The organism is Streptomyces sp. NPDC058335 (assembly GCF_042723915.1).
Taxonomy (GTDB): Bacteria; Actinomycetota; Actinomycetes; order Streptomycetales; family Streptomycetaceae; genus Streptomyces.
This window is the reverse complement of record NZ_JBHXHX010000021.1, coordinates 1-55,430: the sequence shown is the minus strand read 5'-3', so window position 1 is coordinate 55,430 and position 55,430 is coordinate 1. Positions and strand designations below refer to the sequence as shown.

The following is a 55,430-nucleotide window of genomic DNA, read 5'->3' as shown; positions in this document are numbered from 1 at the left end:
TGTCCCGCAGCGCTCCCGTGTCGAGCGGGCCCCGGAACAGCAGGGTCTCGGACGACTCGATCGGCGGGGAGTCACCGGTGTAGCTGCGGGTCCACTCCCAGCACCAGTCCTGGCGGGAGAACAGGGGCAGCGGGGTGAGACCGGCCGAGGGAGGGTGGGCCGGGGGTCGGTGACTCATGGGAGGGCGCTCTCTTCCAAGATGCGTACGGCCGTGACGTACCTGCGGGTGTTTCCCGCGGGGCCGAGCAGCTCCGGCAGGGCGCGTACGGCGGGCACGGGGTGCTTCTCGGTGAACCGGGTGAGGTTCACCGTGTGCTGCTCCCAGCGATCTGCGCGTTCGTGGGTGAGGTGCACGCCGGGCGCGGCGGGCGCGAGGCGCATCCCGGCCCCCGACGACCAGAGGCGCAGACCGAGTTCGAGGTCCTCGCACCCCCATGTCGTACCGAAGGTCTCGTCGTAGCCGCCGGATCGCTCCCACAGCCCGTAGGGCATGGAGGTGTTGGCTCCGATGCAGGTCAGCCATGGTGCCACCGGCTCCAGTTCACCTTCGGCCATGCGGATCACCAGGGTTTCCAGCGCGTTCGCCACCGTGCGTCCGAACCGGCCGCTCGTCGCCGCCGCATGGGGATCGGGAAGAAGTTCGTCCGGCTCGGTCGCCAACAGGCGTCGGGCGCCGGGAAGTTCGCGGACCGGACCGTGGACGCAGGCGGGTTCACGGCCGGTGTGCTCGGTGACGTGGGCGGCCAGGGCCGTCGGCGGGAGCAGGATGTCGTCGTCCAGGAAGAGCAGCAGGCCGCCGCGGGCCGCGGCCGCCCCGGCGTTGCGGGCGGCGGCGCGGCCCGCCCTCGGTCCCGGCACCGTGCGTACGGGCAGCCGTGCGGCGGCGGCCGCCACGACGTCGGCGGTGCCGTCCGTGCAGCCGTCGTCGACGACCACGATCTCGTGGGTCTCCGAGCACATCTGCCGGGCCAGGCAGGTCAGGACCAGCCGCAGACTGTCCGCCTTGTCGCGGGTGGGGATGACCACGCTGGCCGCCGGCCGGGTCATGTCGGGCTCCCCTCGTGGAGCTGGTCCGCTCCGGCGAGCAGGCTCGGGCCGTGGGCGGCGAGCAGGGCGGCGCCGGCGAGGGAGGAGTGCGGACCGTGGACGGCCGGCCCGACCTCGGGGAGCGGCCGCCCCGGGCGGACCGTCGCGGACAGGCACCGCGCGACCCGGCCGGGCAGGGGCGCGAGCGCGGCTCCGAGACCGCCGCCGATGGTGACGTGCGCGGGCTGGACGAGCTCCACGAGGATCCGCAACGCGCGGGCGATCACGTCCGCCGCGTGGTCGAGAGTGCGTTCCGCCCAGGGTTCGGTGCGCTCCACGCCCGCCACCAACTCGGCGGTCGTCGTGGTCAGTCCACGCGCCGCGGAGGCGTGGGCGGCCAGAGCCTCGGCCGAGACCACGGCCTGCAGGCAGCCGCGTGTGCCGCACCGGCAACGCGGGCCCTCCGGATCGACCACCAGGTGGCCCAGCTCGCCGGCCGTGCCCCAGGCGCCGGTCAGCAGTCGGCCACCGCTGACCAGACCGCCGCCGACGCCCGTGCCGATGCCCAGGTAGACCAGGTCCCGACTGCCCGTGGAGCGGGCCTCGGCCAGCCCGGCGAGCGTCGCGTCGTCTCCGAACAGAACCTCGGCGCCGCTGCCCACGAAGGGCGCGCGCAGCGAACGGCCCACCCAGTCGGGCCGGCTGGGCCAGCTCACGACGCGCCCGTCGGCACCGACGTTGGGTGCCGCCGCCACGCCGATACGGGCGGGGGCTCCGCCCAGGGCGCCGATCGCCTCGGCCACGGACGTCTCCAGAAGATCCGACTGGCTTCCCGCGTCACCGCCGGCGGGCCACGGGACGGTGCGCTCGTGCACGGCCGCACCGGCGGCCACGGCGCGCAGGGCGAGCTTGGTGCCGCCGATGTCCACGGCGAGGACGCGGTCCGCGGCAGCAGGGTCCGTGAACGGGCGCGTGCTGGTCACGACGGCTTCCGGGCGGTCAGGATCGTGTACGGCGCCTGCTCGGTACCGCGGCTCTCCTCCACCCGCAGGCCCACCGCCTCCAGGCCCGCCCGCAGCTCCTGTGGAGTCCACCAGTGCAGGTGTCCGTCGACCAGCCAGCGGACGACCGTCGTACGGCTCGTCCCGTCGGCGAGGGCGAGCGGGTCGGGCACGAAGGCGTCGACCACCACGAGCAGTCCCTTCGGCCTCAGCAGCGCGGCGAGCGCTCCGAGTTGGGCGGCCGGGCCGTGGACGCCGCCGAGGACCACGCAGGCGGCGTACTCCGCGTCGGCCGACGGCGGGGCACCGCCGTCGCCGATCTCCAGCAGCGCACCGTCGACGGCGGCCTCGGCGAGCAGCCCCTCCACGGCCGCGCGCAGGCGCGCGTCCGGTGGCGGGGGTCCGGCCAGCGCGGTCGGCAGCCGCGGTCCCTCGCCCGCCGCGTCCCCGCGCACCCGGGCCGCCAGCACCCGGCCGGCCGGGACGACGTCCGTGGGGTACGCCCAGGGGTCGGGCGGACCCGCCGACCCGGCGTCGGTGACCAACAGCCCCAGCGCGCAGGCGGTGTCCAGCACGGGCGACAGCACGTCCGCGCGCAGCCCTGCCGTCCGGGCCAGGTCGGCGGCGGTGCCGCCGTCGGCCAGGAGCGGGGGCAGGCCGAGTTCGGTGAGGGCCGCCGCCAGGACCTGCTCGGCCGGAGCGTCCGGGCGGGCGGCCGCGTGTGCGAGGCGGTACACGGGGGCCGCCTGCGCCTTGCCGACGGCGGACCGGCGCAGCCGGTAGCGCGGCTGGAAGCTGTCGGGCACCTTGTACGCGGCCAGCTCGGCGCGGGCGTACGCCTGTACCCGCCGCGGCGCGGCCAGTTCGGCGTCGGCGGGCACGTACTCGACGGTGAGGCCCTGGTCGTCGGAGTCGTCCGGTCCTGTCGCCGTCACCGAGACGTCGGCGACGCCCGGGGCCGCCCGCAGCACCGACTCCACCTCCATCGTGGACACCCAGCGGGCCCCGCGCCGGACCACTCCGAGCCGGGCTCTGCCCAGGATGCGGTGCACGCCGTGTTCGTCGCGATCGGCGAGGTCGTGCAGGCGGTGGGTGGAGCCGTCCTCCAGGACGACGGCGAGTTCTCCCTGGGCCGCGCCCGTGCCGGGCAGGGTGGTGCCGTCGGGGTCCAGCAGGTCGATCCGAACGCCCGGCATCGGACGGCCGACGGCTCCCGACGGCAGCCCCGGTTCCCCCCACAGCACGGCGCCCGTCTCGCTGGAGCCGAAGTTGCGGGAGACGCCCACACCGAGTGTGCGGGTCCACAGCGCGTCCAGCTCGGCTTCCACGTATCCGGCGCCGGCCATCACCCGGCGCAGCGCGGGGAAGGGGGCGTCGTCGGCCAGGGCCCTGCGGCGCGCCAGGACACGGGCCAGGCCGGGCACGGTGACCAGGACCGTCGCCCGCTCCCGCAGCCGCGCGTGTACGGCGCCGACGGCACGTGGCGGCACCGGGTCCACGTGCGCCCCGGCCACCAGCGCGCCGGCCAGCCAGCCGAACGCGTAGGCGTGGCTCAGCGGCAACGGCAGCAGTACGGAGTCCTCGGGCCGCGCAAGACCCGCGCGGTGGTAGCGCACCCCCTCGTCGAGCACGGAACGCGGCGACCGCGCGACGACCTTGGGCGTGCCGGTGGACCCTGAGGAGGCGAGCAGAACCGTGCCGGGGGTGTGGGCGGCTGCCTCGGAGGCTGCGTCACCGACGGCCTTCCCGTCATCGGCGAGCCCTCCGTCCGCCCAGTGATCCTCTGTCGACAGCACCGCCCATTCCGCCCCGTCGGGGTCCGCCACCAGTGTCCGGCGGGCCCCCGCGGTCCTCAGCAGCCTGCGGCTCTCCGCCGGTGGCGAGTCCGCGGGCAGCAGCAGGGGGCAGGCGCCCGCAGCCGTCAGCGCGAGCAGGCCCAGCACCCATTCCGGCTGGTTGGGCCCCTGGAGTCCGACGGCCTCCGCGGGCCGTACGCCCTGCGCGCGCAGCCGCTCCGCCAGCTCCGTCACGCGTGCGACGGCCGTACGGCGGGTCAGGTCGCCGAGCGCGAGCGCGTCCGGGTTCAGGTCCGCCCGGGAGAACTCCTGCCACAGATCCCGGGCGGTCACCTCGCCGTGCCCTGCGCCGCCGTCTCCAGCCGCCGTACCAGTGCCTCCGCGGCGAGTTCGTACCCGTGCGTGCCGAAGCCCGCGATGACGCCCACGGCGAGCGGGGACACGACGGAGTTGTGCCGGAAGGACTCGCGGGCCCAGACGTTGGAGATGTGCACCTCGGCCCAGGGCGCCGGGTAGTCGGCCAGGGCGTCGCGCAGACTCCAGCCGGCGATCATCAGGGCGCCGGGGTTGACGATCGCGGCGGCGGTGTCCCGGTGCTTGTGCAGCGCGCGGATCAACTCGCCCTCGCCGTCGTGCTGTTCGCAGCGGAGTCCGTACCCGGCGCGGGCCAGCCGCAGGGCGACCGCCTCCTCCACCTCGGCGAGGGTGGTGGTGCCGTAGACCCCGGGTTCGCGCGTGCCGAGCGTGCCCAGGTTGGGGCCGTTGAGCAGCAGGAGGTCACGGGAGGTGGAGGCGGTGGTCACGCGGGGATCCCTTCACGGCGGTGCAGCAGGGCGGCCAGTTCGGCGCACGAGCCGGCCACCAGATCGGGCTGGTGGGCGAGCAGTTCCGTCCGGTCGCCCTGGCCCCAGAGGCCGGCGGCGGTCCGGGTGCCGGCCGCGCGGCCGGCCCGGAGGTCCAGCGCGGAGTCGCCGACCATGACGGCGCCCTCGGCGGCGGCGCCGATCTTCTCCAGGGCGAGCAGGACGATGTCCGGAGCGGGTTTGCCGTGCGCCACCTCGTCGCTGCCGCACACCGCGTCCAGCAGGCTCAGCAGGCCGGTCGCCGCCAGGGCCTCGACGGCACGGCCGTGGGTCTTGCCGGTGGCTACGGCGGTGGGGACGCCCGCCTCGCGCAGTCCGGCGAGCAGTTCGGCGGCGCCGGGGCAGGGCTCGATCTCGTGGACCAGCTTGCGGCTCTCGACGACGAACGGCTCGTACATCCCGGCGGGCAGGCCCATGATCGCCAGGGTGTCGGGCATGTGCCGCCCGAGGTGGGTCAGGTACTCCTCGAAGGGTGCCTCGCCGTCGCCGACCGTGAGGGCGTACGCGCGCTGGAAAGCCCTGCGCATCACGTGGATGCTGTCGATGAGCACGCCGTCGAGGTCCAGGACGACGGCCCGCGGCCAGAGTTCACTCACCGTTCGCTCCCTTTCGGGCGGCGTCGGCCGCGGTCCGCAGGCTCGCCACCAGATGGGCGACGTCGTCGTCCGTCATGGTCGCGCCGAGTCCGACGGTGACGGACCGGCCCAGGACGGCCTCGCTGGCGCGCAGGCGCGCGGTGGCGTCCCAGGCGACGCCCCAGGGGGTGCGGCCGGCGCGGACGGCGGGGTTCTGCTGCACCAGGCGGCCCGAGTAGAGCGTGGCCGCGGGGATGCCGGCCGCGGTGAGCGCGGTGACGAACCGGCGGGCGGCCATGCGGTTGTCCAGCAGGACCGTGAGATCGCCGCCGCTGCCCTCCTCGTCCGGCAGCCGCCGCCACTCGAGCGCCAGGTCGGCGAGGTCCGCGCGGACGACACGGGCGATGTCGCGCAGCCGCCGCAGCATGGGCGTGAGCCGTTCCAGCTGTACGGACAGCAGGGCGCCGGCTATCTCGGTCATCCGCAGGTTGGCGCCGAGGAAGGCCTCGCCGGCGGCGCCGCCGCGCTCGCCGCTGCGCGAGGTGGTGAACTGCCCGCCCTGGTCCTGGTAGCGGACCACGCGGTCGTGGACGTCGGGGTCCGTCGTGACGACGGCACCGCCCTCGCCGGCGGTGATGTTCTTCTCCAGCTGGAAGCTGAAGGCGCCCGCGTCGCCGATCGAGCCGACCGGGCGCCCCCGGTAGCTGACCCCGCAGGCCTGGGCGGCGTCCTCCAGTACCCGGATGCCGTGCTTGCGGGCGACGGCCAGGATGGGGTCCATGTCGGCGGCGGCGTTGTTCAGGTGGACGGGCATGACCGCGAAGGTCCGCTCGGTGACGAGCTGTTCCCAGGCCGTGGGGTCGAGGGTGAGCGACTCGTCGATGTCGGCGAAGACGGGGATGCCACGCGCGGCGACGACGGCGTTGACGCAGCCGATGAAGGTGGCTGACGGCACGATGACCTCGCCGCCCTCAGGTATCCCCAGGCCGATCAGTGCACAGGTCAGGGCGGCGGTCCCGGAGGACACGCCCACCGCGTGGGGCGCCTGGTGAAGGGCGGCGAACCGCTCCTCGAAGCGCTCGACGCGGCGCTGGAGCGCGGGACCGTAGTAACGGAAGAGGGAGCGGCTCTCCAGCACGTCCAGCGCGGCGGCCTTCTCCTCCTCGCCCCACAGGGCCAGGCCACGCAGCGGCTCGTAGCGCAGCGCCGTGGGCTCGGACAGGGATGCAGTCATGAATTCGTCTCCGGTGCTGTCCAGTCGGCGGACGTGGCGCGGTAACAGGCCTCGACCACGACCAGGGCTTCGCGGGCCTCGCGCAGGGCCCGGCCCGTGGCGTCGGTCCGGGCCAGTTCGGCGGCCAGCGCGTCGAGTTGCAGGTCGTACTCGTCACCGACGCCGGCCGGGGGCAGCGGCACCCGGCGCTCGGCGCCTTCCTGGCGGAGTGTGAGCGTCGGTTCGGCCACGCGCCGGGGGCTGAAGCCGAACGTGGTGGTCAGCTCGGCGGTACCCGCGGTGCCGTGCAGCACCAGCCGGGTGCGGTCGACCGCCTCGTGCGACGCCCAGGCGAAACGCAGGTACATGCCGTATCGCTCGGTGGCCACCAGGGCGGTGAGTTGGTCCTCCACATCGGCCGTGCCGAGGGCGACGCCGTCGGCGTGCCAGTCGGCGCCCCAGCCTTCGCGCGTGAGGAAGTCGCAGAAGGGGAGGGCGGTGGCGTGGCGCACGCCGGAGGCGCCCCACAGGTGGTGCAGGACATCGATGACGTGCCACCCCAGGTCGACCAGGACGCCACCGCCGGCCGTCTCCCGGCGGGCGAACCAGTCGCTGCCGGGAATGCCCCGGGAGCGGACCCAGCTCAGCTCGGCGAGCCGAGGCGTGCCGAGCGCCCCGTCGGCGACGAGGCGCGCCAGCTCCCCGACGTCGGCGCGGTGCCGGGCGGCGGTGGACAGCAGCAGCCGTCCCCCGCCGTCGCGGGCCGCGTCCTCGAGGAGCCGCAGGTGGCCGAAGTCGGTGCCGGTCGGCTTCTCCAGGAAGACGGCGAGGCCCTGGCGCAGGAAGTGGCCCGCGAGAGCGCCGTGGGTGTGGTTCGGGGTGAGGACGAAGACGAGGTCGGCCTCACCCCGCCCGAGCTCCTCGTGTCCGCCGTACACCCGTGCCCCGGCCACCAGGGCGCCGGCCCGCTCGACGGCCTCGGACCGCGGCTCCACCACGGCGACGACGTCGAAGTCCGGGTGCTTGACCAGCCGCGGCAGCCATACCTCGCGGGCCACCCAGCCCAGCCCGACAACGGCGACCCTCATCAAGCGGAACGCTTCTTCCCCGCCAGTTCGGACAGCACCTTCGCCACTGCCTCGGCGACGTCGGCGCAGTCGGCGTCCGTGCCGAGCAGCACCCGGTGGTGCAGCCAGAAGCCGTGCGCGCCCAGATGTTCGCTGACCGGGTTGCGCTCGGCCAGCTCGGCGGTGTCCGGCAGTCCGTTGCCGCGCAGCGCCTCGTGGGCCTGCGTGCGGTACACCGGCGGGTAGTTGACGAAGGCGGGGATGCCCTCGGCGACCAGCGCCCTGACCACCAGGTCGCGGTCGGTCCCGGGGTGCGTGGCGGGGTCGAGGGCGGCCATGGCCATGTAGTGCGGGTTGAGGTCACAGCGCGGGTCACGGCCCTGCGGGACCACACCGGGTATCTCGCGCAGCGCCGCGGACAGGGTCTTCCAGCGGCTCTCGCGGCGCGCGTTCTGCTCGGCGAGCCGGACGAGTTGGGCGCGCAGGACCGCGCCGGCGAACTCCGTCATGCGGTAGTTCGACGACGGGGTGCGGTGCTCGTAGTTCGTGTCACCCATGGGCCGGCCGCAGCTGTGCCGGGCGAACACCTCGTCGAACCGCTCCGCCGACGGCAGCAGCAGCGCCCCTCCCTCGCCCGCGGTCATGAGCTTGCCGTTCTGGAAGCTGAAGGCGGCGAGCGTACCGAAGTCACCGATGCGCCGGCCGGACCAGACGGCGCCGTGCGCATGTGCGGCGTCCTGGAAGACGACGACGTCGTGCCGGGCCGCCCAGGCACCGATGGCGTCCATGTCGGCGACGTGCCCGGCCATGTGCACGGGGATGACGACGCGGGTGCGCGGCGTGCGGACGGCGTCCAGGGTCCGCGGGTCGAGGCAGTACGTCACGGGGTCCACATCGACCGGGACCGGGACGCCGCCCGCCCGCTGTACGGCGATCGATGTGGAGATGAAGGTGAAGGCGGGCACGATCACCTCGTCCCCCGGCTGCAGACCCAGCAGCTCCAGGCCCAGCTCCAGAGCGTGCGTGCCGTTGGTGACGGCGAGCGTCGTGCCGCCGTGGTACGCGCCGAACTCCGCCTCGAACGAGGTGACCTCGCTGCCGCCGACTCGCCACCACTGGCCCTGGTCGACCGCGCGGATCAGCGCCGCGCGTTCGGTGTCGTCATGGTACGGCCAGGCCGGAAAGTCGTGGCGGCGGACCGGATGCCCACCGTCGAGTGCCAGAGCCACTGTGTGTCCCTCTCAGTCGGTGTCAGTCGGTGGCGGGGCTGCCGGTCGCCGACGACTGGGACGACGCCAACGCGTCCAGGTCGTCGGCCGAGTGCGCCACCACGTAGTCTTCCATGATCATCCAGTCCAGCCGGCTGCCGCCGTAGAACTCGAGGGCCTGCTGCGGCGTCTCCACGATCGGCTGACCGTTGTCGTTGAACGACGTGTTGAGCACCACCGGAACTCCGGTCAGCTGGTGGAAGTGCGAGATCAGTCGGTGGTACGCGCCGTTGTCCTCGGCTGTGACGGTCTGCACACGCGCGGTCCCGTCGACGTGCACGATGGCCGGGACCTCGCCCTGCTTCTCGGGCCGGACCGGCGCCACGATGAGCATGTACGGCGACTCGATGTCGAGGTCGAAGTAGTCGGCGGCGTGTTCGCGCAGCACCGCCGGGGCGAAGGGCCGGAAGGGCTCGCGGTGCTTGACCCGGGCGTTGATGATGTCCTTCATCTCGGCGCGCCGGGGGTCGGCCAGGATGCTGCGGTGGCCCAGGGCGCGCGGCCCGAACTCCGACCCGCCGGTGAACCAGCCCAGCAGCTTGCCCTGCGCCAGCAGTTCGGCGCCGATCCGGGACGGCTCGTCCACCTTGCGGTAGGGCAGTCCGGAGGCGTCTAGCGCGGCCCGCACCTCGGGGTCCCCGTAGGTGCGGCCGAGGTAGGCGTGGCGCTGGGCGGTGCGGGCGGGCGCCTCGCGGAGCTGTCCGGCGATGACGTGGTAGCCGTAGTAGGCGTTGCCGACGGCGCAGCCGCCGTCGCCCGCGGCGGGCTGCACGAAGACGTTCTCGAAGGGGGTCTCGCGCAGCAGACGGCCGTTGGCCACGCAGTTCAGCGCGACGCCGCCGGCCAGGCACAGGTCGGTGAGCCCGGTGTCGGCGTGGAGCCGCCGGGCCACGTGCAGGAGCGTCTCCTCCAGCGTGTCCTGGGCGGCGTAGGCGAGGTCGGCGGCGCGAGCGAAGCGTTCGTCGCCCTCGTAGCCGTCGAGGGCGTGCTCGATGAAGTCGAGCAGTCCGCCGTTCTTGAGGTGCAGTTCGTAGCCGCCGTCGGGCAGCAGCGTGAGGTACTCGCGGAACTCCTTGCAGTAGCGCGGGGTGCCGTAGGGCGCGAGGCCCATCGTCTTGCCGTCCTCGGACAGGTACCAGTGGCGACCCTCGTACTCGTTCTCGTACAGCACGAAGCCGATGGCCTTGCTGACCGCCTTGTACATGTAGCCGAGGGAGTGGTCGCTGTCGCCGGCCTGGTAGACCCGCAGCGAACTGAGGCCGTCGGTGGACCAGTCGGTGCCGAGCACCTTGGACAGCTCGGTGATGGTGGTGCCCTCGCCGACGGCGGTGGTGAGGGTCTCCACGCCGCGGTCGTCGATCAGGCTGCCCGCTCCGTCGACCACGAGGATGGCCGCCCGCTCGAAGGGCGAGGGGAAGAAGGTGCTGGCCGCGTGCGCCATGTGATGGCGTATCAGGTGGATGCGCTTACGGAAGGGAAAGTAGGCGGGCGCCAGCAGCGTGTCGTCGGCGACGATGACGTCGACGTCGGCGAGACGCGCCTGTGCCATGTCGAGGCAGTACCGCCACGACTGGTTGAACAGCGAGTTGACTCCGACCGAGTACTTGACCCGGCGTACCCGCTCCTCCTCGATTCCGGCGGCGATGACGCCGTCGGCGACGAGGCATGCGGCGAAGTCGTGGTTGGACCCGCCCAGGCCGAGCGTCAGCATCCCCGTGTTTCCCCTCTTCGAGTTCGCAGGATTCCTTGTGTCACGGCTGCACGGCGTGGATCAGGTAGTTCAGTGTGTCCTCCCCGTCCGCCATCGGCGGCTTCAGGACGCTGGGCTCCAGACCCATCTCCCGCAGGTACAGGCAGAGTTCGTCGACCCGGCCGTGCACGTCCTGGACGTCGATGAAGACGTTGCGCAGCAGGGGGCGCAGGTCCGCGTCGACACCCCGCAGGATCTCCAGTTCGGAGCCCACCGCGTCGATCTTCAGCAGGTCGACGGGGCGGTCGGTACCGATGTGGCGGGAGAGCCGGTCGACGTTGACGGTGATCTCGCGTCCCTGGAACATCCGCTCCACGACCCGCGGCGGAAAGCTCCTACCCAGCAGTTCCCTCAACTGCCCCTGATCCTGCGGGTACAAGGTCGAACTGCTGGGGAGCAGCGGGTAGTAGCGGAAGGACACGTCGGCCGCCTCCGTGCTGCCCAGCGCGGTCTCGTGCACGGACACGTCATGGAGGCCGAACTCCGCCACATTGGCGTGCAGAGCCGCGACGAGTTCGGGCAACGGTTCGAAGGCCACGATGCGCGCCTTGGGCCGCCGCTGCTTCACGAAGAGCGTGAACAGCCCGATGTTCGCCCCGACGTCGACGACGAACGGTTCGTCGGGAAGGGAAATACCGGCGTAGGTTCCGCCTTCGAACATCTCGCGGTAAAGAAAGCGCGCGTCCAGCGCGCTCACGGCGTGCACGGAGAACCCCTCAGCGACCTCCGTCAGCTTGGAGGGTGTCATATACCGAGTCCCCCGGGACTCAGCCGAGACGTTCGACGACGTAGTCGGCCAGGCGGTCCTCGGAGGTGAGCGTGTCCTCGGTGAGGTCCTCGTCCTCGAACGTCACACCGAAGCGCTCCTCGAGGAGAAGCAGGAACTCCAGCGCGTCCAGGGAGGTGAATCCATAGGCTTCGAGGAAGTTGCTGCTGTTCTCATTCACCGTGCGACCACTGGAGGCGGCAAACTCCTTGGCGATTTGATGGATCTCCTGGAGCACTTCGTCGCGGTTCACAGACAGCCTTTCATTCGTTCGGACAGGTGACAATCTAGTCGGTGGGTCAGAAGCTGTCCATCCTGACCAGGCTTCAAAATGCCTCGCCAGCGGCCTAGTTGGCGTCTGCAAGCAGACGGTCGAGCCAGCGATGGTGATGCTGCAACGCCAACTCGTTGCGTCCGAAGACAAAGTGCGTATTCGCCCCCGAGGGCAAAGCCGCCTGCACGTCGAATCCGGTGCGATAGTCCTCGTCCGCCACGCCTCTTTCGACGAGTTCGCTGAACTCCGCCGTGTAGCGCCGGTCCTCTTCGGTGACCGGTGGCACGCGCGTCAGGATGGTCTGCACGGTACGGCTCCGGTCCACACCCGGACCGGGCATGATCTGGGAGACCACTCCGTGTCCTTCCCAGGCGCCGGCGATCGACACGTTGGGAAAGACGGTGTAGACCGTGCCGCAGTGCGCGGCGGGTTCCCATTTCTCGACCGGGATGTCCCGCAGCGTCTTCAGCGACTTGACCGGGTACAGGATCCGCTGGTGCGGCCCGAAGGAGTCCACCACCATCAGGTTCGAGGTGGACGTCGGGGCGAACGTGGTGCGGTGCAGCGCCTGGATGTGGTAGCTCTCCAGGTAGCCGTCGAAGGCCACCTTCCAGCCGGGACCGGCCAGTTCGCGCTGCTCGTACACATGCCACTTGTCGAGTTCGAGCCGCTCCAGCTCGCGCGCGTAGTCACCGAGCCAGGCGGTCAGGTCGATCGTGGCGCCCGGGGTGAGGCACACCCAGACAAAACCGAGGCTCTCCGTGACGGGCAGGGGCCGCAACCCCAGCTCCCCGGTGTCGACGTCCCCGAAGGTCGCGGGCTTGTGCACGGCGACGAGTGCGCCCCGGTCGTCGTACACCCAGGCGTGATAGGGACAGCGGAAACGGTGCCGGGTGCCGGTTCCGGCCGGGCAGAGCTGGGCGCCGCGGTGGCGGCAGACGTTGAGGAACGCCCGTACGACGCCGTCCTGTCCGCGGGTGAGCAGGACCGGGGTGCCCAGGACGTCCAGGGCCTTGTAGGAGCCGGCGCCCGGGAGTTCGACGGAGAGCGCGAGGGCGAGCGGGACCCGTTTGAAGACGAGGTCGACCTCCCGCCGCCACCGCTCGGGGTCGAGGTATTCCGCGACGGGGACCCGCAGCACGTCCTCGGCCTGGTCCGTCGTGCCGGCCTCCAGGTGCGCCAGGGCCCGCTGCGCGAGGGCCACGGCCTGCGCGTGGTCGATCACGGCTCCCACCTCCCGTTTCGTTCCGATGCGTGCAATGCGAAGAACTCCTGGTAGAGGAGCACCTGGCTGTCGAGCATGTGGCGGCCGTGCACCACGGGCCGCCCGCTGTCCCTGGCGGCCTTGAGCAGGGCGGTCTCGGCCGGCTTCATGATGATGTCGGCGACCACGCAGTTACGCGGCAGGCGTGCCGGGTCGAAGGGGAGCGGGTCACCGGGGCGCATCCCCAGCGGGGTCGCGTTCACCGCGATGTCGACGCGGTCGCCGTCACCGTCGAAGTCGCCCTCCACGCCGCCCCGCACGCGACCCGGCCAGCGTGCGTCCAGGCGGGCCAGTACGTCCTCCTGGCGGGCGGAGTCGGGCTCGTACAACCGGAGTTGGGCAACGCCTGCGGTGAGCAGGGCCGCGGCGACGGCCCGTCCGGCGCCGCCGGCCCCGGCCAGGGCGACGGTCGTGCCGGCGGGGTCGTGGCCGTTGTCGCGCAGGCCGTGGACGAAGCCGGCCCCGTCGAAGTTGTCGGCGAGCCAGGTCCCGTCGGGGTTCCTGCGCAGGGCGTTGGCGCTGCCGGCCACTTCGGCGGCCGGGCCCAGCAGGTCGGCGTACCGGCACACCTCGATCTTGTGCGGCACGGTGACGAGGATGCCGTCGAGGTTGTGCATGTGGCGCAGTCCGCGCATCACCTCCCCCAGGCCGTCGGGGCCGACGTGCACGGGAACCAGCACCGCGTCCCGCGCGGTGCGCGCGAACAGGTCGTTGAGCAGGCCGGGGGCGCGCACCTGGGCCACCGGGTCGCCCAGGACCACGTAGAGCCGTGTCGTGCCCGATATCGCGCTCGGGCCGGGCAGGGCGTCGGACATGGCGCTCCTCAGGCCGGGGCGGGGGCGGGGCCCGAGGGCATGTCCGCCAGGACGGAGGAGACCACGTGCTCGTCGACGCCGGGCACCAACTCGACCCCGCTCGGGCCGTCCAGGACGAACGTCAGCGTGGAGTCGGCGTCCTGCCCCTTCTTCTTGTCGCGGCGCATCAGCTCGACCAGGGTTGTCACGGGCACGCCGGACGGCAGCCAGGTGGGCAGCCCGAAGCTCTCCACCATCTCCTGGTGCTCGGCCACCCTGTTTCCGCCGATGCGCCCCAACCGGCCCGCGAGCAGCCCGGCGAACACGGTGCCGACCGCGACCGCCTCGCCGTGTCGCCAGGCGTAGTCGGTGGCGCGCTCGATGGCGTGGCCGAGGGTGTGGCCGTAGTTGAGGATGTGGCGCGGGCCCTGGTCGCGTTCGTCGCGGGCGACGACCGATGCCTTGAGCGTGACGCTCGCCACGATCTGCTCGGTCAGGTCGAGCCCGCGCAGATCGCCGGCGCCGATGAACGCACAGCGGGCTATCTCCCCGTAACCGCTGAGCAGTTCGCGCCGGGGCAGGCTGTGCAGGAAGTCCGTGTCGCACAGCACCGCGCTGGGCTGCCAGTAGGCGCCGACCAGGTTCTTGCCCTCGGGCAGGTTGACCGCGGTCTTGCCGCCGACGCTGGCGTCGACCTGGGCGAGCAGGGTCGTCGGCAGGTGCACCACCTTGATTCCGCGGTGGTAGAGAGCGGCGGCCAGGCCCACGGTGTCCGTGGTCGTGCCGCCACCGCAGGCGATCACGGCGTCGGACCGGGTCAGCCCAGCCCCGACGAAGGCGCGGCAGTAGGTCTCGACCGACGCGAGCGTCTTGTGCCGCTCGCCGTCGACCACCGGCACCACCGCGAACGGCACCCCCGGGTCGGGGAGTTCGCTCTCCGGCACGCTGCTCACGACGGCGACGCGGCCGACACCCAGCTCCCTCAGGACGGCGGGCAGCAGTCGGCGGGCGCCGGGTCCCACATGGACGGCGTAGCCGTGGTCTTTCAGCCTGACGTCGATACGGCGGGCACGGGCTTCCGTCCCCCCGCTCCCCGCCCGTGAACGGATTACGCTCATGCCTTCGGTGCCCCCGTGCCTGTCCGGCCTTGACCGACGGCATGCTACGCACAGGTGCGGATCAAGGTCCACCCCTGACGAGGGAAAACCGCCAGTTCCGGTCCTGTACAGGGCATTTGGCGCTGGGGCGACGGCAAGTAGGGGCTATGGCCGTGGGGTTGACGAGCGGTTAGTGTTGACCGGTCGAGCGAACCTGTACCGCAAATTCCAAGCCGACCGCAAATCGGGGACTTACATGCGCCTTAAGGAAAAGTTTCGTGCCGCCCTTACCGCCTCGGCGGCCGAAGGCGGACGACTCCCGTTCCTGATGAACGACATGGTCATCGAGGAACAGCTTTGCCAAATGCGCTGTTCCTACTGCCTCACCGAGGAGTACAACCTCCTCATGAACGTGCCCGACGCACGGCTGCGCCTGACCACCGACCGCCGTCAGGACTGGCACGAGATACTCGACATGTACCACGAGCACGTGGACGCGCCCATTCTGCGGCTCTCCGGCGGTGAGTTCTTCTGGCTGAAGGGGTCCACCGAGTTCGTCCAGGAGGCCAGCCGCCGCTATGAGACCGTCCAGGTCATCACCAACGGCGTGTTCCTCAACGAGCGGCGCATCGAGGCGCTCGCCGCGATGGGCAACGTCCAGCTGAACATCTCCCTGGACGGGCACACGCTGGAGCTGAACCGGCACCGGCTGCCCCCGAAGCAGGCGAAGCTGCACGACGTCATCATGCGCAGTCTCCACGCGGCGGCAGAGGCCGGGCTGCGCATCGACATCCAGTCGGTGCTCACCGACGCCAACTACGCGGGCCAGCTGGAGTTCGCCCAGTATCTGCGCGACGAGGTCGCGGGCAGCACCACGCTGTACTTCTTCCCCGTGCGCGGCGACACCGCCGAGCGCATGGGCCCGCCGCCCGGCGACCACCTGATGCCGCTGGTGGAGCACTACGACGAGTTCGCGGACGTCCTGCCGCCGCGCGCCTACGTCGAGCACATGGCCGAGCAGCTCAAGACGAACGTGCGCACCCTCGGCTGTTTCGTCACGGCGACGATGGCCCAGCTCTTCGGCCAGGGCGACGTCTCCGCATGCCCGCACGCCTGGGTCAAACCGATGGGCAACCTGGCGCAGGACCGGAAGCTGCTGCTCGACCAGTACGGCTCCCACCAGCACTACGACCTGTTCATGCACGACCGGCCGCGGTTCAGCTTCTGCAAGACGTGCGCCACGCCGTCCGACGTCATCAACCTGTTCTTCCTGGACCGGATCACGGAGGAGGAGATCGGCGCCACGCACCTGTACTCGGGGGAGCGCTCACGCGCCCGGTTGCGGGAGCTGAAGGAGACCTTCCGGCCGGTCATCTCCGGCGCTCCCGCAACCGGGCAGGGAGTCGCTCAGAGCGCCAGCTCCTGATCGCATTCGGCGTCGGCGTACAGCGCCGCGATGAGTTCCTGCACCTCCAACGCCTGAGCCGGGGCCACCGTGCGGCCCCGGGCCCGGCCCGCCACCGTGTCGAGGAAGCCGCGGATCGCCGCCAGCTCGGGCCGACGGTCCTCGGCCGTGACCGTGCCCGCGGCGCTGCGGACCTCGCCGCGTCGCAGGTCCAGCACGGTGCTCTCGCCGTTGGCCGCGGTGGCCTCCAGGGTGAGGCCCATGACCCGGCTGCGGCGATCTATGCGCAGCTTCGCGGGGCCGGCCGGGAACTCCAGATCGGCGATCACCCGCTCCTCCACACCGGCCGCGTCGACCCGGCAGGAGACCGGGCGAGGCCGGCCGAAGACAGTGATCAGCAGGTCCAGGGCGTGCGCGCCGAGGTCGACCAGCGCCCCGCCGCCGGCCCGCGCCGCATCGCCGTACCAGTTCGTCACCGGCCGCCACAGCCGCTGGCCGGCCGTCGTGAAGGTCAGGGTGATCTCGCAGGGGCCCTCGGGCAGCGCCTTGAGGAACGCCGGCACCAGCTCGTGGAAGCGGTAGGGCAGGTTGACCGCGAGCCGGTCGGCGCCCGCTGCCTCGGCCAGCCGGCGCGCCTGAGAGAGGTCGGCGGCCAGCGGCTTCTCGCACAGGACGTGCGCCCCGGCCGCGAGTGCCGCCAGCACGGGCTCGGTGTGGGCGTCGTTGGGGGTGCACACCGCCACCACGTCCGGCCTGCCGACCGTGAGGAACTCCTCCAGGCTGGTGGTGACCAGGACGCCGTCGGCCGCCGCGCCGAGCACCGAGCGCGCGCTGTCGGCGTCGGTGTCGCAGGCGGCGACGAGGGTGTACTCCTCGTGGTCGGTGACGACGGGCAGGTGGTAACGCTGGAAGACGCGACCGCAGCCGACCACTCCGTACCGCAGGGTCATCGGCCCGCTCCCGCCGCGACGAGGGCCTCGGCGCCGCAGATGCGCTCCACCCGCTCGCCGAAGTCCTCGAAGGACTCGCCGAGGTGCTCGGCGTCGTAGTCGGCCACCAGGTCCCGCAGGTCGGCGGTGAGCCGCGGGCCCAGGTCCGGCGGGTCGGTCTCGGCGAGGACGAGTCCGTAGTTGATGAAGGCGAGGAACAGCTCCGGCAGCCCGTTGCGCCAGGCCCGCAGCCGGCTGAGGAAGGCGCGCGGGTTGTGCTCCGTGCCCCGTAGCCGGCGGGCGCCCAGTGCGATCTTCTGGGCGATGAACGGCAGGACGTTCTCCTTGCGGTCGCTGATCTCCTCGCCGACCTCGCTCCAGGCGCTCCACAGGGCTTCGACGCGGGGGTCGGGCACCTGGTAGTCACGTCGAGCGGTGCGCAGGATCTCGTAGGCGGCGCCCTCCATGCCTTCGATGTCGGCCAGCGGCAGCGGCTTCTCGATCTTGTCGTACATCTCGGTGCCGCGCAGTGCGATCGCGCGGTTGATGAGGAAGAACGGGTTGTCCGCCTCGTGGATGCGAGCTGCCACGATGAACTCGAGGTTCTCCCACAGCTCGTCGATGGTGGTCCTCGGCTCGATCATGATCCAGCCCGGGTCAAGGCCGAGGCCCTTGCGTTTGAACATGCGGGCGGCGTCCAGGTTGTAGGCCACCGTGGTGCCCTTCTTGAACCGCCGCAGCATGCCGGGCGACCCGGACTCGATGCCCAGCAGCGCGGACGAGAGTCCCGCCCGGTGCAGCAGGTCCAGGGCCTCGTGGTCGATCAGCCCGGAGTCGACCCGGAACTCGCAGTGGAACTGGAACTTCAGACCACGGCTGAGGACGGTCTCGGCGAACTCGACGGCGTGGGCGAAACCGTCGCCGAACGCCCCGCCGAAGTTGTCGTCGTTGAACCAGATGAAGCGGGTGCCGAACTCTCTCTGCAGGTACTCGATCTCGTCGACGACGTCAGCGGGGGGACGCATCCGCCAGAAGCCGTCGACCACTCCGGGCTGGCGGGGTGCGTAGCAGAAGGTGCACTTGGCGTGGCAGCCACGGCTGGTGAACGTGGAGGCCACGGGCGTCGCGATGCCCGCCGCCCGGTGGTACTCGAGCACGTCACGGGCCGGCCAGACGAGGTTGGCGAGGTCGGGCAGCACCGGCATGCCGCTGCTGCGTACCCGGTCGCCGTCGCGGTAGAACAGCCCGGGGGTCTCCCGCCAGTCGGCGCCGGAGGTCAGCCGGTCCATGATGCCCACGACCGTCAACTCGCCCTCGCCGAAGGTGACGCAGTCGGCCTCGGGCACCTGCTCGGCGATGAGTTTCGCGTTGTACGTGCAGAAGGCGCCGCCGATGGCGATGAAGACGTCCGGGTCGGCGATCCGCGCGCACCGGATGAGCCGGATGGCGTCGATGATGTGCAGGTCGTACATGATGCTGATGCCCACGAAGCGGGGGCGCTCCCGGCGGATGAGGTCGATGATGGCCTCGTCGCTGGGCGTACGGCCGTGCAGGTTCAGCGAGGTGACGGAGTGTCCGGCGTTCCGAAGGTATCCGGTGATGCAGGCCAGACCCAGGTTCTCCCGGACTTTCTCGTAGAAGATCCGCAGTGCCGGGTCGAGTTTGACGTACTCCTCGTCGGTGACGGTCACGTTCTGGTTGTTCAGGCTGAGTGCTCCGGTGGCTATCTCACGCGGAGTCAACAGCACGACGTCCGACATATGACCCTAACCCTTCCCCGTGGTCCGTAAAGAAGTCGATGCAAAGAAGCGGAATCACCGCCACGCCCGGAGGATCGCCGAGGTGTCGTGCCGCACGAGTGTCACTTCAGTCGTTCCCGTCACCGAGACCGACGCGGGGTGCGTCGTGCCGACCACCGTATCCGCCATGCGCACTTCATGGCAGGTATCCATCTGTTCGGGCCAGGTCAGCACGGCCGGTGGCAGCGCGGGATCCGACACCTGCAGTCGGCGCAGCGGAACGCGCAGGCCGACGCCGATCGCCTTCAGCACGGATTCCTTGCGTGTCCAGTAGCGCAGGAAGGCCGCGTGCCGTTCGGCGGGCGGGCGGGCGCGCAGGGCGGCCAGTTCCGTGTCGCCGAGAACACGGGGGGCCACCCTTTCCACATCGGCGCCGGCACCGTCCTCGACGTCGAGCCCGACCTCCGCGCCGCGGCAGACGGCGACCCCTATCACGTCGCCGCTGTGCGAGACGGAGAAGCGGACGTCCGCGTGGGCGCTCCCCGCCGGTACGTCGAGCGTGACCTTGCCGTGCGGTCCGCCGCAGCGCGGACACACACGCCGCAGGGGTACGTCGGCGGGCGGCAGGCCGAGCAGTTCGGCGAGCGCCAGTCGGCTGATGGCACAACCGCCGAGGAAGCGGAGCCTGTTGGCGGGGTCGACCGTCGCCTCGTATCGGCCGAGTTCCACGGGATCGAGCAGTCCCACCAGCCCGGGGCGCGCGTCGGGCAGGCGGCCCCACCACACCTGCACGGGGCGCGGCGGGCGGTCCGCCCCTGTCACGCGGTGGCCTTCAGCCGCACTTCCCCGACGAGCCGGAATCCCATGTGCGGCACCTTGAGGATCTGGGCGCCCGAGCCCACCTCCCGGAACCGGGCCCGCAGCGCTTCGATGACGTCCCGCGGGTCCTCGCCGGTCAGCCGCAGCAGATCGGGCCGGGGGACGATGACGGCCCGGCGGTCGGCGAGCGCGCGGAGCGCCTTCGCCTCGGCCTCGGACAGCCGCACGGACGCGGACGGGGTGGTGAGCATGCCGGTCTCGTCCAGGTCGAGGACCTGGGCGGACGCCGGGGCGGCGACGTCCCGCAGGTAGGTCAGGAACGGCACGAGGCGTTCGACGTCGAGGGGCGCGGCCATGACGAAGCCGGCCCCCGAACGGACCGCTGCCAGCGTGCCCTTGGCGGTCGGCGCCGACTGCACGAGGACGACGTAGGCGCCTTCACGGGTTATCTCGCGCAGTTCGAGCGGAGCCGAGCCGTCCGCCTCGGCGGCCACGAAGGCGACGAGGAGATCGTCGGCGACGTGCGCGGCCATTCCCCGCGGGTCCCGCGCCGCAGGCTCCTTCAGCGGCAGTCCGGTGCGCTCACACGCCTCCCGCAAGCAGACGGCCTCCGGCGCACCAAGTCCCCGGGTGAGTACGTACATGCTGTTCGTGCCTCTCGTCGCGTGCGGATCACAGACCTGTCGTGTGTTCTTCCCGTCGTTCCCTTCCCATAGTTCCATGATCGACCCTTGGTCTACACTCCTGCGCATGCCAGAGCGCCCCTCCCCCGCCCCCTTGGTCAGGCGCACATCGCACGCACTCGTGGCGGACGACCGGCCGATTCGGCTGCCGCACACCGAGTTCGACGGCACCGAGGTGCGGTTCCTCGGCGAACCGGTCGATCCGGACCTCTTTCCCGCGGCGGCCGCACAACTGTGGCACGCGTGCGACGGCACCCGGCCGTACCGCTCCTGGCCTTCCCTGGAACGGGAGTTGATCGCCGGCTGGTACGCGGCGGGCCTGGTGGTCGCGGCTCCGCCGCCGCGCCCGTACCCCTCACGCGCCCTGATCTGTCTCTCTCCCCACCCGGACGATGCCCAACTGGCCCTGGGCGGGCTGCTCGCCCGGTTCGGCGGCCGGGTGGTGGACGTCTTCTCCCAGGAGACCTGGACGCGCCGCCCCTACTATCGGAGCCGTCCCGCTCTCGCCTCCCGACTGCTGTTGGAGGAGGAGCGGGTGGCGTGCGGGGTGCTCGGCGCGGAGCTGACCGTGCTCGGCCAGGTGGACGCCGCCGACCGCTCCGCCTGGCGGGAGGGGTACTTCCTCGAACCGCACGATATGGCGGCGGCCCGCGCGACGGAGCCCGAGCTGTTCGAGCGCGTGACCGCCGATCTGGCCGCCGAGGTGGCGGGCGGTTCCCTGGTGCTCGTACCGCTGGCCGTGGGCGGGCATGTCGACCACGTCCTGACCCGGCAGGCCGCGCTGGAGCTGATCGCCCGAAAGGTGCTGGAGCCCGAACGGGTCGCCTTCTACGAGGACATGCCGTACTCGCTGTTCGCGGACGCCGAGGCCGAGGCCGGCCGGCTCGCCGTCGGCCCGGGGCCGACCGCGCTGGTCCCGGTGCTGATCCCGGGGTCGGAGGCGGTAGCACGCACCAAGCAGGAGGCGCTGTGGCCCTACCGGCTCCAAGTGCTGGAAGCCGTCACCAGACGAATCGTCCGCCACGGCCGGCAGCTCGGCGCGCCAGGGTGGGCGGAACGCCTCTGGGCACTGCCGGCGTCCGCCGGCGCCTTCGGGGACCTGGCGACCACGGCGGCGGACGAAGCCGCCGCGGCCGGGTGAGGGCGGCCACCGCATGCTGCTGCACACCCGGGAGTGGGGCACCGGCGACCGGATCGCCGTCCTCGTCCACGGCCTCATGGCCGACCACCGCACCTGGCACGAGCTGGTCCCGGTCCTGACCGGTCGGGGCTACCGGGTGGTCGCCGTCGACCTGCGCGGCCACGGCGGCAGCGCCCGGGGGGCATACGCGCCGCACCTGTTCGCGGAGGACCTGCTGGAGACGCTGCCCCGCGGTCCCGAGCTGGCGCTGGGCCATTCGCTCGGCGCACTGGCCCTGGCGCTCGCGGTGTCGGACCTGGAGCCGGAGCGTGCCGTCTACTCGGAGCCGGCCTGGCGGCTCGGCGGCCCGGACGGCACCCTCGACCCGGCCGTCTTCACCCTCTTCAAACGCGCGCCTCGGCTGCTGATCCGAAGTCTGCGCCCGGAGTGGGGAGAGCGGCAGGTCGCGGCGGAGTTGGCAGCCCTGGACGCCTGGGACGAGAGATCTGCGCTCGCCCTCTCCGCGTACCGTGCCGCCGATCACACACCGGAGAAGCCGGTCGTCCGCTCCCTCGTCCAGGCGGCGGAGCCGAGCACGCTGGTGAGCGGTGAGATGCGGGCGGAGCTGACACGGCGGGGGTTCGAGGTGCGGACCGTGCCGGACGCCACACACGCGATCCACCGGGACAGCTTCGACGCGTTCCTCACGTCGCTGTCGGGGTGGCTGTGAACAGTGCGGGTGGAGTGGGCCGGTGGGCGGGTCAGTGCACCGCGCGCAGCATGCGCGTCACGTTGATCCTCGTGGGGGAGAGACCCATTTCCACACTCTGCATCATCCGTTCGCCGTTCAGACGGCCGTAGGCGAGCAAGTCGACGTTGGCGAGGCTGAATTCCGGCCACGTGTGAATGCTCAGGTGCGAGGCAGAAAGCAGGAGGATAGCGGTGACGGCACCATTCGGGAAGACATGCGAGGCCTCACCGAGCACCGTGGCGTTTCCCTTTTCCGCGGCCGTACGCAGCACCTGGAGAAGGCGCTGTTCGTCGGTCAGAATACTGTGGTTACTCACCCATACATCGACTGCGTACGAGCACAGCTCGTCGACGCTTATGTCTTCGGTGGCGACACTGCTGGAGTCAGTCATGGGGAACCGGGGTCACGAATCGCTGCCCCCGTCTCCTTTCACATAGATCTGTGCTGGTCTGCGTGGTCGAAGCGGAAGGTCGGCGAGGTCGAGTGAGGCCAACTCACGGACGCCCGGCGGGCCACAGCGTAGCATCCGGGGTGTCCTGCAGCCCGCGGGAACCCGCGCGTCAAGGGGCGCGGGAGGTCACCTCGGATCGGCCAGGTACATACGGACGGCGATGGACGGCGAAGGAGCGGAGTTCTTGGAGCAGCAGGGTTCACCGGACCCGGGTTTTTCGGCACTTGACTGCATTTCAGCCACCTTCGGCATCACGGCGGCCTGGCTGGGCCGCGATCCGAGCGTACTGGGAGATCACTGGGGATATCACCGCAGGACGGACGCAGTCGACTCCGAATGGCCCGTGGAGCACCTCGGAATCCAGCGACGGACACCAGAGGAAACCCTGCGCGAATGGTATGGCCTGACCGCCGACCACGTTCACCACGCCGACTCTCAACGAGCCGAGGAATACATTCGGGCTCAACTGCGGGACGGTAATCCGGTGATCGCCTGGGTGGACACCTTCCATGTCCCCCACAGCTCTTTCCACCTCCAGCAGCACCATTCGCACCGGATCGTGATCCACCCCGGGGACGGCAACGACAAGGAGGAAGCCGGCGGTTTCCGGATCGTCGACCGCTACCAGGGATCCCTCTTCGACGGCTTCATGGAAAGGAGCACGCTGTTCACCGCCATGTCGTCGGACGCACTGGGCGAAGCCCGCAGAGGCGACCCCGACTGGCGCAACCGCACGGTGGTCGTGAAAGCCGGCACGCTCGATTCCGGGGAGGCCCAGGCTGCGCAGCAGGAAGCACAGCAGGAGCGGTTCCGCTCCGCCGTCGCCCGGAACGCGCACTCCTTCGCCGGCGCCGACCTGGTGACCGCGTGCGCCGACGAACTGCGCGCCGCCCCAGACCTTTTCACCTCACTCAGCCCCGTGGGCACGATCGAGGTCAGCGCCTGGTTCGGTGAGCTGGCCAGCCAGCGCGCCCTGAACGCGCGCTTTCTGCGGGCTGCCGCCGAGACCTGCGCGCTCCCGTCCCTGCACGAGCGCGCTGCCGACGCGGAGGCGCTCTCCCGGCGCTGGGAGATGACCCGGAACTATTTCTTCCTGCGCTTCCGGAAGGGGTCCGTCGCGGTACGGCGCATCGCCGACCTCATGACCGAGACGGCCGCCCTGGAACGGGACTGGAACGCGAAGCTGCGGAAATCCCTCGGCGCTCTGCCTGGCCAACGGCACCACCGAAGCCATGAGCCGCGTCCACGTCGGTAACGTCCCGACGCGCACGGTCCACCGCAAGTTCGGCTTCGACCGCGCTACCTTGACCCTGAAGTCGCACCTGCCGGAGGGCGACTCGCGATGAACCGGGTTCGCCTCGGCATGGTCGAGTACGCGGTCCGGGATCCGGACAGCACCCGAGTAACGTCACCCTCTTGATCGCGTACGGACTACCCTGCCCGGTACACGGGGGCACAGCCGTCCCCCGCAGGCCGCACAGCGTCGAGGAGCAGCCCGTGAACGACCTCTCCTACAGCGACTTCGAATCCGTACTTCGGCAGGCACTGCCCTTCCTCGACGAGGAGACACCCGTCGACGCCAACGCAAGTCTGACGGAACTGGGCCTGGATTCGCTGACGTTGCTCGGCCTGGTGGCGGAGCTTGAGGACCGGTTCTCGCTGGAACTGCCGGATGAGATGCTGGTCATGGAGACCTTCGCGACGCCGTCGACCCTGTGGAACGCTCTGTCGGAGCTACCCCGCTCCTGAGCGCCCGCACCCTTCGACAAGGGTGGTCCGTACGGGGCGTACCGAGACCCCGCCCGTGGTCATGTCCGCCACCCGCCCGGGTCATAGCAATGTCGCAATGCCGTGTGTACCCCCGCTGCCTGTCGGCACCGTCCAACCCCACCGAGCGCCCCGGCCACACCAACGCCATGGACCGGCTCGACGAGCGGAACCGCCTTCCCTCGTGAGGCGGCGTGCGGCATGCCATCGATCGTTGTCGACGTGATGCCTCACAGTCGCCGGACGCGCAGCACGCCCGTCAGCATCGGGAGGGTGAACTCGCCGCCCGCGGTCTCCGGCGTACCGGCGAGGTAAGCGCGGATCCGGCCCAGCGTGGCTTGTCGTTCCTCTTCCGGCATGACCAGCACCCCCGCGCGTGTCGCGATGGTCGCGACGAGAGAGTCGGCGGTGCGGCGCTGCCCGTGCGGGAACTCGGCCTGCTCCGGCGAGCCGAACCGGGCCGCGCCGGTCTTCGGGAGGTGCGCGTCGGCCGTTTCGGACCGCCAGCTGGTGGACGTGTCGCGCGGGCCGATGGCCGCGCTCCCGCTGACCCGTGCGAGGCCGGCAACCCAGTCGACCCGGTCGTCCACGACGTTCCACAGGCCGGCCAAGATGCCACTGGGTGCGAGGACCCTGGCGATCTCGGTTCCCGCGACGGCCATGTCGAACCAGTGCATGGCGTTGCCGGCCAGCACTGCGTCGACGGACGCGTTCGGCAGCGGTATCGCCTCGGCGCTGCCCTGCCGGGCACGGACAGCCGGCAGCGAGTGGCGCAGCTCGGTCAGCATCGCCGGGTCGGGCTCGACGGCGATGACTTCGGCCCCCAGTGCGACCAGCGCGGCGGTCAGCTTGCCCGTTCCGGCACCGAGGTCGAGCACGCGCGAGCCGGGCGCGGGTTCGAGCGCCCAGCGCACCGCGGCCTGCGCGTAGTCCGGACGGTGCTCGGCGTACGCGACTGCCGCCGCGCCGAACGACGAGGCATGAAGGAGCCGTTCGTCCTGTTCCATCGGGTTACCGTAGCGGCGCTGCCGGCAGTCGGCGCTCGGCCGGCGCTGTCACAGCCCGGTCGTACGCTTCCGCCATGAGCGTCTCTCTCTACTACAGCGCGCACCGTACGGCACCGCTGGCCGAGGCCGAGTCGGCCTCGGTCGCGCGCGTCGTCGCCGCGCACATGGAGTCGTTTCCGTATGACGACGAGGAAGGCCTGTACGTGTACGACGGGCGAGCGGCCGGGCCGGAGGAGATCGTCGCCGGGTCCACCAAGATGCCGCTCGATCCCGGCCGTCTGATGCCGGTGATCGCCCATGTGCTGGATTCCGTGACGGAGCTGCGCCGGGCCGTGCCGGATGCCGAGTGGCGCGTACACATGGACGACCTCGACGTCCCGTGGGACGAGACCGAGGGATACGCCCTGCCCGGGATGCGCGACCCGGACCTGATCGCGGAACTCGCGGCGGTCCACGACGGCGAGGGCAGGGCGCAGGGATGAGGGAGGCACACCGGGAGAAGGCCGCGGACCCGTTGCCGCCCACGCCTGAGCAGCGGCGTCTCATCGAGTTCGGCGAGGCACTGTACCGCCGCACCGCTCCGGACGCCGATCTCGGTCACGTCCTGCTGCCCGAGGACGATGCGGTGGCGGTCGTACACCGCGTACGAGGCGGTGGGACGATCCTCGTGGCGGCCGACCGGTCGGTTCTCTTCTTCGGCTCGGCGCGCGACATCAGTGCCGCCCTGATCGACTTCCGGGCCGGCCGGCGCACGCCCGTGGAGCAGTTCCAGTAGTGCCTCGGCTGCCGGGAGCCACGGGGCAGGCGCGGCCCACCTTGCCGCTGTGGAGGACCAGGGCGATGACCGAGGCTGCGAGGGAACCGAGGACGAACCAAGCGATGGCTCAGCACGTTGACCACCCGGCCGTTGGGGTCGCGCACGAAGAATCGCCGCACCCCCCACTCCTCGTCCCGCAGGGGAAGTGAGTTTGGCGTGAACGAGTCGCTGCCGCATGCCGTGCTGGACGACATCGAGCGGGTGCGGCAGTTCGGCGAGGAGAACGACTTTCCGTCCCCCTTGGCCGGGCTTCGGCTACGACCCCGAACTCGTTGCAGAGGCACGGATGGTCGCGGCCTCCGTGCTCGACGCCGAGGGGCCGCCCAGGACCACAGCCAGGTCCGCTGGGCGAGGCTGACGCTGCCGATCATCGTGAGTCGCCCGGTGAGCGTCGTAGTGCTTCGCCACCTCGGCGTACGGCTCGTCCGAGACCGAGCCTTACCGTGCCGGGCGGGCTGGAGGGTGGCCTCCACCAAGGCGAGGGCGGCGCGCTCGGCAGCGGTGAAGTACGGGGGGCATCCTGCCAGGAGGAGAGGGCAGTGATGCGCTCCTCGGACTCGCCCGCCTTGCGCAGGAAGCCGGTGCTCAGAATGGTCAGGTAGGGAGGTGCGGTCGCCGAGACGATCACAAGCGCTCAGTGGCGTCGTCGTCCGGCCTTTATGCTCTCGCAGTGGAGATCTGGACGGAGCGACCTGCGAAGTCTGACGTCGAAGCGGTCGTTCGCCGCTATTTCAGGCTGTTCCGGGATGGGAAGATCCCTGAGGCCGAACAGCTCGTCGATCACTCATCGGTCCGGCATGTGCTCAAGTCGCTGTGGGCCGGCTCGGTCAGAGCGAGCGCCGGTGCGGACGAGGGGAGTTGCGGCCTTGCTGCCGCCGAGTGGGAGCGGGACCTGTCTTGGCTCCGCGAGCTCGATCTGGGGGCATTCGCCTGGGGCCACACTGGCAGTCATGTCTACGTCGAGGTCACCTACCGCGCGCAGACGATCGAGGTGTCATTGGGCTTCTGGGTCAAGCCTACCGACGCCGGCTGGGTCGTCGCGGGACCTTCCACCCTCTGGTAGGCAGACGGAAGCCCGACACGATCCGGGTGTCGGCTCAGTCTCCCGCCGACGGACGACCATGGTTCCCGCAGGTTGAGCGGACGCGTCAGACTGTCGCGGTGCGCAGTCGGCCCCGCGTCTGCCGCTCCGCGTCTCTCACCGCGTTCCTCGATGACGCTGTTCCACCGATCCGGGACCGCGGGTCCGCGACGTCGCCGAAGGCGTCCTCGAAGGCCCACGGACAGGCCCTGGCTCGTGGGCTTGTGCGTGGGTAAGCTGCGCATCCGGACGATCTTGACTTGCCGAGGTCGTTGCCCCTGTCCCCCACATCGACTTCTTCAATCGGCTGGCTGGGACGCTCGCTGTGCGGATCCGGGCAAACTGCGAACGAATCGTCACACGGGAGACTGCCAACGCATGGATACGCCACCATCGCCGTCCGGGACAGAGCGGACTGACGGATCATCGGTCCGCATCGGCGCTCTCGTTCCGCTGACTCGGCCTGGCTGGGTCGAGGCAGGCCGACACTTGCTCGCTGGGCTCGAGTTGGCCGTTCGCGACGTCAATGACGTCGGCGGGATCGATGGAAGACCGCTGGAGCTGGTGGTCCGAGACACCGCGGCTGATCCGCAGAGGGCCGCGGCGGCCGTGGACGAGTTGGCTCGCCTGGGCGTGGCTGCCTTGGCCGGGGAGTATCACAGCGTCGTCGCTCGCGCCGCTGCCGCCAGGGCCGACGCCCTCGGCCTGCCGTTCCTCTGCTCGTCAGCGGTTCTCGACGCGCTCACCGAACAGCCGACGGAATGGGTCGCCCGCCTCGCCCCGGCGCAGTCCCACGGCTGGCGGATCTACGCGGACTTCCTCCTCGGCGCGGGCCACAGCCGCATCGCCGTAGCAGCCGAGCCGAGTGTCTACTGGGCATCCGGGACCGGCACTCTGCGGGACTGCCTCGCTCCCCGCGGCGGCACGGTCATCGAACTCGACACGCGCGCGCTCGCCCCCACGGCCGTGTGCGACGAAGTCGTCGACAATGGTGCGACAGCACTGCTTCTTCTGGTCGGCCACCCGGAGCCGGCGGTGTCGATCGTCAAGTCCGTCCGCCGCGACCCGCGCCTCGCCGAGATCCTGATCGGTGCTCCGGCCGGGCAACCGGAGTTCGCCGAATGGAAGACGCTGCTGGGCGACGACGGCGCCGCGATCCCGTTCCTGCGTTACCTGCCCGAGCGTCTCAGCGAACTCGGTGCACGAGCCGAGAGGGCCCTCCGCGAGCGACTGGCCGAGGCGCCCTCCTTCGTCGCCTTCGAGGGCTACGACACCATCGCCGTCCTCGCCGATGTGCTGCGTTCTCACGGCGTGGACCGGGCGCGGACCGCCGAATCCTGGCCGCGCGTCGCAGTCGAGGGCACCCGCGGAAAGATCCGGTTCTCCCGCACGCCAGACATCAGCGTTTGGCAATGGGCTTGGACGCCGGTCCAGGTCGTTGATCGAGATCCGGCGGATCCCGATCGCTTTCGGATCCTCCACGCCGGCTGAGCGAGCGCGGAGGTCCGACTGGTCTGCGGCGCGTCCGGTCCGCGAAGATCAGGCGGTGTGTCCCGTCCGCCGGCGATCCCATGAGTGCGGTGTCACGGCTGCCGGCGGACGGCAGTCTCCGAGCGGCGGTTCACTCGTCCGCGCCCGCGCCGCTCCGGCAACGGCCGCATGCCGCATGCCGCATGCTGGTAAGCGTGTCCTGACAGGTCACACCGCGGAGTCCAGGCGTCTGCGCTGCTCGGCGTCCAGCTCCAGTGACACTCCCGCGACCGCCTCGTCCAGTTGCCGGACCGTGCTGACGCCGACGATCGGCGTGGCGGCAGGGTTCCCTCCGGTCAGCCACGCCAGCACCACCCGGTTGCGGTTCGTGCCGGTCTCGGCGGCGATCTCGTCGAGCGCCGCGAGGCGGCGGGCGGTGCCGGGGTGGTCGTACTCCGTCGGAAGCGGCTTGTCCGCGCGGGTGTAACGGCCGCTCAGCAACGGTGTGTACGCCCATAGCTCCATGTCCGGGTGGTGTTCGAGGTAGTGGAGCACCTCGTCGGTGACCGCACCGAACCGGTGCACCACGGTGGGCCCGGTCCCCGGCCGCGGTTGCAGGTATGTGTGGTGCTGCTGCACCGCGGTGAAGCCGGCACCGCCGTGCGCCCGCGCCAACTGCCGCGCCCGCTCGATCTGCCAGACGGGGTAGTTGGAGCATCCGAGCCGGCCGACCGTTCCCGCGGACACCAGCTCGTCGAAGGCGGCGACGGTCTCTTCCAGCGGCGTTTCCGGATCGGGCTTGTGGGCCCAGTACAACTCGACGTGGTCCGTGCCGAGTCGCCGCAGGCTGGCCTCGATCCCGTTCTTGACGGCCCCGGCGGACAGGCCCTCGGCCGTCTCCGGGAATCGTCCGGCCACAGTCGGCTCGCAGCCCACCTTGGTGCTGATCCTCACGCGGTCACGGACGCCCGGCCGCCGTGCCAGCCAGCGTCCGAGCAACGTCTCGCTCTGCCCGCCGAAGCCGGTCGGATCGGCCCAGAACGCATAGCAGTTGGCGGTGTCGATCCAGACGCCTCCAGCGTCCACGAAGCGGTCCAGAAGTTCGAACGATCGGCGCTCGTCCAGAGCCGTACCGAACAGCATGGCCCCAAGGGCCAGTTTCTTCGTCATGTTCCTCACGCTAGGCGGATTCGGATCGGCGGTACGCTCCAATCTTGTGGCTGCTTCCCGGACCAATCTCGCGTGGGCGACACTGCTCGACGTCAGTCCTCCGGAGCGCGGGCGGCGCCGCCTGCACGATCGTCTGGCCCACGCGCTGCGCGCCGCGATCCGGGACGGCCGGCTGGCGGAGGGCGCCGCCGTACCACCGAGCCGAGCGCTCGCCGAGGAGCTCGGCTGCTCCCGCTGGGTCGTGACGGAGGCGTACGGGCAACTCATCGCGGAGGGGTACCTTTCCGCCCGGGTGGGTTCCGCCACGCGTGTCTCGTGGATACCGGACGCCGCGCCGCCGGGGCCTCGCGTGCCGCGCGAACCGGCGCGGCCTCCGATCCGGTACGACCTCGCGCCCGGCCTGCCCGACCTGCGGGCGTTTCCCCGCCGCCGCTGGGCGGACGCCGTGCGGGCGGTCACCGGCTCGGCCGTCCACTATGACCTCGGCCTGCCCGACCCCGCCGGGCACGCGGTGCTGCGTACCACCGTCGCGCAGTACCTGCGGCGCTCCCGCGGCGCGGACACGCGTGCCGTGTCCGTGTCCGTGTGCGGGGGCGTCACCGACGCCCTGGTCCGCACGTGCCGGGCGCTGCGCGCCGAGGGGATCGCCGATCTGGCCGTGGAACAGCCGGGGTGGGGGCGGCTGCGGGACGCGGCGACGAGTGCCGGCCTGCGCGTGCACCCGGTGCCGGTGGACCACGACGGCCTCCGCGTCGACCACCTCGCGCGGACACCGGCACGGGCCGTGGTCGTCGGCGCGGCCCACCAGTTCCCCACCGGCACGGTGCTGTCGCCCGCCCGCCGGGCACATCTGGTGCGCTGGGCCCGCGACGTGGACGGGTTCGTCATCGAGGACGACTACGACGCCGAGTTCCGCTACGACCGCCACCCGGTCGCCGTCATGCAGGGGATGGACCCCAGCCGGGTCTTCCTCCTCGGCTCGGTCAGCAAGACGCTGTCGCCGGCCCTCGGCCTGGGCTGGCTGGTCGCGCCCGACGCGATGACCCCGGCGCTCCGGGCAGCGAACCTCGTCGCCGCCGCACCGCCGGTGCTGGACCAACTCGCTCTCGCCACCTTCATCGACCGCGGGTGGTACGACGCCCACCTGCGCGCGGCACGGCGACGGTTCCGTTCCCGCCGCGACCTGCTGGTACGGACCCTCGGCGCCCAGGTACCGGAGGGCCGCGTCGCCGGTACCGCCGCCGGGCTGCACATCCTTCTGCACCTGCCGGACGGCGCCGACACCCGCGGGGCGGTCCGGGCGGCGGCCGCCGCCGGGCTACGCCTGGCGGACCTCGACGACTATCGCGCGCATCGGTCGGACGAACGCGCGCTCGTCCTCGGGTACGGCAACATCAGCGACACGGAGATCCCCCCGGCCGTCGCGCTCCTGCGGGACGCTCTGCGGTCACCGACGGCCTCGCCGCCCATGCCAACGAGACAGGCGCTTCCTGACGATCGCTGACATCAGGCCCACTCGTGGCCGGCGCTCCGGGGCCAGTGCCCTGGTGCGAGTCCCGTTCGCCCGGCGCACGCACCTGAACCCTCGCGCCCGCCCACGAGTTCAGCCGAAGCGTGTCGCTCACAGCCTGCTCAAGGCTGCCCTCACGGCCGGTGGATCACTCGCGCGGGCGACGTTGCGGATCGGCCAGGGATGTCTCGACCGGTAGCGGAAAGACGTATGGGCGACCAGTCTGGAGGTTGTTGTGGCCGATGAGTTCGCCTTGGGAGAGGTCCTTGCCGCTGCGGAGGACGCCGCGCCGATGGACTCCGTCGATGTCGTCGCACGTAACGTGCAGAAGCGCTTCGGGGCAGTCTCGGTTTCCTTCCTGTTCCTGGATTTCGTCGGCCAGGAGCTCGTGCGGCTCACCGCTGCCGACGACGCCGAAGCCGGCGGAACCAGCCCCGTGCGCATCCCCTTGCAGGGCAGCATCTACCAACTGGTTCTCCGTGATCAGCGACTGCACCAGGAGCAGGACGCCGAGGGCCGGCAGCGGGTCATCGCGCCGGTCACCAACCGTGGCGACTGCATCGGCGTCCTCGAGATGACACTCCCCCACACCGACGGGGAGGTGCTGCGACACGTGGCGGAGGCCGCCCACGCTCTCGCGTACATCATCGTCACGGACCGTCGCTTCACGGACGCCTACCAGTGGGGGCAGCGCACCACTCCGCTGACACTCGCCGCGGAGATCCAGCATCAGCTGCTTCCCTCCGCATCCTGCTGTGAAGCACCCCAGTTCACCGTCGCCTGCGCACTCGTACCCGCAGACGACATCGGCGGGGACACCTACGACTACAGCCTGGACCGCGATGCCCTGCACCTGTCGCTGACCGACGCCATGGGCCACGACGTCGACTCAGCGCTGCTGGCCACACTTCTGCTCGGGGCCCTGCGCGGCGCCCGACGCACAGGATGCAACGTCGCCGAGCAAGCACGTCAGGCCCACCAGGCGCTGCTTGCCCACGGGCGCGGCGCCATGGCGACCGGGCAACTGCTCTGCGTCGACCTCACGCGGGCACGCGTCGAACTCATCAACGCCGGCCATCCCTGGCCCCTGCGCCTGCGCGACGGCGTCGTGAAGGAGATCCCGCTCTCCGTCAACCTGCCCTTCGGCGTCCCCTCACCGATCCCCTACCGCGTCCAGGAATTCGACCTGCGCCCCGGCGACCGGCTCATCCTGCTCACCGACGGCATGCAGGACCGGGAAGCGGCCGCAGTCGACCTGTCCGCGCTGATGCGCCGGACTCGGCACCTACACGCGAGACAGACGGTCCAAGCGCTGACGGAGGCGGTGAGGGACGCCTGCCACGGCCGTCCGCGGGACGACGCCAGCGTCATCTGCCTGGACTGGCACGGCGAGGCCGGCGGTCGCTGACGCCACACGCGGCTTCCGCACCGCACCGTGTGCCCTTCTCGCACCATCAGCAGGGCACGGCGTCGCCCCGTCGCGGTGAACACTGCGCCGGTCGGCGAAGGAGGCGCTCGTCGACGTCGCCGCCGGAGCGCTGCGCTGGAGATCACCGACCCCGCCCGGCACGCCGCCGGCCCCGGCGCCGCCCCTCCCTGAGCAGATCCACCGTTCGGCCCGCCTTCCGACGGGCCCGCCGGTTCCAGGCCTGGCGGGGAGAACGCCCGCCTGAAGTGTCCCGTGGGCGACATGAGCGTACGGTTGCCAGAGGCGCAGGGGGCTGCCCTCTGCACAGGGAGAGGCCTGCTCCGAGATGGTGCGGCACGCCCTCCTTCCTCGCGGCGCATGCTCCCGCGGACCTCGCTGATCAAGCGGAAGGTTTCAGTCATGGGCACAGTCACCACCGACGACGGCACGGCCATCTTCTACAAGGATTGGGGTCCCCGCGACGGTCAGCCGATCGTCTTCCACCATGGTTGGCCACTGAGCGCCGACGACTGGGACAACCAGATGCTGTTCTTCCTGCAGCACGGCTACCGGGTGATCGCCCACGACCGCCGCGGCCACGGCCGCTCCACCCAGACGGCGACCGGCCACGACATGGACACCTACGCCTCCGACGTGGCCGCCCTGACCGACGCGCTCGATCTGCAGGGCGCCGTGCACATCGGGCACTCGACGGGCGGCGGCGAGGTCGCGCGCTACGTCGCCCGCGCCACACCGGGCCGTGTGGCGAAGGCCGTGCTCGTCAGCGCGGTGACGCCGGTCATGGTCAAGTCGGACTCCAACCCCGGCGGTCTGCCGATCGAGACGTTCGACGGGTTCCGTGCAGCCCTGGCCGCCAATCGCTCGCAGTTCTACATCGAGGTCCCTTCGGGCCCGTTCTACGGCTTCAACCGGCCCGGCGCGAAGGTGTCGCAGGGGCTGATAGACAACTGGTGGCGGCAGGGGATGATGGGCGGCGCCAACGCCCACTACGAATGCATCAAGGCGTTCTCCGAGACGGACTTCAACGAAGATCTCCAGCAGATCGGCGTTCCCGTTCTCGTCGCTCACGGCACCGACGACCAGATCGTCCCCTACGCGGACGCGGCGCCTCTGTCGGTCAAGATGCTGAGCAACGGAACGCTGAAGAGCTACGAAGGTCTCCCCCACGGGATGCTGTCGACCCACCCCGAGGTCCTCAACCCCGACATTCTCGAGTTCCTGCGGTCCTAGGTCCTGTCGGGGGCGGTGATCCGCGCCGCCGTTGCTCGGAACGCCGACCGGGCGGATTCGCCGCCGACGTCACGGACCCGCAGGCACGGGGCGGCTTCAGGCGTCGCGCCCGAGACCGCGATCGGGTGCGCTCATGTCCCCCGTCCCGGGCGTGCCATCGGCGAGCCCGTAGCGCAGGTACACGGTGCCCTTCGGACTGGCTACCGGCGGTTCGAGGAGTGTGACGTTCGTGGGCACCTCGCCACCGTCGAACACCTTCTTCCCGACGCCGAGCACGATCGGGTGCACCCAGAGGTCGAGACGGTCGAAGAGCTTCTCGCGCAGAAGGGTCTGCACCAGGTTCAGACTCCCGACGACCTTCACGTGCTCGTGCCGGTCACGGATCTCGCGCACCGCGCCGGCCAGATCCGGACCGAGCTGCGTGGACCCCGCCCACGAGAGGTCGGGCCTGCCGCGGGAGGCCACGTACTTCGGGACACTGTTGAAGAGCCTGGCGATCTCGTTGTCCTCGCCGCCCTCCTGGTGCGGCCAGTAGGCGGCGAAGATGTCATACGTCCGCCGGCCGAGCAGAAGGGCGTCGGTGCCCTCGTACGCGGCACCGACCTGCGCCCCGGCGACCTCGTCCAGCAGAGGCGCCTGCCAGCCGCCGAACGGGAACCGCACCGGGTCCTCGTCGGGGCCGCCGGGCGCCTGCCCGACGAGGTCGAGGGTGGCGAACAGCTCGATGTGGATGAGGCCCATGGCTTACTCCCGATGAGTGGGTTGTCCCGTTCGGGAGGTAGACCTGTGGGCGCTCTCAGACTCATCGCTGCGACGGCACCCGGCTTGGTACGCGTCGCACTCCCGCTCACGCCGAGCCGCCCGATACGGGCCCAGCATGGTCACGTCGCCCCGGGTCCTGTACCGCGCTCAGAATTCCTGCTGTACATCCCTGTGCCGCCCGGACGGCACGTCCGTGCTTCCCCAGGTGCGGACGACGACGTGATCGGTAAAGGCGTGCACCACACGATAGGCGGGGGCGGCCTTCGCCTCCCGTCGCTGTGCCGTGATGTACTGCTCCGCCTCGCGCCGGTCACGCCGGGGCGTTCCGCACAGCTGCCAGGCCTGGCCGTTCCACATTTCCGGGACCCACCGCTCCTGCGGCTGAGGGCGTTCCTCGCGGATGCCGTAACGCGATTGCACCCGCACCTCCCGCTCGGCGGCCGGGGGACTGTAGACGTCCTGGGATGTCGGCTTGGGTGCTGCCCGGCGCCGGGTCTCGCACAGCAGGCACAGATCGCGGGCGCTCTGGTCGACCGGGCCGGTCGGGTGCTCAGGGCAGCGCGTCGTCGGCTTCGGGCCGGTGATCGACTCCTCCAGGTGGGACAGGGCCCGCGTCAGGTCCGCCCGGATCTCGTGCAGCGCAGCGTCCGGGGTGTCCCGCGAGAGCTGTTCGCCGTGCTCGCCCAGGACCCGCAAGGCACGGCCCAGGGCCACAAGCTGCGCGTGGTTCACGTAACCCCTCCGTTTTCGGTCTGTGCCCCCGCGCCGTACCGGCCGCGTGGGAGGTGTCAGCCTACGCGGCGCGACGTGTCTCTCAGCATGCGCAGCCGCATCGCCTGCCACAGCTCGCCGGCTCCGCGGCTGCTGTCGGGGCGCTCGGGGTGCAGCATGGGGCAGCAGGCGCCGTGCGCGATCTTCGCTACGCCGTAGTCGCGGTGGTGGGGGCCGGGCCAGGCGATGCCGCCGGCGATGTGGAACACCTCGCCCAGCGCGAAGTGCCGGAACGGGTAGTCCCCCGGGACCAGGGCGATCCACGCCGGGTCAAGGGCGGGCTCGTCCGAGTCGCCCAGCACGCGGACAGGGTCAGGGCCTGCCTGTGGCCGGTAGGTGTTGGCGCCGTCGTAGTCGAGGGTGCGATGCCGGTGTGTGGGGAGCCCGCATTCCGTGCACCGGGCGGTCAAGCGCCGCCCCCAGCCCGGCATGGCCTCCGAAGAAAAGCGCACCCTGCCCCCTGCTCCTGTGGGCAACACGAGGACGTACAGCGCTCGGATCCCCAGCCGAAGTGACGAGCAGCCAGGATATCGGTCGCCTCTGACAGGCCCGCTCCTTTCCTACACCGCGTCACCTGCCCGTCCGCCCACGAGTGTTGGCTGCCACTGCGACCACCGACGAGGCGGTTTCCGCGTCCGTGGTGAGGCGCGCCTGGGGCGGGACGAACCCGCGGCCTGCGCCGGCATCGGTCCTCCGAGAACCGCTGTCGGCCGGGCTGGAGGGGAGCTACCCGCGTCCCGAACCGGTCGGCTTCCCCGCCGCGCAGCTCTACGTCGAACACGTCGTGCCGCTAGCACCCGGCGAGGAGGTGCAGGGACGACTGCGCTCAGCCGCTCGCATCACCCGGTCTCCTTCACGGCCGAGGAGCGTCGCGGTCCACCTCGTTCATCAGGGCCTGCACCAGGGCGGGTTGCAGCCCCAGGGCCAGGAACGTCACCCTCCCGTAGTCGTGCCGCACGATCTCGATCCTGTGGAAGGCCAGGAGCACCGACTGGTTGGTGAGCCTGTTCACTTCCCTCACGTCGTCCCAGGTCACCGCCTCCCGGACCCGGCCGAAGATGCTGGTGACGACCAGGCCGCCGGTGTAGAGGTAGCAGCGGTTGATGCCCCACCTCGCGGTCGCGCGATCCCATGCCGCTTTCAGGCCGAACACGGCGAGGACCACGGCCACCGTGACAGCGCCCCTGACGAACGCGTCCCGCGGCCTGAACCAGACCAGCGCACCGAGCAGGACGAGGGCCAGCGCGGCGAGCAGCCGCCGCGCCATCTGCGCGAGACCGCCCATCACCCCGGCGACGGGATAACTCCCGCGCATCTGGCCGAGGCCCAGGCTGCGCCCGATCCTGGGGCCGGATCCGGGTCCCTGTCCTGGCCCCGGGCCGGGTCCGGGGCCGTTCGTCCTCTGTCTCACGACATACCGCCTCTCGTGGGGCCGGGCTCGGGCCATCGCCGGGTCCGGGTGATGAGTTCAGCAAGCAACCGGGTACGGGGGACCATGCGCGCGACGTCGACGTACTCGGTGTCGGCGTGGGCGCCACCGCCCACCGCGCCCAGGCCGTCCAGTGTCGGACAGCCCACGGCCGCGGTGTAGTTGCCGTCCGAGGCGCCGCCGACGGCGACCCCCCGCAGCGGCTCCTGGCCCAGCTCCGCGGCGAGCCGGGAGGCCAGGGCGAACAGTTCGGCGGAGGACTCCGGTTCCATGGGCGGCCGTTGCCTGCCGCCCTGTACTTCCAGCCGGGCTCCGGGTGTGCGGGCGGTGAGGCCTCTCATACGTCCGTCGATCCAGTCCTGCGCCGCCGCGGTCGGCGCGCGCACATCCACCGACACCCGCGCCGTCGCGGGCACCGTGTTGCGCGTGCTGCCCGCCGACAGCAGGGTGGGCGTGACGGTCGCGGCTCCCAGGGCGGGGTGCGCGGGACCACCGGCATCGGCGGCACCCCCGGCGGTCATCGTCGCCCCGAGTCCCGCGATGGACAGCACCTGATGAGCGGCCTCGACGGTGGCATTGACGCCCTTGTGGGGTTCCAGACCCGCGTGCGCGGCTCTGCCGTGCACCACCACCTCGTACCGCGACGTGCCCTTGCGGGCCGTTTTCAACGCCCCCGCCTCGTCCGCGGACGCCTCCAGCACGAAGGCCGCGGCGTACCGCCGCGCGGTGTCCTCGATCAGTTGCCGGGAGGTCGGGGAGCCGACCTCCTCGTCCCCGGTGACCAGGACGCCCACACCGTCCGGGGTCGGCAGCGAGGCCAGCGCGTGGAACAACTGCACCAGCCCTGCCTTCATGTCCAGGACCCCGGGACCGCGTGCCATCCCGCCGGCCACCGACCACGGGTGGGTCCGCAGCGAGCCCATCGGCCACACCGTGTCGTGGTGTCCCACCAGCAGCACCCGCGGAGCGCCGAAGGCCCACCGCAGATGGGTCACTCCCTCGATCACGATCGTCTCCGGCTCCACCCTCAGCAGCCTCGTGCCGAGGGCGGCCACCACCCCCGCGCTGCGCGCCACCGCGCCGTGGTCGGCCGAGAAGGACTCGCAGCGCACGAGTTCCTCCAGATCGGCCAGCATCGTCGTCAACAACGCGGGTTCCTTCCCTATATGACGGACCATCACCGCGGCGCCGCCCGGTCCCCCTGCCGGGCGGCGCCCGTGCCAACGACGTTAGAAGCGTGCCAGGCATTCCACCAGCGACTAGATTGCATGGGACCAATGAGTCGCAGGAATGGGTGGAGGACCGTGTTCGAGATCGACGCGCTGCGGTTGCTCGTGGCCGTGGCCGAGACCGGGTCGTTCACAGGAGCGGCGGCCCGGCTCAGCTACACGCAGTCCGCGGTGTCCCGGCGGATCGCCACGCTGGAGCAGCAGGCGGGCGGCGCGCTCTTCGAACGGCTCCCGCGGGGCGTACGGCCCACTCCGGCAGGCCGTGCGCTGCACCGGCACGCCGTGGAGGTCCTCGAACGGCTGTCACGGGCCGAGCACGAACTGGCCGTACTGCACGCGGGACATGGCGGGTTGCTGCACGTGGGCGCGTTCGCCACCGCCAACATCTCGCTGCTGCCCACCGCGCTACGGGCGCTCCACGAGGTCAGGCCGGACGTCGAGGTCGTCGCCGTCGAAGGCCCGACCGACACCCTGCTGCGGCGCCTCGCGGACGCGACCCTGGACATCGCCGTCGTCAGCGACTACCCCTCCGGGCTGCCGCAGGCCGACGGCGTGACGACGACCGTCCTGTGCCAGGACGAACTGCTCGTCGCCCTCCCCCGCGCACACCGCCTCGCGGGAGCGGAGACGGTCGACCTGCGCGATCTCCGCGACGAGGCCTGGCTCCAGAGCGCCTACGGCGACCGCCCCACCATGCTCGCCGACGCCTGCGCACGAGCGGGCTTCACCCCCCGGAAGATCATCCGAATCGCGGAGTGGGCAGGCAAGTTCGGCTACGCCACCGCCGGCCTGGGCGTCGCACTGGTCCCCTCACTCGCCGCTCGGGCGGTCCCCGACGAACTCGTCCTGCGCCACCTCTCGGACCCCGCCCTCCGCCGGACCGTCCACGTCGCCCTGCCCCCCGCCCCGCTCCCGGCAGCCCTGAAACTTCGCGAACTGCTCCACGCCGCCACACCCACGTGACGGGCAGCCGCCCGAGCCTGAACACACCCACAGAACATCCAGGACCACCGAGGGGCCGCCCCCTACTCGTGCGGTCAGCCGGTCAAGGGCTGCCACCGGTGTTCCCTCGCGGGGTCGATGCTGCTGAGCCGCACGAGCGTCCCGTCGATCAGACCGGGCCTGTCCCGCGTGGCCAGGGCCGGGCTGTCGAGCATGTCGGCGGCCTCTTCCAAGTAGGTGATCGTTGAACACCGCTCCGACTGGGCTCGCGGTACGTGGCGGGGAAGTTCGGGACGCCGACAGCGAAGTGCGGTCGTGACCGCGGCGTATCGGCCTTGTACGCGACAGAACCGGTTGCCGACCCGCCGAGCCTGCCCATGCCGTGGCCCGTCAGGCAGGTGATCGGTCCAGGACGACGTGCCGGTGTTGCCAGGCCCAGGCCGGCCGTCTCACTCGGGGAGCGGGAGGCGGCACGTCTCCCCCGGCTGGACGCTCACGGACCGGTCGGCGAGCTTGACGTCGATGGGCGAGCGGTCCGACGGGGGTACCTCGATCTCCAGTTGCCCGTGGCGCAGGCGCAGCCGTACGCCCCAGTGGCCCTGGTAGCGGAGGGCGAACCCGTACGAGGACAGTCCCGGCAGCGGGACCGGGTCGAGCCACAGGGCTCCCTCGCGGGTCTCCAGTCCGGGCAGCCCGCGCTGCACCAGGTCGAGGGTGCCGGCCATGGCGCCCAGGTGGATCCCCTCGCCGGTCGTGCCGCCCTGGATGTCGGCGATGTCGCCGCGCAGGGCCTCCTGGCAGAACGTCCACGCCTCGGCGCGCCGGGCCCTGGCCAGGATCCAGCCGTGGACCAGGCCGCTGAGTGTGGAGCCGTGGCTGGTGCGTCCCAGGTAGTAGTCGACGGTGCGCAGCCAGGTGTCGTCGTCCAGGCGGTGTCCCAGCCGGTGGAACAGCGCCCGGAGTTCCGCGGGCGAGAAAAGGTAGCCGAGCATCAGCACGTCGGCCTGCTTGGACGCCTGGTATCGGTTGACGGTGTCGCCCTCGGCCTCCAGGATCCGGTCCAGGCGCCGGATGTCGTCGTACCGCTTCCGGTAGTTCTCCCAGTCGAGTTCGGCGAGATCGCCGTAGCCCTCGAACTGGCTGATGACGCCGTCGTGGAAGGGCACGTACAGCGTGCGTGAGACGTTCTCCCACTGCTCCAGTTCGCCGCCGTCCAGCCCGGTGCGTTCCGCCAGTTCGCGTCGGCGCGGTTCGGGCAGGGTCCGCAGCACCTCCAGGGTGCGGGTGAGCACCCAGGCGGCCGTGACATTGGTGTACGCGTTGTCGTCGAGGCCGGGATCGGGGGTGTCCGGGTACGCGTCGTGATACTCGTCGGGCCCCATGACACCGAGGATGCGGTGCCGTCCCAGGCTCTCGTCCCAGGTGGCCGAGTCCGCCCAGAACCGGGCGATCTGGAGGAGCATCTCGGCGCCCGCGGTGTGCAGGAACTCGGCGTCCCCACTGGCCTCGCAGTACTGCCACACGTTGTACGCGATCGCCGAGCCGACGTGGTACTGGAGCCGGGAGTAGTCGGGCAGCCAGCGCCCGGAGCGTGGGTTGAGGTGCAGTCGCTGGGTCTCCTCGCGTCCGTCGCTGCCGCTCTGCCAGGGGTAGCGCGCACCGCGCCGGCCGATCGCGCGCGCCGCCGAACGGGCCTGCTCCAGGCGGCGGTGGCGGTAGCCGAGCAGGGCGCGGGACACCTCGGGGAAGTGGAGATTGAGGTAGGGCAGGACGAACAGCTCGTCCCAGAACACGTGCCCACGGTACGCCTCACCGTGCAGCCCCCGGGCCGGGACGCCGACGTCCAGATCGGCGGTGTGCGGCGACAGGGTCTGGAGCACATGGAAGAGGTGCAGCCGCAGGATGGCTCCCGGCTCCCCGGGCACGTCGATGTCGGCCCGGCGCCACAGCTGGTCCCAGGCCGTCAGGTGTGCCTCGAGCAGCTCGTCGAACGCGGGGGCCTCGCGGACGCGCTCGACCGCCGCCTGCAAGGGGTCGCTGATCGCGCGGTCGTGGGAGGTGTGCAGGGCGACGGTCTTGTCTACGGTGACGGTCCGCCCGGCGGCCAGGTGCAGACTCATTTCCTGTACGGCGCGCTGCTGCTCGGGCCGCGCGGCGACCGGGACGTCTCCCGAGGTCAGGCGGGCAGCCATGCCGATGCGGATGTCGGAGGTGCGGGTACGGCAGCGCAGCCACACCGTGTCGGGCGCGGTGGTGCCGGACTGCACATGGGTGAGGTGGCGGCCGTCGAGGTCCCGGTACCGGGCCACGCCGGCGTTGGTGACGCCACCGTCGAGGGCGGCCTCGGCCTTCAGAGCGGCGGAGTCGCCCTCCAGAGTGAACTCGGTACGCAGGGCGGCCAGGTGAGGGTCCGCCATGTGCACGAGCCGCTGCTGCCGGACCGCCAGGACGCGGCCGGCACCCAGCCCGTACCGCGTCGACCGCTCCAGCAGCCCCGAGGCGAGGCGCAGCACGATGCGGTGTTCGAGCACCGTCGCCGTGTCCGGGGTGAGCCACTCCCCTCCGTCGAGCCGGAATCGCAGCGGCAGCCAGTTGGGGAGGTTGACCAGGTCCTCGTTCTCGACGAGGCGTCCCGCGACCTCGGAGGTCAGCCGGTTGTAGCAGCCCGCCGCATACGTGCCCGGGTAGTGCACGCCGTCCGCGACGCACTCCGGGAAGGCGCCACGGGTGGCGAAGTAGCCGTTGCCCAGTGTGCACAGCGACTCCCTGAGCGGCTCCTGACCGGGGTCGTACCCCTCGTACTCCCAGATCCGGTCCGGCACGGCGGCGCCCTCGTCTTCGAACGCCCGTCCGAGCGTGTCATGGGTGTCGGGCGCGCCGCCCACCGGTCCTGCCGCGGTGCCTGACCGATGGGACGGACCCGTCCAGTCCGGGAACGGTGCCACGGCCTGCCCCCTCTCCTTCCACGTTCCGGCTGAGCGGGCCCTCACACCGGCTGCGTACCACCCCGCCACCGGGCACGGTGCAAGGGCTTGTGGCTGACCCGGCCGAGGTGCGGACCCAGGTCGCCCACGCTGCGCCGGTCCCCACGATCACACGTCGGCGCGACGAAGCGATCGACGAGTACCTTGGCGGCCGGTCCTTCAACCGTCGTCCGGCACACCCGGACCGCCGGCTGCTGAGGCATCGCCTCGCGCAGGAGGTCGCCCGGGGGGGAGGTGCGCTCCTCGTGACGGAGGGGCCGATCCTCCGGGCGGCGCCGCACGGCCGGCCCTCCCGTGCGCGGGGCAGCTGCGCCGGGCGCGTACTACGTCCAGGGCGCCGCACCCCGTGCCTCGACCTCTCGGAGGGCTGGGCCCACCGCTCCCCGCCATCGGATTTGCCCCGAAGTAACTTCACGGCGAGTGGCAGAAGATGGGGCAGCCCCACGCCCCGTCCGATCAGCAGGCGAACGTCTCGACGGTCAGCTCGCCGACCGGCCGCCGCCGCAGGGCGTACACAGCGGTAACGAGACTCGTCGCCTCGGCCGACGGGGCCGGCCAGCGGACGCCTTCGAGTTCTTCGAGGGGGCGGCCACGCTCCAGGGGGCGTGTCACCAGGCGATTGTCCTACGTCGGGATCCCGGGCCCAGGCCTGATGGGCGGACGGCATCAAGGCCGTCCAAGCCCACCCCCGCCGGGGACCTGCGGCCTCCGCGCCGGACGCGGTGCGGGCTCGGCGGCACCGCGTGCGCGACCGGGCCGACGTCAGCCGAGCCTGGGGCGGCCGGGTCGGCGCAGCCTCGAAGAGGTCTGTCGAGGGTCTTCGGGCGGGCACCGTGCACCGTTCCGCCGGCTCGACGACGGCCGCGGCCGAGGGCCGGTACTACGGCAGCAGTTCTGAGACCCGCTGCCGGTTCCACGCCACCTCCCGCTGCGACCACTACTTGCTGACGGCGAAGCGCATCAGAGCGTGTTCGTCACCCTGCTTGATCTTCCCTGTCACATTGATCACTTCGAGCTTCCAGCTCTCGCCCACGCGAACTGCCTTGGCCACGGCGCAGCCGTTGTCCTGAGTGAGGAGGCTGGGCCAGATGTCGGCGACCTGCTGAGAGCTGCCTCCGGATGCGTCGTACACCTTGAAACTGATGTTGCGGGCCTTCTGGAAGGAACTTCCCTTCTTGAAGGCGGCAGCGACGAAAACGATCGACGTGACATTGCGCGGGATTCCCGCGAATTCGACCGTCACCGTCTCGTCGTCGCCGTCCCCGCGCCCGGTCTGGTTGTCACCGCTGTGAACCAAGGCACGGTTGCCCAAGGGATCCAGCGAGTCGAGACCCGCCAGGCGCACCGGGTCCCCGCCCTGCATCGCGACCGCGATCAGATCGAGGTCGGTGCCCGCCTTCCGGCGGAGAACGCCCATGACGCCGCCGCTGGTGCCGGCGGTGGGGTCCCAGGACACTCCTATGGACAGGTGGGTCACTCCGTCGAGATCTGCCGGGCCGTCTTCTTTTGTCAGCGTCAGCATGCGTGGATCATCCTTTTGGCAGAAGGGACTACTACACGCCAGAGTCTGCCTGGTCGTGCGGCGGTTCCAGAACACGGGTGCCGATCCGCACGTATGAACCGTCTGTCACACGCTGTTGCACAAGGAGCGGCGGTTCCACGCCGGTCGTCGAGAAGGCGTCTTCTCGTCGCTCGCTTTCCTCACCCCGACGGGCACGAGCGCTCAGCGGTCCGTCGCGGGGAGTTGGGCGAGGCCGGTGTCGAGCATGACGCGGTCGACCGTCTCGTGCAGGGCGCTGTCGGCGCCGATGACGGTCTCGGTGCCGCCGGGCAGCAGGTCGCGGGGCCGGTACCAGTCGCGCAGTTGGGCCTCGTCGACGTCGTCGGCGATCGGTTTGGTGGCGTGCCGGGTGAGGGTTTCGGTGAACGGCACGTCCAGGTAGTAGCCGTGCGTCGGGCCGCGGTGGTCGGCACGCAGTCGGGCGAGCATGTCGCCGTAGTGGTCGGCGTAGAGGATGCCCTCGACGACGACGTGGTAGCCGGCGTCGAGGGCGTAGCGGGCCGTCAGGTCGATCAGGCCGATGTTCGCCGCTCCCGGCCGGTCGCGCTCGCGGAGCACGATGCGGCGGAGGTTGTCCTGGCCGACCAGGGCCAGGCCTCGGCCGAACCTGTCACGCAGTCCGGCCGCGACGGACGACTTCCCCGACGCGCTGTTGCCCCGCAGGACCACGAGCCGGGTTTCTTCGGTCCCCACCATCATGGCCTCACGCTATCGCCGGTGTGGTGGTGGCAGGGCCGTCGGATCCCTCGCGGCGCAGGCCAGGGACACGCCGTGCGTCCCCGCCGAGGACGGGCAACCGTGCCAGCTCGGGCGTGATCCTGGCCCGGCGCGTCGCCAGGAACTCGCGGATCTCTTTTCGCCGGTCCGTTCGTCGAGGCTACGTCCGGTCACGAGAAGGCTGGGAGGCCCTGCCAGCACCCGGGCCGTCAGGCTCTCCCTCACGGGCTGTCGGGGCTGCCGCCGGCGAGGAGACTCCCCGGCCGGCGGACCCTGACCGTCGGCTCGCTCAGCCCAGTTCCGTCTCCAGCCATCGCAGTACGTCGGGCGTCACCGGGTCGGTGATGTCGGCGAACTCGTCATGCCTCTTCAGGAACTTGGCCACGTAGGGGCAGACCGGCACGATCCGCTTCCCGGCCTGGAGTACGTCGACGAGGGCCTGCTGGACCAACTGGGCGGCCAGGCCCTGCCCGGCGTAGGCGTCGTCGACCTCCGTGTGGAAGAAGACCCTCTGCTCGCCACGGTCGCGGTACGCGGTCAGCCCGGCGCGGCGGCCGTCGACCAGGATGTCGTACCGGTGGCCGAAATCGACCCGCTGGACGACCGGAGCGGCGGAGGACCGGCTCATGGCATGCCTTTCGGAGGGAGGGTCAGCTACGCGGAGGGTTCCGGCGCGGTGTGAGGACGGCGTTCGGCAGGGCCGGTGCGGGAAGGCGCTTGCCCGGATACGCCTCGACGTGGCCGAAGCGGTCGGAGGAGGCTTCCCAGTCCGCTCGGGCGCGGACGATGTCCTCATGGCTGCGGCCGATGAAGTTCCACCACATGATGATCTCCTCCTCGAACGGAGGGCCGCCCAGCAGAACGGTCCGGGCCGGACCCTCCGACTCGTTCACCAGCGTCAGGGCCCCTGCCCCGGTCGGCACGTAACCCAGCTCGGCCGGGCGCAGCACGGTGCCGGCCAGGCGGATGTCTCCGCTGTCGACGAGGAGGCCGTGCTCGAAGGCGGTGTCCACGGTGAGAGTGACCGTCGCACCCGGTTCGAGGACGATCTCGGCGCCGAGGAGGGGCGTGAAGGTCCGCACCGGTGACACGGTTCCGGCGAGCGCGCCCAGGAAGACCCTGATCTCGGCCCCGTCGACCCGTACGGGCGCGGGTACGTGGTGCTGAAAGGCGCGCTCGGCGCTCCGGTGTTCCTCGGGCAGCGCGACCCACAGCTGGACGCCGTGGAGAACGGTGGTGCCCGGGGTGGAGACCTCCGAGTGGGCGATGCCGTATCCGCCCGTCATGAGGTTCATCTCGCCGGGCCGGATGACCGCATGGGTGCCCAGGCTGTCGCGGTGCTCGATCTCCCCGCTGAACAGCCAGCTCACTGTCTGGAGGCCGGTGTGCGGATGCGGTGCGACGTCCATGCCGTGCCTCGCGGGCACATCCACCGGGCCGTAGTGATCGGCGAAGCACCATGCTCCGATCAGGGAACGGGTCCGCTGGGGCAGCGTTCGCCGCACGTGCATCGCCCGGGGTCCGCCGAGTGGCACGTCCCGGGCGGCCAGCACATCGACCGCGGGCGCCGCCTCGGTGGACGGCCCGCCGTCGGCCTGGGCACCACACCTCAGCTCCGCGGGTTCGGTTTCCACATTGCTCACCGGGACCACCTCCTACACGTTCTCGTTGTCACATCAACTGTCATGTCACGAGTGTCGGGCGCCGACTTCGCACGCCACCGCACATCACGGTGCCGACTTCGCACGCCACCGCACATCACGGACTCCGGCCACCTGAATCAGGACGCGTCCTCGTCCGACTTGCCGACCACTCGTTCGGAGATCCTTGCGAGTGTGCGCGGCTCCGCCGGCGTGACGTGATCGAGGAACAGTCCGCGGACCGCCTCCGCATGGAGCGGCGCGGGCCCCTCGATCGCGTCGCGGCGCGTTCGTGATCACCACGAACGCGCCGCGCCCGTCCTCGACGCACTCGTCCCGTACCACCGGTCCGCGCTTCGCCATCCGGGCGATGTGGTGGGACATCCGGTTCTTCTCCCACTCCATCGACCGGGCGATGTCGAGGAACCGCTGCCGCCCCTCGGGTACGTCCGTGAGCTGGACCAGGACCGCGAAATCGGCGGCCGACAGTTTGGACTCCGCCTGCAGCATGCGAGCGAGCCGGCCTCCGAGCCTCTCCCGCAACCGCGCGAAGGCTCGCCACGCGCGCTGCTCTTCCGGAGTCAGCCATCGCACCGTCTCGGCCATGAGGAGAGTGTAAACGTAGTTGACAGTTCATCGACCTGCACCCGCGCCACGTCGACGGTCGAGACGTCGGCAACCGGTCGACCGAGCGGGACCCGGCGCACTCAGATTCCGCCCATCGCATCGAGTCGGGTACGAAGGGTAGCCGCGATCTGTTCGGCGGCGGCGAGCTGGTCCCGCGTGAGGGGATCGACGAACAGCTCCCGCACCGCACGCAGATGGGGCAGGGAGGCACCCCGGAACGCCTCCGCCCCCTCGGGCGTGAGCACGACTTCGGCGCCCCGGCTGTCCGTCGGGCACTCTTCGCGCCGGATCAGCCCTCGCCGCTCCATGCGCCCGATCTGGTGCGAGAGGCGGCTGCGCTGCCAGCCGATGCGGGCCGCCAGTGCGGAGGGGCGCAGCCTGTTCCCGTCCGCTTCCCGCAGCCCGAGAAGTACGGCGTAGTCGCCCGGCGACAAGGAGGAATCAGTCTGCAGACGTGACGCGAGTTCGGAGCGGAGCGCCTCCGTCGTCTCGATGAAGTCGCGCCAGATCAGCAGCTCCTCACTACTGGGGAACAGCTTGCGTCGCTGTGTCATGGTCGCGACTCCTTGTTGTTGACACATCAATCATAAAGAAGGATGCTTGATGCGTCAACCAGTCGGCTGTCGGCTGGCCACCCGCCCCCTAACGGCCGACCGTGCGGGCGCGGCAACAGCTCACGAAGGAGCCCTCCATGTCTGATCTCGTCTTCGGCCTGGACACGTTCGGCGACGTACCGCAGGACGACGCCGGTAACCCCGTCTCCGACGCGAGGGCCGTCCGGCAGGTCGTCGAGGAGGCCGTTCTCGCGGAACAGACCGGCGTCGACGTGATCGCCCTGGGGGAGCACCACCGCCCGGAGTTCGCGATCTCGACTCCGGAGACCGTGCTCGCCGGTATCGCCACCCGCACCAGCCGTATCCGGCTCTCCTCCGGCGTGACCGTCCTCAGTTCCGACGATCCCGTCCGCGTGTTCCAGCGGTTCTCGACGGTGGACGCACTGTCGAACGGCCGGGCCGAGGTCATCCTCGGGCGCGGTTCCTTCACCGAGTCGTTCCCCCTCTTCGGATACGACATGAGCGACTACGACGTGCTGTTCGAGGAGAAGATCGAGCTCTTCGCCAGGCTGCTGGAGGAGAAGCCCGTCACCTGGAGCGGCACCATGCGCGCCCCGCTGGACCACGCCGACGTCTTTCCCAAGACCGAGTCCGGACACCTGAGCACCTGGGTCGGTGTGGGCGGATCGCCGCAGTCGGTCATCCGCACCGCCCAGTACGGATTCCCGCTCATGATCGCCATCATCGGTGGCACCCCGGAACGCTTCGCGCCCTACATCGACCTGTACCGGCGCGCCACCGACAAGTTCGGCACGACCGCCCACCCGGTCGGCATGCACTCCCCCGGCTTCGTCGCCGACACCGACGAGGAGGCCCGCGAGCTGCACTGGCCGCACTACAAGGTCATCCGCGACCGCATCGGCGCACAGCGCGGCTGGCAGCCGATCCGTCGGGAGGAGTACGACAGCGAGATCGAGCACGGTTCCCTCTACATCGGCTCCCCCGAGACGGTCGCCCGCAAGATGGCCCGCGCCATCACGGAACTCGGCGTCGGCCGGTTCGACCTCATCTACACCACCGGAGCCCAGCCGATCAGCGCCCGACTGCGCGCCGTCGAGCTGTACGGCACCAAGGTGATCCCCATGGTCCGCGACCTCCTCGCGGACTGACCTGCACCATGAACGGAAACGACATGAGCCCCTCGGGCGTAGCCACGATCGGCATCCTCGGTGCGGGGAAGGTCGGCACGGTGCTCGCACGACTCGCCCTGGCGGCCGGCTACCGCGTCCTCATCGCCGGATCGGGCGACCCCGACAAGATCGCCCTCACCATCGAAGTCCTCACTCCGGGCGCCGTCCCGGTCACCGCGGCGGAGGCGGCGGCTCGGGCGGACATGGTCGTCCTGGCCCTCCCGCTCGGCAAGTACCGCAGCGTCCCCGTCGAGGCGTTGCGCGGGAAGCTCGTCGTCGACGCGATGAACTACTGGTGGGAGGTCGACGGCATCCGTGAGGACCTCACCGACCAGCACTCGTCGTCGAGCGAGATGGTGCAGGAATTCCTGTCCTCAGCCCGCGTGGTCAAGGCCTTCAACCACATGGGCTACCACGACCTCGAGGACGAGACCCGGCCCGCGGGAACACCCGGACGCAAGGCGATCGCACTCGCCGGTGACCATCCCGACGACCTCGCCACCGTCGCGCGCCTCGTCGACGATCTCGGCTTCGACGCCGTCAGCGCGGGGCCGCTGGCCGCAGGCGTACGGCTGGAACCGGGCACCGAACCGTTCGGCGCCAACGTCGACGCCGAGCAACTGCGCGCCATGCTCGACCGCTTCCCCGCATCGGAACGCGGACGTGCTGTCGCCGCCGCGCGTACCCCCGCCGGGGCACCGGCCACGCCCCGCGACGAAGTGGCAGGTGGCTGACAGGCGCGGTCCTGCCGGCGGCCACGGTGCTCACCGCCCCAGCCGCGGGTGCATCAGCGTTCCCACGCTCGTGGTGGACGGCCTGATCGCCCTGTCCGTCCCGGTCCGCCGGTCGCCGACCGGCTCGGCTTCGACCTCGGTGTCGAGCTGACCCAACTCATGGTCGTCGCCCTGCTCATGCCGTCACCACTCGTCCTCCGCCACACCCGGATTACCCGGCGGTCCGCCTCACCGCCGCCGGAGTCGGCATCGTGCGAGCCGCGGCCCGGCTCGCCGAACGCACCACCTCTGGGCCCGGCCAACCCGCTCGACCCCCGTCGCCGACCTGCTCGTCGCCCAGCCGCTCGCCGTCGCCGCACGTCTCGCGGCCGTCGCCGTGGCGGGCTGGGCGCGCTGCCCGGCCTGCGCACGCGCGGGCCCGACCGAGGGGCCGTGAATCGTAGGGTGCGACGGCTGTCGGCGCCGCGCCGACCCCGCCGCGGCAGCGGCCGAGGCGACGCTCGGTGGGCAAATCCTCGTGGGGACCGACGCGTTGGCGCAGTATCTATCGGGTACGCGTACGGCCCCTGCCGCGCAGGAGCCAACCCGACATCAGCAGAGAGGCCACCATGCCCGCCGAACTGTCCGACAGCCTCAAGGCACTCCTCGACTCCCCCGTCTTCATCACCGTGGCCACCCTCCAGCCCGACGGCAGCCCGCAGGTGTCCCCGGTGTGGGTGAAGCGGGACGGCGACGACGTGCTGTTCTCCACGACCGTCGACCGCCAGAAGCACAAGAACCTCACGCGTGACCCCCGGGTCACCTTCGTCGTGCAGCCGGCCGACTCGCCGTACATGTACGCCGAGGTCCGCGGCACCGCTGAGATGAGCACAGAGAACGCCCGTGAACTGATCGACGAGCTGTCGCTCAAGTACACCGGCAAACGGTACGCGGACTTCAACCCGGCCTCGGTCAACGACGCCGACCGCGTGATCGTGAGGATCAAGCCGCACAAGGTGGTCGGCGCCTTCTGACGGACCGCCGGGCGGGGCGGACCTGATCACTCGCGACAGCGAGCCCTTAGCAACCGCCGGGGCGGCCCAAGCATCATGCGGGGGCCGCCCTTTGTCGCGCCGCAGCCGACGGCCTCGCCCGCGCTGTCCTTCGCTCAGCACCCGGATGACGCCGCGCCTGGCCCTGGATTCTCAGGACGGTTCAGTTGCCCCCGTGGCGAACTGGGCGCAGATGTACGAATGCTGGTCCAGGTCGATCGCGTACCGAAGCTTCTGGAACGGGTGGAACGCGAGGACGACGCCGAAGGCTGGCTCGAGTTGGGGCACCGGCTGGTCCCGAAGCATGCCCTGCTGTCACCCGCGAGCTTCGCCGCCCTGCCACGTCTGGTCCGTCTCGCATCAGGCAGCGCACAAGCCCGGGGCCTCGCCGGCGAGATCGGCGAACGCGCGGCAGGGCACCACGGCCGCGACGACCTGCCGGCGGGAGTGCGCCGACGCGATCGCGGAATGTGCGTGCGCTGTCGGGCCTGCGCCTGCGGTCGCGGCCGACGGACCACCTCGCGGCATGCCACGCGCTGCTCGCGGCCCGGCGGGAATTTCACCAGGCGGCCGTCCTGGTGGATTTCACGGACGACATCCGTCCCGTGACCTGCCCGCACTGCGCCGAGGAGGTGACCCTCGCCATCGGCGACCACGGGCGGCATGCGGCGATCCGGGACTGGCACCGGGGAGACCTCGGCGGACACGACATACGGCCCGCGTCCGCCGAGGAACTCTCGGGCGTCGGCCGATGGAAGCATGAAATCACTGTCCGCGACGGGGAATTGGCGTCGCCGACAGCATCGCCCACCTCTTCGGCCAGGCCGAGTGCCCGCTCGTGGCAGCGTCTTCGGTGCTGCGGAGACATACGCGTCCGCCAACCACCCGTGGTGACTGGCAGGGCTCTCGGCGCGTGGCGGCGGCGAACCGCCGCACGCTGTCCGCATGCGGCGGCTCGTGGCGTCCGGAGGCCGACCGCAGCCAGGCCCGGCGCGGGGCTACGCCTGACCGCGGTCGGCGTCGGGTCACCACTGGGCGACGAGCGGCGCGTCCGGTTCGTGCCGCCGCCAGGATCGGGTGAGGCGGACGAGGCGAGCGGGTGCGGCGATGCCGCGCACGGTGGCGATCTTGCCGTCGGCGATGTCGAACGTCACCGCCCCGACGACCTGGTCGCCGACCACGAAGAGGATGGCGGGGGCACCGTTGACCAGCGCGTAGTGGACGGCGGACGTGCCGCCGGCAAGCCGCCGCTTCGCGGGTGTGGGTTTGAGGCCGGCCCGTGCGACGGCGGCGACGCGCTGCGGAGTGTCGTACCGCAGCAGCCTCTCGGTCAGGCCGGCGCCGTCGGAGATCGCGGTCGCGTCGTCGGTGAGCAGCGCCACCAGCCGTTCGGTGCGGCCCGAGGAGGCAGCGGCGAGGAACTCCTCGACGATCCTGCGGGCGGATGCCGGGTCGGCCTCGCCGCCGCCGCGGCGCGCCGCGGTGATGCGGCGCCGGGCCCGGTGGAGGTGCTGCTGGCTTGCGGACTCGGTGATGTCGAGGGTCTCGGCGATCTCGGCGTGGCTGTGGGAGAACGCCTCACGCAGGAGGTAGACGGCCCGCTCGAGGGGCGACAGGCGCTCCATGAGCGTGAGCACGGCCAAGGAGACCGATTCGCGCTGCTCAAAACTGTCGGCCGGGCCGAGCATCGGGTCACCGTCGAGGAGCGGTTCGGGCAGCCAGGCGCCGACGGTGCGTTCACGACGGGCTCGTGCCGAGCGGAGCCGGTCGAGACACAGGTTGGTGACGACCTTGGTCAGCCATGCTTCCGGCACCTTGATCCGCTGCCGGTCGGCGGCCTGCCAGTGCAGGAACGCATCCTGCACGGCGTCTTCGGCGTCCGCGGCGGAGCCCAGCAGCCGGTAGGCCAGCGAGGCCAGCCGGCTCCGGCTGGCCTCGAACCGACTGGTGTCGAAGCGATCAGTGGCGGTGCTGTCCACGCGGGCCACCTAGGCGGCGACGCGGTTCTCGGCGGACGCATCCGGCGCGGCGGACAGGCGGCGCCTGACCTTCGGCATGCCGAAGGTCGGATGCAGGATGGCCCACAGAGAGACCTTGAGGATGCCGGCCTTGACCCTCGCGGCCTTGCGGCCGCCCACATACTTCGGCTTCGCCTGCGCTTCGTCGTCGACCATCTGCAGGATCCCGTCCCGCCGCCCGAGACTGATGTGGTTGCCCAAGTAGGCGAGCTTGATGTTCGCGATCTTGCGGCCGGTCAGGCGTCCCACTACCGCATCCACGGCCTGCCGGCCGGTGTAGCCGGCCGAACCGCAGGACATCGGCAGCGGCCGGCCGTTGTCGCCGATGGCGTGGACGCTGTCGCCGACGGCGTAGACGTTCGGGTGTGAGACCGACCGCATGGTGCGATCGACGACGATCTGACCCTTCTCGGTGGTCTCCAGCCCGCCGGCGGCGGCGATGGAGCTGACCGCGAACCCGGCCGTCCACACGGTGGCGTCGGACGCCAGGGCGGTGCCGTCGGCGCACAGCACCCGCGTCGCTTCGACGGCCTCGACGCTGGTGTGCTCCAGGACGGTGATGCCCAACCGGTCGCACGTCCGGCGCAGGTGGCTACGGGCCCCGACGGACAGCCGGGCGCCCAGCTCGCCGCGAGCGACCAGCGTCACCGACAGACCGGGCCGGGATTCGGCGATCTCGGTGGCGGTCTCGATGCCGGTCAGCCCGTCGCCGACGACCACCACCCTCCCGCCTCCGCCCCGCCTGCCCAGGCCGTCCAGGCACTCGCGCAGGCGCAGCGCCGAGGGCCGGCCGGCCACGTCGAAGGCGTGCTCGGCCACGCCGGGGACGCCGTGGTCGGCGACGTGGCTGCCGAGCGCGTAGACAAGCGTGTCGTAGCGCAGCTCGCCGCCGCCGTCGGCATCCGCCACCGCGACGACCTGACGCTCGGGGTCGACGGTGGTGACACGGGCCAGGCGCAGCCGTACCCCCGTGCCCGCGAAGACTTCGGCCAGCTTCGGAGCCTCGATCTCCTGGCCGGCCGCGAGCCGGTGCAGCTGCAGCCGCTGGACGAAGTCCGGTGCGGCGTTGACGACGGTGATCTCGGTGTCCGCCGGGGCCAGTCGGCGGGCCAGGTTCCCGGCCACGTAGGCCCCGGCATAGCCGGCGCCGAGGACGACGATGCGGTGCTTCATGCGTTGCTCCTGTCGGTTCGCTCGCTCCCGATGCTTGAGCGGAACAGCGCCCCGATTACTGACAGGAACTGCATGTGTCCTGCGTCACAGAGCAAATGGAGGGGAGCGCCGCCGCGGTGAGGGCCGGCGCCCGGCCGCAACGCGGCGCCGATCCGCGCCCTCGCCACCGCGGCGGCTGCGGCTGCGGCTGCGGCTGCGGCTGCGGCTGCGGCTGCGGAGGACGCCCACGACACCGGAACACTCCACCAGCGACTCACCGGGCCACAGTGCCGAAAGCCTCTTGCCATACCCGACATGCCTCCGGGTATATGTATGGACTTTCACCCATACCGGCGCCCGGAAGAGCAAAGGAGGACATCGTGAACGCCTTGGTGTGGCTGATCATCCCGCTTGTCGCCGGGATCGGCGCGAGTGTCTGGGGCTGGTGCCAGAGCCGACCCCACCGCCCTGACGTGTGGACCGATGTGGACCGCTACGACCGGCTCCGGGCCGCGTTCACCCGCACGGAGTCCTGACACGCCCGCAGCGACGCCCTTGGCCTCTCTCGGCCCGTCTGATCGGGTTCATGAAACCTTTCAAGAAGGACGAACCGGGATCTCTTGACAAGGCAAGGGCGTGGATTTTATCCAGACTCGTAGAGAACGTTTACCCATAGCCGCGGGTGGCAACGCGATGGAGCGGCGCAGGCGCCCGTGCGGCCGGTCGCCGGACGGCGCCGGGTGGTCGCTCCTTCGTGGCCACCGCGATCTGCCACGGGTCCGGGACGCGGACGGAGGAGAGGATCATGACACGGGCAGTGGGAATCGACCTCGGCACGACGAACTCGGTGGTGTGTGTGCTGGAGGGCGGCGAGCCCACGGTCGTCACCAACACCGAGGGAGCACGCACCACGCCGTCGGTCGTCGCCTTCTCCAAGAACGGCGAAGTACTGGTGGGCGAAGTGGCCAAGCGCCAGGCGGTCACCAACGTGGAGCGCACCGTGCGCTCGGTCAAACGCCATATGGGCGAGGCGCGGTGGCGGTTCCCGGACAGCGGCAGCATCGACGGCAAGCGGTACACGGCGCAGGAGATCTCCGCTCGCGTGTTGCAGAAGCTGAAGCGCGACGCGGAGTCGTATCTCGGTGAGGACGTCACGGAGGCCGTCGTCACGGTCCCGGCGTACTTCAACGACTCCCAGCGCACCGCCACGAAGGAGGCCGGGGAGATCGCCGGGCTGAAGGTGCTGCGGATCATCAACGAGCCCACCTCCGCCGCCCTGGCCTACGGCCTGGACAAGGAGAACGACCAGACGGTTCTCGTCTTCGACCTCGGTGGCGGCACTTTCGACGTGTCGCTGCTGGAGATCGGCGAGGGGGTGGTCGAGGTCAAGGCCACCAACGGTGACACGCACCTGGGCGGCGACGACTGGGACCAGCGGATCGTCGACCACCTCGCCCAGCAGTTCAAGAACAACTACGGCGTCGACCTGACCAAGGACAAGATGGCCGTGCAGCGGCTGCGTGAGGCCGCCGAGCGGGCCAAGATCGAGCTGTCCTCGTCCACCGAGACGACGATCAACCTGCCGTACGTCACCGCCTCCGCCGAGGGCCCGCTGCACCTGGAGGAGAAGCTCACGCGTGCCCAGTTCCAGCAGCTGACCGCGGACCTGCTGGAGCGCTGCAAGGGCCCCTTCCACCAGGCGGTCAAGGACGCCGGGATCAGGATTTCCGACATCGACCACGTCATCCTGGTCGGCGGCTCGACGAGGATGCCGGCGGTGACCGAACTGGTGCGGGAGCTGACCGGCAAGGACCCGCACAAGGGGGTGAACCCGGACGAGGTCGTCGCCATCGGCGCCGCGTTCCAGGCCGGTGTCCTCAAGGGTGAGGTCAAGGACGTCCTGCTCCTCGACGTCACCCCGCTGTCCCTCGGTATCGAGACCAAGGGCGGCATCATG

General features: G+C 71.0%; 55 protein-coding genes and 4 pseudogenes (1 of these 59 running past the window's edge). 18 read left to right on the top strand and 41 right to left on the bottom strand.

From position 1 onward, the window contains the following. The 15 genes from ACFWJX_RS32735 to ACFWJX_RS32665 all read right to left on the bottom strand — a co-directional run. Positions 1-178, bottom strand: the 5' portion of a protein-coding gene (locus ACFWJX_RS32735) for a condensation domain-containing protein (RefSeq protein WP_383249947.1). Its footprint begins 1,226 nt before the window's first position; only the first 178 of its 1,404 coding nucleotides appear in the window; it begins with the start codon at positions 176-178; the stop codon falls past the left edge of the window. Beyond that, positions 175-1,047, bottom strand: a complete 873-nt coding sequence (locus ACFWJX_RS32730) for a glycosyltransferase family 2 protein (RefSeq protein WP_383249946.1) — start codon at positions 1,045-1,047, stop codon at positions 175-177. Before ACFWJX_RS32730 ends, ACFWJX_RS32735 begins: the two co-directional genes overlap by 4 nt. After that, positions 1,044-2,009: an ROK family protein gene (locus ACFWJX_RS32725; RefSeq protein WP_383249945.1), complete on the bottom strand. Its 966-nt coding sequence runs from the start codon at positions 2,007-2,009 to the stop codon at positions 1,044-1,046. Before ACFWJX_RS32725 ends, ACFWJX_RS32730 begins: the two co-directional genes overlap by 4 nt. Further along, a complete protein-coding gene (locus ACFWJX_RS32720) occupies positions 2,006-4,156 on the bottom strand; it encodes a class I adenylate-forming enzyme family protein (RefSeq protein WP_383249944.1) in 2,151 nt (716 codons plus the stop codon). The genes ACFWJX_RS32725 and ACFWJX_RS32720 overlap by 4 nt, the downstream gene beginning before the upstream one ends. After that, a complete protein-coding gene (locus ACFWJX_RS32715) occupies positions 4,153-4,626 on the bottom strand; it encodes a type II 3-dehydroquinate dehydratase (protein WP_383249943.1) in 474 nt (157 codons plus the stop codon). The genes ACFWJX_RS32720 and ACFWJX_RS32715 overlap by 4 nt, the downstream gene beginning before the upstream one ends. Then, the gene (locus tag ACFWJX_RS32710; protein WP_383249942.1) at positions 4,623-5,282 is read right to left on the bottom strand and encodes an HAD-IA family hydrolase; all 660 of its coding nucleotides are present in this window, start codon (positions 5,280-5,282) and stop codon (positions 4,623-4,625) included. The genes ACFWJX_RS32715 and ACFWJX_RS32710 overlap by 4 nt, the downstream gene beginning before the upstream one ends. Then, entirely contained in the window at positions 5,275-6,495 is a 1,221-nt protein-coding gene (locus tag ACFWJX_RS32705) for a DegT/DnrJ/EryC1/StrS family aminotransferase (RefSeq protein ID WP_383249941.1), read from the bottom strand. The genes ACFWJX_RS32710 and ACFWJX_RS32705 overlap by 8 nt, the downstream gene beginning before the upstream one ends. After that, a complete protein-coding gene (locus ACFWJX_RS32700; RefSeq protein ID WP_383249940.1) occupies positions 6,492-7,562 on the bottom strand; it encodes a Gfo/Idh/MocA family protein in 1,071 nt (356 codons plus the stop codon). Before ACFWJX_RS32700 ends, ACFWJX_RS32705 begins: the two co-directional genes overlap by 4 nt. Next, the gene (locus ACFWJX_RS32695; RefSeq protein WP_383249939.1) at positions 7,562-8,770 is read right to left on the bottom strand and encodes a DegT/DnrJ/EryC1/StrS family aminotransferase; all 1,209 of its coding nucleotides are present in this window, start codon (positions 8,768-8,770) and stop codon (positions 7,562-7,564) included. Before ACFWJX_RS32695 ends, ACFWJX_RS32700 begins: the two co-directional genes overlap by 1 nt. Before the next feature lie 22 nt (positions 8,771-8,792). After that, positions 8,793-10,520, bottom strand: coding sequence for a carbamoyltransferase (locus ACFWJX_RS32690; protein WP_383249938.1), 1,728 nt, complete (start codon positions 10,518-10,520; stop codon positions 8,793-8,795). Positions 10,521-10,560: 40 nt separating this feature from the next. Next, entirely contained in the window at positions 10,561-11,307 is a 747-nt protein-coding gene (locus ACFWJX_RS32685) for an FkbM family methyltransferase (RefSeq protein WP_383249937.1), read from the bottom strand. A 19-nt stretch (positions 11,308-11,326) separates the two neighbouring features. After that, positions 11,327-11,578 (bottom strand): phosphopantetheine-binding protein, encoded by a 252-nt coding sequence (locus ACFWJX_RS32680; protein WP_020129798.1) that lies wholly within the window; start codon positions 11,576-11,578, stop codon positions 11,327-11,329. Positions 11,579-11,672: 94 nt separating this feature from the next. After that, entirely contained in the window at positions 11,673-12,824 is a 1,152-nt protein-coding gene (locus ACFWJX_RS32675) for an aromatic ring-hydroxylating dioxygenase subunit alpha (RefSeq protein ID WP_383249936.1), read from the bottom strand. Beyond that, a complete protein-coding gene (locus tag ACFWJX_RS32670) occupies positions 12,821-13,678 on the bottom strand; it encodes a shikimate dehydrogenase family protein (protein ID WP_383249935.1) in 858 nt (285 codons plus the stop codon). Before ACFWJX_RS32670 ends, ACFWJX_RS32675 begins: the two co-directional genes overlap by 4 nt. 8 nt (positions 13,679-13,686) lie before the next feature. Beyond that, a complete protein-coding gene (locus ACFWJX_RS32665) occupies positions 13,687-14,775 on the bottom strand; it encodes a 3-dehydroquinate synthase family protein (RefSeq protein ID WP_383249934.1) in 1,089 nt (362 codons plus the stop codon). A gap of 343 nt (positions 14,776-15,118) precedes the next feature. Between ACFWJX_RS32665 and ACFWJX_RS32660 the strand changes: the two genes are divergently transcribed. After that, a complete protein-coding gene (locus ACFWJX_RS32660; protein WP_383249933.1) occupies positions 15,119-16,180 on the top strand; it encodes a radical SAM protein in 1,062 nt (353 codons plus the stop codon). Here the strand turns inward: ACFWJX_RS32660 and ACFWJX_RS32655 are convergent. Genes ACFWJX_RS32655 through ACFWJX_RS32640 form a run of 4 tightly spaced genes read right to left on the bottom strand, consistent with a single transcriptional unit; the run spans position 16,162 to position 20,290 of the window. Then, complete coding sequence (locus ACFWJX_RS32655) at positions 16,162-17,109, bottom strand: Gfo/Idh/MocA family oxidoreductase (protein ID WP_383249932.1); 948 nt, start codon at positions 17,107-17,109, stop codon at positions 16,162-16,164. The two genes, ACFWJX_RS32660 and ACFWJX_RS32655, sit on opposite strands and share 19 nt — an antisense overlap. After that, a complete protein-coding gene (locus ACFWJX_RS32650; RefSeq protein WP_383249931.1) occupies positions 17,106-18,848 on the bottom strand; it encodes a B12-binding domain-containing radical SAM protein in 1,743 nt (580 codons plus the stop codon). The genes ACFWJX_RS32655 and ACFWJX_RS32650 overlap by 4 nt, the downstream gene beginning before the upstream one ends. Positions 18,849-18,902: 54 nt before the next feature. Beyond that, complete coding sequence (locus tag ACFWJX_RS32645) at positions 18,903-19,649, bottom strand: 4'-phosphopantetheinyl transferase family protein (protein ID WP_383249930.1); 747 nt, start codon at positions 19,647-19,649, stop codon at positions 18,903-18,905. After that, entirely contained in the window at positions 19,646-20,290 is a 645-nt protein-coding gene (locus ACFWJX_RS32640) for a hypothetical protein (protein WP_383249929.1), read from the bottom strand. The genes ACFWJX_RS32645 and ACFWJX_RS32640 overlap by 4 nt, the downstream gene beginning before the upstream one ends. 106 nt (positions 20,291-20,396) lie before the next feature. Between ACFWJX_RS32640 and ACFWJX_RS32635 the strand changes: the two genes are divergently transcribed. Then, complete coding sequence (locus tag ACFWJX_RS32635; RefSeq protein WP_383249928.1) at positions 20,397-21,470, top strand: PIG-L deacetylase family protein; 1,074 nt, start codon at positions 20,397-20,399, stop codon at positions 21,468-21,470. A gap of 13 nt (positions 21,471-21,483) precedes the next feature. After that, entirely contained in the window at positions 21,484-22,179 is a 696-nt protein-coding gene (locus ACFWJX_RS32630; RefSeq protein WP_383249927.1) for an alpha/beta fold hydrolase, read from the top strand. A gap of 31 nt (positions 22,180-22,210) precedes the next feature. Here the strand turns inward: ACFWJX_RS32630 and ACFWJX_RS32625 are convergent, their stop codons facing one another. After that, positions 22,211-22,591: an S-adenosylmethionine decarboxylase family protein gene (locus ACFWJX_RS32625; RefSeq protein ID WP_383249926.1), complete on the bottom strand. Its 381-nt coding sequence runs from the start codon at positions 22,589-22,591 to the stop codon at positions 22,211-22,213. A gap of 244 nt (positions 22,592-22,835) precedes the next feature. Between ACFWJX_RS32625 and ACFWJX_RS32620 the strand changes: the two genes are divergently transcribed. Together ACFWJX_RS32620 and ACFWJX_RS32615 are read left to right on the top strand one after the other, a co-directional pair. Beyond that, positions 22,836-23,906, top strand: coding sequence for a BtrH N-terminal domain-containing protein (locus tag ACFWJX_RS32620; RefSeq protein WP_383249925.1), 1,071 nt, complete (start codon positions 22,836-22,838; stop codon positions 23,904-23,906). Positions 23,907-24,148: 242 nt separating this feature from the next. After that, positions 24,149-24,400: a phosphopantetheine-binding protein gene (locus tag ACFWJX_RS32615; RefSeq protein ID WP_383249924.1), complete on the top strand. Its 252-nt coding sequence runs from the start codon at positions 24,149-24,151 to the stop codon at positions 24,398-24,400. A gap of 248 nt (positions 24,401-24,648) precedes the next feature. Here ACFWJX_RS32615 and ACFWJX_RS32610 read toward each other — a convergent pair whose 3' ends face one another. Continuing rightward, on the bottom strand, positions 24,649-25,425 hold the full coding sequence (locus ACFWJX_RS32610; RefSeq protein WP_383249923.1) for a class I SAM-dependent methyltransferase: 777 nt from the start codon (positions 25,423-25,425) through the stop codon (positions 24,649-24,651). Positions 25,426-25,499: 74 nt separating this feature from the next. Between ACFWJX_RS32610 and ACFWJX_RS32605 the strand changes: the two genes are divergently transcribed. After that, positions 25,500-25,907 (top strand): hypothetical protein, encoded by a 408-nt coding sequence (locus ACFWJX_RS32605; RefSeq protein ID WP_383249922.1) that lies wholly within the window; start codon positions 25,500-25,502, stop codon positions 25,905-25,907. After that, the gene (locus ACFWJX_RS32600) at positions 25,904-26,200 is read left to right on the top strand and encodes a hypothetical protein (RefSeq protein WP_383250034.1); all 297 of its coding nucleotides are present in this window, start codon (positions 25,904-25,906) and stop codon (positions 26,198-26,200) included. The genes ACFWJX_RS32605 and ACFWJX_RS32600 overlap by 4 nt, the downstream gene beginning before the upstream one ends. Before the next feature lie 101 nt (positions 26,201-26,301). Here ACFWJX_RS32600 and ACFWJX_RS32595 read toward each other — a convergent pair. After that, a pseudogene (locus ACFWJX_RS32595) lies at positions 26,302-26,385 on the bottom strand (glyoxalase); the annotation flags it as partial. 247 nt (positions 26,386-26,632) lie between these two features. After that, positions 26,633-26,843 (bottom strand): annotated as a pseudogene (locus tag ACFWJX_RS32590) (carboxymuconolactone decarboxylase family protein); the annotation flags it as partial. Positions 26,844-26,912: 69 nt separating this feature from the next. Between ACFWJX_RS32590 and ACFWJX_RS32585 the strand changes: the two are divergent. Further along, the gene (locus ACFWJX_RS32585) at positions 26,913-27,305 is read left to right on the top strand and encodes a hypothetical protein (RefSeq protein WP_383249921.1); all 393 of its coding nucleotides are present in this window, start codon (positions 26,913-26,915) and stop codon (positions 27,303-27,305) included. 396 nt (positions 27,306-27,701) lie between these two features. Next, positions 27,702-28,814, top strand: coding sequence for an ABC transporter substrate-binding protein (locus ACFWJX_RS32580; protein WP_383249920.1), 1,113 nt, complete (start codon positions 27,702-27,704; stop codon positions 28,812-28,814). A 207-nt stretch (positions 28,815-29,021) separates the two neighbouring features. On the opposite strand, the gene ACFWJX_RS32575 is transcribed toward ACFWJX_RS32580, so the two are convergent. Continuing rightward, positions 29,022-29,963, bottom strand: a complete 942-nt coding sequence (locus tag ACFWJX_RS32575) for an aldo/keto reductase (protein WP_383249919.1) — start codon at positions 29,961-29,963, stop codon at positions 29,022-29,024. A gap of 46 nt (positions 29,964-30,009) precedes the next feature. On the opposite strand from ACFWJX_RS32575, the gene ACFWJX_RS32570 reads away from it, so the two are divergent. From ACFWJX_RS32570 to ACFWJX_RS32560, 3 genes are all read left to right on the top strand, one after another. Then, positions 30,010-31,467, top strand: a complete 1,458-nt coding sequence (locus ACFWJX_RS32570; RefSeq protein WP_383249918.1) for a PLP-dependent aminotransferase family protein — start codon at positions 30,010-30,012, stop codon at positions 31,465-31,467. A gap of 298 nt (positions 31,468-31,765) precedes the next feature. Next, the gene (locus ACFWJX_RS32565) at positions 31,766-32,881 is read left to right on the top strand and encodes a PP2C family protein-serine/threonine phosphatase (protein WP_383250025.1); all 1,116 of its coding nucleotides are present in this window, start codon (positions 31,766-31,768) and stop codon (positions 32,879-32,881) included. A gap of 420 nt (positions 32,882-33,301) precedes the next feature. Further along, positions 33,302-34,132, top strand: coding sequence for an alpha/beta fold hydrolase (locus ACFWJX_RS32560; RefSeq protein WP_383249917.1), 831 nt, complete (start codon positions 33,302-33,304; stop codon positions 34,130-34,132). Positions 34,133-34,228: 96 nt separating this feature from the next. Here ACFWJX_RS32560 and ACFWJX_RS32555 read toward each other — a convergent pair whose 3' ends face one another. The 5 genes from ACFWJX_RS32555 to ACFWJX_RS32535 all read right to left on the bottom strand — a co-directional run bounded on the left by ACFWJX_RS32555 (position 34,229) and on the right by ACFWJX_RS32535 (position 38,230). Next, a complete protein-coding gene (locus ACFWJX_RS32555) occupies positions 34,229-34,873 on the bottom strand; it encodes a dihydrofolate reductase family protein (protein ID WP_383249916.1) in 645 nt (214 codons plus the stop codon). Positions 34,874-35,041: 168 nt separating this feature from the next. Continuing rightward, a complete protein-coding gene (locus ACFWJX_RS32550; protein ID WP_383249915.1) occupies positions 35,042-35,626 on the bottom strand; it encodes a hypothetical protein in 585 nt (194 codons plus the stop codon). A gap of 56 nt (positions 35,627-35,682) precedes the next feature. Further along, positions 35,683-35,967: a hypothetical protein gene (locus tag ACFWJX_RS32545; RefSeq protein WP_383249914.1), complete on the bottom strand. Its 285-nt coding sequence runs from the start codon at positions 35,965-35,967 to the stop codon at positions 35,683-35,685. Between the two features lie 551 nt (positions 35,968-36,518). Further along, positions 36,519-36,980 (bottom strand): hypothetical protein, encoded by a 462-nt coding sequence (locus ACFWJX_RS32540; protein WP_383249913.1) that lies wholly within the window; start codon positions 36,978-36,980, stop codon positions 36,519-36,521. A 92-nt stretch (positions 36,981-37,072) separates the two neighbouring features. After that, positions 37,073-38,230, bottom strand: coding sequence for a M20 family metallopeptidase (locus tag ACFWJX_RS32535; RefSeq protein WP_383250024.1), 1,158 nt, complete (start codon positions 38,228-38,230; stop codon positions 37,073-37,075). Positions 38,231-38,398: 168 nt separating this feature from the next. Here ACFWJX_RS32535 and ACFWJX_RS32530 point away from each other — a divergent pair, with 168 nt between their 5' ends. After that, positions 38,399-39,286 (top strand): LysR family transcriptional regulator, encoded by an 888-nt coding sequence (locus ACFWJX_RS32530; RefSeq protein WP_383249912.1) that lies wholly within the window; start codon positions 38,399-38,401, stop codon positions 39,284-39,286. 74 nt (positions 39,287-39,360) lie between these two features. Here ACFWJX_RS32530 and ACFWJX_RS32525 read toward each other — a convergent pair whose 3' ends face one another. The 10 genes and pseudogenes from ACFWJX_RS32525 to ACFWJX_RS32480 form a co-directional block, all read right to left on the bottom strand. Continuing rightward, entirely contained in the window at positions 39,361-39,498 is a 138-nt protein-coding gene (locus ACFWJX_RS32525; RefSeq protein WP_383249911.1) for a hypothetical protein, read from the bottom strand. Between the two features lie 216 nt (positions 39,499-39,714). Further along, positions 39,715-42,087, bottom strand: a complete 2,373-nt coding sequence (locus ACFWJX_RS32520) for a glycoside hydrolase family 65 protein (protein ID WP_383250023.1) — start codon at positions 42,085-42,087, stop codon at positions 39,715-39,717. 618 nt (positions 42,088-42,705) lie between these two features. After that, complete coding sequence (locus ACFWJX_RS32515; protein ID WP_383249910.1) at positions 42,706-42,861, bottom strand: hypothetical protein; 156 nt, start codon at positions 42,859-42,861, stop codon at positions 42,706-42,708. A gap of 325 nt (positions 42,862-43,186) precedes the next feature. Then, complete coding sequence (locus tag ACFWJX_RS32510) at positions 43,187-43,771, bottom strand: TerD family protein (RefSeq protein ID WP_383249909.1); 585 nt, start codon at positions 43,769-43,771, stop codon at positions 43,187-43,189. Between the two features lie 201 nt (positions 43,772-43,972). After that, positions 43,973-44,506 (bottom strand): AAA family ATPase, encoded by a 534-nt coding sequence (locus ACFWJX_RS32505; RefSeq protein ID WP_383250022.1) that lies wholly within the window; start codon positions 44,504-44,506, stop codon positions 43,973-43,975. Positions 44,507-44,555: 49 nt separating this feature from the next. Next, positions 44,556-44,660 (bottom strand): annotated as a pseudogene (locus tag ACFWJX_RS32500) (transcriptional regulator); the annotation flags it as partial. A gap of 156 nt (positions 44,661-44,816) precedes the next feature. Then, positions 44,817-45,155, bottom strand: a complete 339-nt coding sequence (locus ACFWJX_RS32495; RefSeq protein ID WP_383249908.1) for a GNAT family N-acetyltransferase — start codon at positions 45,153-45,155, stop codon at positions 44,817-44,819. A gap of 22 nt (positions 45,156-45,177) precedes the next feature. Continuing rightward, positions 45,178-46,170, bottom strand: coding sequence for a pirin family protein (locus tag ACFWJX_RS32490; protein ID WP_383249907.1), 993 nt, complete (start codon positions 46,168-46,170; stop codon positions 45,178-45,180). A 137-nt stretch (positions 46,171-46,307) separates the two neighbouring features. Continuing rightward, positions 46,308-46,773 (bottom strand): annotated as a pseudogene (locus ACFWJX_RS32485) (MarR family winged helix-turn-helix transcriptional regulator). Between the two features lie 101 nt (positions 46,774-46,874). Further along, positions 46,875-47,348 carry a MarR family winged helix-turn-helix transcriptional regulator gene (locus ACFWJX_RS32480; RefSeq protein WP_383249906.1) on the bottom strand — a complete coding sequence of 158 codons (474 nt, stop codon included), beginning with the start codon at positions 47,346-47,348 and terminating at the stop codon, positions 46,875-46,877. Positions 47,349-47,485: 137 nt separating this feature from the next. On the opposite strand from ACFWJX_RS32480, the gene ACFWJX_RS32475 reads away from it, so the two are divergent. The 3 genes from ACFWJX_RS32475 (at position 47,486) to ACFWJX_RS32465 (ending at position 50,285) form a co-directional block, all read left to right on the top strand. After that, complete coding sequence (locus ACFWJX_RS32475) at positions 47,486-48,517, top strand: LLM class flavin-dependent oxidoreductase (protein WP_383249905.1); 1,032 nt, start codon at positions 47,486-47,488, stop codon at positions 48,515-48,517. An 8-nt stretch (positions 48,518-48,525) separates the two neighbouring features. Then, positions 48,526-49,272, top strand: a complete 747-nt coding sequence (locus ACFWJX_RS32470; RefSeq protein ID WP_383249904.1) for an NADPH-dependent F420 reductase — start codon at positions 48,526-48,528, stop codon at positions 49,270-49,272. Positions 49,273-49,880: 608 nt separating this feature from the next. Further along, positions 49,881-50,285, top strand: coding sequence for a PPOX class F420-dependent oxidoreductase (locus ACFWJX_RS32465; RefSeq protein WP_383249903.1), 405 nt, complete (start codon positions 49,881-49,883; stop codon positions 50,283-50,285). Between the two features lie 1,043 nt (positions 50,286-51,328). Here ACFWJX_RS32465 and ACFWJX_RS32460 read toward each other — a convergent pair. Both ACFWJX_RS32460 and ACFWJX_RS32455 read right to left on the bottom strand, forming a co-directional pair. Further along, the gene (locus ACFWJX_RS32460; RefSeq protein WP_383249902.1) at positions 51,329-52,282 is read right to left on the bottom strand and encodes a sigma-70 family RNA polymerase sigma factor; all 954 of its coding nucleotides are present in this window, start codon (positions 52,280-52,282) and stop codon (positions 51,329-51,331) included. Positions 52,283-52,291: 9 nt separating this feature from the next. Beyond that, on the bottom strand, positions 52,292-53,494 hold the full coding sequence (locus tag ACFWJX_RS32455; protein WP_383249901.1) for an NAD(P)/FAD-dependent oxidoreductase: 1,203 nt from the start codon (positions 53,492-53,494) through the stop codon (positions 52,292-52,294). A 359-nt stretch (positions 53,495-53,853) separates the two neighbouring features. On the opposite strand from ACFWJX_RS32455, the gene ACFWJX_RS32450 reads away from it, so the two are divergent. Together ACFWJX_RS32450 and dnaK are read left to right on the top strand one after the other, a co-directional pair. Then, positions 53,854-54,009, top strand: coding sequence for a hypothetical protein (locus ACFWJX_RS32450; protein ID WP_383249900.1), 156 nt, complete (start codon positions 53,854-53,856; stop codon positions 54,007-54,009). A 269-nt stretch (positions 54,010-54,278) separates the two neighbouring features. Next, a partial coding sequence (gene dnaK, locus ACFWJX_RS32445; RefSeq protein ID WP_383249899.1) for a molecular chaperone DnaK occupies positions 54,279-55,430 on the top strand: 1,152 nt, incomplete at its 3' end.

What these genes read in the sequence shown, in the direction of transcription:
- ACFWJX_RS32665 (WP_383249934.1), bottom strand. Translation starts at nt 14,775, where the DNA reads ATGAGCGTAATCCGTTCACGGGCGGGGAGCGGGGGGACGGAAGCCCGT.
- ACFWJX_RS32495 (WP_383249908.1), bottom strand. Translation starts at nt 45,155, where the DNA reads ATGAGCCGGTCCTCCGCCGCTCCGGTCGTCCAGCGGGTCGATTTCGGC.
- ACFWJX_RS32600 (WP_383250034.1), top strand. Translation starts at nt 25,904, where the DNA reads ATGAGGGAGGCACACCGGGAGAAGGCCGCGGACCCGTTGCCGCCCACG.
- ACFWJX_RS32610 (WP_383249923.1), bottom strand. Translation starts at nt 25,425, where the DNA reads ATGGAACAGGACGAACGGCTCCTTCATGCCTCGTCGTTCGGCGCGGCG.
- ACFWJX_RS32605 (WP_383249922.1), top strand. Translation starts at nt 25,500, where the DNA reads ATGAGCGTCTCTCTCTACTACAGCGCGCACCGTACGGCACCGCTGGCC.
- ACFWJX_RS32455 (WP_383249901.1), bottom strand. Translation starts at nt 53,494, where the DNA reads ATGAAGCACCGCATCGTCGTCCTCGGCGCCGGCTATGCCGGGGCCTAC.
- ACFWJX_RS32575 (WP_383249919.1), bottom strand. Translation starts at nt 29,963, where the DNA reads ATGACGAAGAAACTGGCCCTTGGGGCCATGCTGTTCGGTACGGCTCTG.
- ACFWJX_RS32730 (WP_383249946.1), bottom strand. Translation starts at nt 1,047, where the DNA reads ATGACCCGGCCGGCGGCCAGCGTGGTCATCCCCACCCGCGACAAGGCG.
- ACFWJX_RS32625 (WP_383249926.1), bottom strand. Translation starts at nt 22,591, where the DNA reads ATGACTGACTCCAGCAGTGTCGCCACCGAAGACATAAGCGTCGACGAG.
- ACFWJX_RS32700 (WP_383249940.1), bottom strand. Translation starts at nt 7,562, where the DNA reads ATGAGGGTCGCCGTTGTCGGGCTGGGCTGGGTGGCCCGCGAGGTATGG.
- ACFWJX_RS32475 (WP_383249905.1), top strand. Translation starts at nt 47,486, where the DNA reads ATGTCTGATCTCGTCTTCGGCCTGGACACGTTCGGCGACGTACCGCAG.
- ACFWJX_RS32685 (WP_383249937.1), bottom strand. Translation starts at nt 11,307, where the DNA reads ATGACACCCTCCAAGCTGACGGAGGTCGCTGAGGGGTTCTCCGTGCAC.
- ACFWJX_RS32705 (WP_383249941.1), bottom strand. Translation starts at nt 6,495, where the DNA reads ATGACTGCATCCCTGTCCGAGCCCACGGCGCTGCGCTACGAGCCGCTG.
- ACFWJX_RS32580 (WP_383249920.1), top strand. Translation starts at nt 27,702, where the DNA reads ATGGATACGCCACCATCGCCGTCCGGGACAGAGCGGACTGACGGATCA.
- ACFWJX_RS32640 (WP_383249929.1), bottom strand. Translation starts at nt 20,290, where the DNA reads ATGTACGTACTCACCCGGGGACTTGGTGCGCCGGAGGCCGTCTGCTTG.
- ACFWJX_RS32690 (WP_383249938.1), bottom strand. Translation starts at nt 10,520, where the DNA reads ATGCTGACGCTCGGCCTGGGCGGGTCCAACCACGACTTCGCCGCATGC.
- ACFWJX_RS32505 (WP_383250022.1), bottom strand. Translation starts at nt 44,506, where the DNA reads ATGGTGGGGACCGAAGAAACCCGGCTCGTGGTCCTGCGGGGCAACAGC.
- ACFWJX_RS32535 (WP_383250024.1), bottom strand. Translation starts at nt 38,230, where the DNA reads ATGCTGGCCGATCTGGAGGAACTCGTGCGCTGCGAGTCCTTCTCGGCC.
- ACFWJX_RS32655 (WP_383249932.1), bottom strand. Translation starts at nt 17,109, where the DNA reads ATGACCCTGCGGTACGGAGTGGTCGGCTGCGGTCGCGTCTTCCAGCGT.
- ACFWJX_RS32470 (WP_383249904.1), top strand. Translation starts at nt 48,526, where the DNA reads ATGAACGGAAACGACATGAGCCCCTCGGGCGTAGCCACGATCGGCATC.
- ACFWJX_RS32560 (WP_383249917.1), top strand. Translation starts at nt 33,302, where the DNA reads ATGGGCACAGTCACCACCGACGACGGCACGGCCATCTTCTACAAGGAT.
- ACFWJX_RS32480 (WP_383249906.1), bottom strand. Translation starts at nt 47,348, where the DNA reads ATGACACAGCGACGCAAGCTGTTCCCCAGTAGTGAGGAGCTGCTGATC.
- ACFWJX_RS32635 (WP_383249928.1), top strand. Translation starts at nt 20,397, where the DNA reads ATGCCAGAGCGCCCCTCCCCCGCCCCCTTGGTCAGGCGCACATCGCAC.
- ACFWJX_RS32650 (WP_383249931.1), bottom strand. Translation starts at nt 18,848, where the DNA reads ATGTCGGACGTCGTGCTGTTGACTCCGCGTGAGATAGCCACCGGAGCA.
- ACFWJX_RS32630 (WP_383249927.1), top strand. Translation starts at nt 21,484, where the DNA reads ATGCTGCTGCACACCCGGGAGTGGGGCACCGGCGACCGGATCGCCGTC.
- ACFWJX_RS32465 (WP_383249903.1), top strand. Translation starts at nt 49,881, where the DNA reads ATGCCCGCCGAACTGTCCGACAGCCTCAAGGCACTCCTCGACTCCCCC.
- ACFWJX_RS32660 (WP_383249933.1), top strand. Translation starts at nt 15,119, where the DNA reads ATGCGCTGTTCCTACTGCCTCACCGAGGAGTACAACCTCCTCATGAAC.
- ACFWJX_RS32555 (WP_383249916.1), bottom strand. Translation starts at nt 34,873, where the DNA reads ATGGGCCTCATCCACATCGAGCTGTTCGCCACCCTCGACCTCGTCGGG.
- ACFWJX_RS32565 (WP_383250025.1), top strand. Translation starts at nt 31,766, where the DNA reads ATGGACTCCGTCGATGTCGTCGCACGTAACGTGCAGAAGCGCTTCGGG.
- ACFWJX_RS32510 (WP_383249909.1), bottom strand. Translation starts at nt 43,771, where the DNA reads ATGCTGACGCTGACAAAAGAAGACGGCCCGGCAGATCTCGACGGAGTG.
- ACFWJX_RS32670 (WP_383249935.1), bottom strand. Translation starts at nt 13,678, where the DNA reads ATGTCCGACGCCCTGCCCGGCCCGAGCGCGATATCGGGCACGACACGG.
- ACFWJX_RS32540 (WP_383249913.1), bottom strand. Translation starts at nt 36,980, where the DNA reads ATGCGCGGGAGTTATCCCGTCGCCGGGGTGATGGGCGGTCTCGCGCAG.